The organism is Pseudoalteromonas luteoviolacea DSM 6061 (assembly GCF_001625655.1).
Lineage (GTDB): Bacteria > Pseudomonadota > Gammaproteobacteria > Enterobacterales > Alteromonadaceae > Pseudoalteromonas > Pseudoalteromonas luteoviolacea.
Genome location: NZ_AUYB01000121.1, coordinates 1 through 57671 on the forward strand (window position 1 = coordinate 1; position 57671 = coordinate 57671).

The window sequence follows — 57671 nt, forward strand, 5'->3', positions numbered from 1 at the left end:
TAAATTGGTAAGATGTTGTTGGTAAAGAAAATTAAAACGAAGTTGCTCGGACGAGTTCATGATAGTACTCCTAGAAAGGCCACCGACATAGGTGGCATCTAGTAAGTATTTAATATCAACACGTAGATGTGGTTTTAATCTGCCGCGCAGCGGCTTCGTTCAACAAACGCTTCAACCAAGGGGCGCAAAACAGCAGGCTTGTGCTCCTTCGTCGCTAATTTTAGCCTGCTATTTTGCGCCGGTTAAGCGAGGCGTTAGGCTTATGGTATGGTGCACTGTATGAATTTTCTCCTTCGTTTAGCTGTTTTGTTTGGGTGTTTATTTTTGGCTAGCTGTGATGGTGACCCTTATAGTGGTTTTGGCTGCATTGCTCCTGAGTCTCATCCTGCCGTAGCGCATGCTAGATCATTAACTACTAAGCAGCTAGAAACGATTTACAGTGAAACTCAAAAATTGAGCAATACATTAGTACCTGAGAGTTACAAAGCTCAGTTTATGAAGCCGGAAATTCCAGAAACCCTGAACTTCTTAAGTGCAGAATTAATCCGGGTGTATCGTTCGGAGGGGCCATATATTATTCTTGCAAACTGCTTCGATGAGAGAATTGAGCTTCGAGTTTCTGCATCAGGGGCTCCTGTAAAAAGGATTACTCTGTCTTGGGCAGAACCAACTAATGAGAATCCGTATGCAACTGGAAGTCAGGTACTCTGGGAAACAAATAATGATGCGTAGTCCACGCCTAACAAGCCAAGGCAAATTCGCCCTTCGGGCTGGACACGCTAACGCGCGCCTTTGCTTGGGGCATTATATTTTTAATCAACTTAAGAGTTAGAATCATGGATGAAAGAAGTAAATTATTTTTAGAACAATACCTTAGTTCCGTGCCCGATGATGTGGCATTAAAATATACCTCATTTAGCGCAGATTATTTCTGTGCAGATGAATACAACGCAAATCTTTGCGCAGACCTTGTTGTAAAAGGTGAAAAGACCGCAACTTGTAGCCTAGATATCTGGTATAGCGAGCAAGGTGAAACTATGCCCGAAGTAGGGCATTTGATGGTCGTAACAAATTGGAGCGGTGAGCCTGTTTGTATTGTTGAAACAACATCGGTTAGTAAGTGCAAATACAACGAGGTGACAGCAGAATTTGCTGCATCGGAGGGAGAGGGCGATAAGTCGTTAAGTTGGTGGCGAAAGGTTCATTGGGACTTTTTCTCAAAAGAATGTGAAGAGCTAAATATTAAGCCGTCAGAAGATATGCTATTGGTGTTGGAACGCTTCAAGTTGGTGAGCCCACAAAAGATATGACAAAGTATTTAAGAGTCATTCTCAACGCTTGGCATTTTTCATTCCATCGTTGAGTTCAGTGTTTACGGTGGTAAGGTTAGGTTTAGTGGTCGCGTTGTTCACACCTTAATGTAGCGTTATGTATCGGGAACTCTAATGAGCATAGATAGGTTAATTCAAACAACTAAAAACTTTTGGGTAAGTAAAGTGCCTTTAAATAGCTTATGACACCTTATTAGCACCGACTTATCGTTTATTCTGTTTACTTTCTCATCGTCTGCATACAACACAACGTGAAAATACTCCAGGCATCCTGCCTTTCGCCCTTCGGGCCTGCTATCGCAGTTGTAAAACGCTCCCGGCGTTTTGCTGATTGTTCATGACGGCATACGCATATACATCGATACAAAACACCTTTGCAAGTTCTAATAACTTATCTTCAATCCACTGTCTGCGATGCTCATAGTACTTACCTGTCGCTGAGTCTTCTTTGCATAAATAGGCGTGTCGCACGCATCGAGAAATACAATGACAAAATTTTTAGGGAAAAAATTTGAACAGCGAAGCTCGGTCGAAGGCTAAAACCCAAGGACGGGTTTTAGAAAATACTTGGTACCTGTGAAGCCAATGATTTTTTCGTGCTGTGGTCATGGAATGATCGCCTATCTTTTGAGATGATTTTTCAAAAGGTAGGCAAGGGATTGGAGTTGGTCATATTTGAGTGGGTGTTTGGGTTATTATTGACTGCTTGTCCCCGTTTAATCTTCTCTAATATTTGTATATGTCTTCATCGAGGGGGAAGTTTTCGATAGACCCCTTTAATTGCCAACGACGATTGACCAATTGCCCCTTTTGATAGTCGCTCGAGACCGTCTGGCCGTTTAAACCTGAACAGATAAAATTGTGGTTGCAGGCCTTAACGGTTTGATGGCTTTTGTGACTAAGCAAAGATTCGATTATTTTCCATTGTTGAGGATGCAAGTCTGCAAGATAACACTCCGTTACGCCGTACTTGCTGGTTCGCATTTGATGAACAGTGCCATTAAAGTTTGGCTGTTTTTCCTCCAGATAGGCGCTGATGGCTAGCCATTTGTCGCGCTCATCTGGTGGCGTCTGATCTCGTAACCACCAACCAGTGAAACTGTGACGATGAATATCCACCGCTGAACCCGGAGTCTTTTCCACCGTTCGACCACACACCTCAAGGCCCCAATGGGTCCAGTCAAGACTATCTTCACTTTCCCATTTCATACAGAGCTTATAATCGGTTGCTTGTGCCGACAAGGTCAGTCCGTTGCTCACTGCGGCTATTTCGACAAATCTTTGGCGAAATTCACCCAATTTTTCGTCAAAAGTCCCGTGGGTGATAGTGCTATCCCAAATATCGGTGAGCAATGGCTTGAGTGCATTATACAAAGGTGACATAGGATTGAGATTTTTGAGTTGAGCGTTGATGCGATCGTTCTTATTATGTTGTGTTGCCCCTTCAAACAGGCTGTTGATTCTGTTGATTAAATCATCTGCCGCGATGCCATTGGGGACATTGCCACCGCCTCTGAGTGCCCATTCCCAACATGCTTTGCCCAAGATTGGCTTGATTAACTGATGATCATCATCTCCCCAAATGCAATGGTTCAGGTCGCTTAGTTTTTGTTTGGTATTATTGTGGTTTGTTTCCATCGGTATTCCTCAAAAATTGATTAAGCTGTATGTCGTTGCACATTTTGCCCATTGGCGCCATTGGGTTGAAATATTCTGTTCGGCACCCAGTTGTTCTTATCCAGTACCACTTTGGCCATTAATTGCTCTACTACTTTGCTTTCGGTGTAAATCGACCATTCGCGCGGGTTTTGTGAGCCAGGTAAAATGGTATCAGTGACAAAGTCATGTAGTGGCGTGTTATTCACACTGACGTTCTTTTCGACATCGTATAAATCGCCGACGATAAAATCCCGGTTATAGTTAAGTCGTCTGGCTGCGGCACTGTTATCATGTTGAGGCTGTGCTTTGACTACAGACGCTCCGGTGCAAATCCGTATGCCACTTTGCGCGCGCTGACTGAGGTGATATGAGAAACTGGAGTCTTCATTTGATGTGACGAAATAAGGGCTGAAATTCAGGTGTAACTGATGCAATCTGGCAATATTCCATACTGAGCATTGCTGCACTAAACCGGTCGTTTGAAGGTCGTTGAGCGCAGCGACGCCGAGGTTTTGATTAACCAGAGTATTGATAAAGAAAACATCTGGCTCGTTGACCGTTGAGCCGCCAAAACCCATCGCTATGACATTGTCATCGAGCTGATCTTGGCAATTGTCAAATCCAGGAAATGCCCGAACATGGGCGACATTGTCATCTACCAACCAGCACTTTTGCCGTTCTGCCGCGATTGGAATTGCCGGTGCAGTGAAAAGGTTTTTAGCCAACTCAATCGCGGCAAAGCGAGAAACGCCAAAGCCCACCATAGTGTTGCCCCTTGGCACCTGACCATCGGGAGATGGATTGTTGTTGATGTCGAATGACCAACCGACCACAGTTATGCCGCTGCCGACCATTTTGGCGCGATATGTTTGATATTCCTTTTCGTGCACCAGCATGACCACTGTTCGATTGCCATCGTTGACCCTGTGGGGTTCAAACCAAGGCGTGGGACCCCAGGACAGAGCACGTAAATCGTTTGGATTGTCGAAATTGACTAAACCCAGTGCAGCCAATCGGTCTCTTGCAATGCCGCAGTGGTCTTGCAGCCACCTTGAACGATTGGAGGATATAACGATGATTGGCGGGGTTGCATTGGCGCCATTTACCGCGTTACTTAACGCATTCCAATCGGCACAGTAGAAATTCAAATTTGACGGTATCAAATTTCCTGCCTGTAATACATTGATTCGATTGTTAAACAGGTTGACATACAGTTGCTGATTGTCATCCTGTATCGGATTAGCGTTGACTGCAATAGGGGCGTACTTTTGATTGATCAGGTTGCCGCCATACTGGGCGTTGGCGTTCACGTTTATAGTCATTGAAGCCTCTCCATTCGTGATTAGTTATAAATTTAAAAGACACCCACTCAAACTTATAGGCATCTCCTCCAAATCCTCTTCCCCCTATAAAACCCGTGAAGGGCAAATTGGGTGTCTATGCTTTTTCCTAGCGCGCTGTTAAATTCGTGCGTGACCATTGCTCTAATGCTATGGTTACGCCGCTTTTTACCCACCTAAGCCACCGTGTTACATAACCCGCAATACACTCAGGAGAGGCACCTAGCTCGTAAAGCTGCTGGATTTTTGTAAGGTGATTAGCAATGGTTTTCCATGCTAGGTTTAATGTGTTTTTAAGCTGTTTAATTACAGCGTCACTGGCAATAAGTACCAACAGCTCGACACTAAACGGCGATGCTTGCCGAGTTGATTGCTGTGTATCACTGCCACATCTATGTGACCTTTTAAAAGGTAGGGTAATCCTACTTGCGTTGTTGCTTGGTCTATCTTAGTGATTAGTTGTATTAATCAATTGGGCTATTTGTTTACAAATCAGGGGGAAATTAGGTGGTTGCAATTTTTTTTGCACTTGCTGTTTTATAAGTCAAAGAAAATAGGGAGTAGTGACTTTGGGTGACTAAACGTTCAGTGGTCTAACAAAATTATGACGGGGCTTAGGTGAAAAAACAGCTAAGTAGAAATCAAGTTTTGCCATAATTGAGGTAATTTGTGTTTTTCTAAATTTGTTACTTATCTAATACGGAAATGTCCAGAATCTTCACAATGGGCACTTCGTAATTCGAAGTGCCCTAAAATGGGTTAATGTAAATACCCTAAAAGACTACTTTGAGCGAAAAGCGGACCTTCATCGCTTTTTGAGAGCGTTGCTTATTAGCTCCTTAACTAGCAACTTGTCCCTGTAGACATGGAAACGATCAAATGGGTCGCTTTTATATATTTGGTAAAACACCATAACCATAAAATTGTGATATATAGAAACATGTTATGATTTATGTTAAAACTAGCCCAATGAGATAGGCGATCCAACTAGTGGTATAAAAACGACCAAATGGGTCGATGTTAATTTGTTAGAAGGAATTTAAATGTCATTAGAACCTGACTACGCTAGTTATTCTTATGAGGATCTCTTGGATTTTTTTGAAAACATCGATCGAGAAAGTTTTCCAGAACGGTACAATAAAGTAGCAAGGTTGCTGGGGAAAGACATTAGAGCTGAGGTTTTAGCCGATGACACAATTGAAGTTGTAGAGGAGAAAACGGTAGTTCGCTCTGAATTAGCAAAAGCAGTTAAAGCAAAACGAATAAATGATTACTTCGATTCGTTGAGCGATTCAGGCTCAGAGCTTTATACTGGGGAATGTGATGCTGAGTCATATTCAGATGATGGCTCCGGTGACTAATTCTTTCTAACAAGGCGTTTTAACCAAAGGGCACAAAACAGTAGGCTTGTGCTCCTTCATCGTTTTTTGAGAATGCTGCTTTTATAGGTCCTTAACTAGCAACTTGCCCCATTAGGCATGGAAACGACCCACTGGGTTGATGTTAAACTGTTATGTTTTAAGGTAGAAATCGGATTTTGGAAAAAATAATTGCCATCGCTACATTCTTTTTTGGGATTCTATTTGTCGCTGCCGGCATCTTTTTGTTTGTGATGGGCGTTAAGGAACAAAAACTTGAGCCAAAGGTTTTTAGTTCATGGTGTAAAACTATTTTGGTTATTAGTATCTGCTTGTTTGCTGCCTACAACACATTAATAAGCGGTTACCTGAAAATGATAAATACGGGGTTATTAAATTGAGTATTTTTAAACATAACAAGCCAAGTCATCGGAAAACCACTCGCTGCTAGGGGCGTTATGTGCTCTTACAGGTCTGTGATGGATATACCAATTGAAGAAGAACTAAAATCTATTTGTATAGAGATAGTTGACCAAAATTACTCAACTCATCAATGGTCTGAAATAGAGTCAAGCGATATGTTTCAATCTCCATCGTTTGTTGGTGGCTTTGACGCTGATGAATTGGAGTTCTGCTTTAGTTATTTCGATGAGAATCGCATTGAATTTTGGTTTCAGTTTACTTTAGAGCAAGCAAAGTCTATTTCAAAAGGTGAAAGTATTAAGTTGTCAGGTATGAAACCTGAGCAAAAGCACATAACAAATACCTAAACCAAAGGACGCAAAACAGCAGGCTTACGCTCCTTCGTTGCTAATTTTATCCTGCTGTTTTATTGGCTCTATAAACTAGTTAGTTGCTCACAATTTTTGTTTGTCAGGTAGCCCGCGAGCAGTTTAGTTATCGATTGTTTTAACCAAGAAGGCCCCTTATCTGTCATATCATTGTGTTTTGCTTTGGGGATTTCAATCACACAGCCACCATAGTCAACTAGTTCTTGTTTTGAATAAAGTACTCCATGGTCTGCTGGGAAGTCACTTGCACGTATTGAGAGTGTGTTAATCTGTGGCTTGCGTGGCAGTGGCACGCGTCTATGATCAAGCGTAATCAAACCACTGATAAAGTCAGCTCCTTGATTACTCAGCAGTGAAGATATATCACCTCCATTTGAATGCCCCACGAGAAGTACGTGATTAAAATCATAATTCGGTAGTAAATTCATTAGAGACTTTTGAACGAACCTCAAGGTTTTTGCACCACGTTGCCAGTTTTCCTGTCGAGTTTGATATAAGTTACCTGATACTGACAGGGGCGGATCTGATTCAAGTTCATGTCTAATGGCGACCGATAAGTACCCTTGAGCGGCCAGCAGCTTGCTAATAAATTGGTATTCTTGATGTGATACGCCATACCCCGCGCTAATAAAAGCGACGTTACAGGGCTGGTGCTTAGTGCAGCGATTAGGCTGTTGCGGTGTTATAATCGCTATTGGGATCTTTCGTTGCCGGCCTTGGTCATAAAGCGAAGTCATGTCGGCTGGCGTTGCCAGCGTGTTTGTTGCTGCGCTGAGAAGTAAGGCAAGCAATACCGCTTTCATAAAAGTTCCATCTAGGTAGTTTTTGCGCAGTATACCTAAACAAAAAATTTAAGTAAATTTATGATAGTAAAGAGAATGCTCTAGCTGTAAATGGGGTTTACAGCTAGAGCATTGTTATTTTTCACCAGAGGCTAAATGTTGCCAAATTTACCAGCGTGATAGTCTTTAATAGCCTGATGCAGCTCTTCTTGCGTATTCATCACAAACGGTCCCATATGCGCAATCTTTTCATTGATGGGATGCCCGGCAAGAAGTAATAACCCCGACTCGCCGTTTCCTCCATGCAATTCAATTGGGTGTGCAGGGTCTAATGTAATCATATAACCAGATTTAAAGTATTCATCCCTGAGCGCTCCAGAATGGACATAGGCAACTACCTTTCCAAAATGTGATAAGTCTATTCGAATGGCGCTGTTGGCCGGCAGAGTGATATCACTTATCGCTCCATTACCAGCCAAATCATTTAGTGCAGAAGAAATATGTTGATCTTCTAAGTGCCATTCTCCGGCAAGTGCTGTCAACTTTGCTCCAGATTGGTTAGTAATGCTGGGCAGTACTCTATCACTTGAGTCTTGATACTTAGGTGGATTCATTTTGTCTCTGGCAGGCATATTCAACCAAATCTGAAATCCATGCATGCCATATTGGGCATCGGCTAGTGGCATTTCAGAGTGAATAACGCCTCGGCCGGTACTCATCCACTGCACTTGACCTGCGCGAATTGCTTTTTTGTTTCCCATTTGGTCTTGGTGCTCAAATCCCCCTTTTCTAATGTACGTAAAGGTTTCAATGCCTCTGTGAGGATGTGCAGGAAAACCACCTATAAAGTCTTGAGTGTTGTCTGATTTTAGTTCATCGATCATGAGAAATGGGTCGATACTGCGTCCATCGAATCCGGATATTCGACTAATTTTTACGCCCGCCCCATCTTGTGTCGGTTGTGCTTTAGTAACGTTTAAAATCTTCATTGTGATCTCAATGATTAATTATCAATGAAGCTACTTTAAATTTAATTTTTATAGAATAAAATTGCGAAAAAGCGATGCGTTTATTCTTTTTTAAAGAATGAAGGCTAGGTCAAGGGAAGTATTGGGTATTCTTTATTATTTGCTGTTCCGCTTGTGCTATTAGTTTTGCAAGCTCCCCCGGGTGTTTCATTTCAATAATCTTGTCATTTACCAGTGGCACGAGATGTTTTTTAGAGTGATGAATATAGTGAAATAGCTCGAGGACGGCCAAGTTCTTTTTGATTGGCACAACGTTCGTGATGCCCAGCTCATCCAGATGAACTAAGCCATCAATTCGATTGGTAAGTGCAACGTCTGCGAGCCCAGCTGAAACCAGCCTTAAAATCTGTTTCGTCGTATCCATATCTTCAACGTATTTCATCCCTTTGGTGATGTTATTGGTATGTTTGACACCCCTTACTTTGACGATATGGTAGTTTTTTAAATCCTCTGCTGAGTTAATTTTTACTCGACTGTCTTTGCGCACAAACGCCATAGTTTCAAGGTAATAGTAGGGCGTTGGCACACGAATGGTGCTAGGCGTTTCCTCGCCGTAGCTGAATATTCTCATGATTTCGCCATGCTTGAGCCCTGTTTTGGCTTCAAATTGTGCTCTTTTGCCAGGTAACGGTGTAATGGTGATGTCTATATCTAAACGTTTATAAATCTCAGGGAGTACAATGCGGCCAATTTCTTGTTCAATTAAGTAGTTTATTGAAACAAAATGATAAGGCTCTGCTAATAGAGGTTTGGTGAATACGAGCAATAGAACTGCAAACAAGTACTTCATTCGTTATTTTATTGGCTTTTGGTTGTTTAACAAGGTTAAGTATAGCGTACTGATTGCTTAAGAAAAGTAGCACCTTTATTTGTTCCAATAGAGGGGATTCGGGTGGCGAGTTTGGTATACTCACTTGGGCTTTTAGATGTGAATAAGCTCTTCTAGAGTATAGAAATGATCTATGGCACCGTCATTTAAGTACCTTTAACGAATACCCAATGATCTTTGCAGCGCACTTTGAGGAATATATGGCAGAAAAAAGTAAGAAAGTTCCCTCGTCACGAGTATCTAGATTGGCACACTTGGGGGGCTTAGCTGGTAAAGTCGCTTCTAATGTGATGATTAGTGGCGCGAAGCAAGTGTTGTCAGGGAAGCAAGTTTCTCGTAAAGACTTGCTGCTACAACCTAAGAACATTCATGCTGTGGCGGATAAATTAGCACATATGCGTGGAGCTGCAATGAAGCTGGGTCAGTTGCTGTCAATGGACGCAGGAGACTTATTGCCTAAGGAGCTTGCAACATTGCTAGAAAGGCTTCGTGCTGATGCTCAGCCAATGCCTCATAAACAATTAATTGCACTGTTAAAAAGCAATTGGGGTCCAAACTGGCTCGACAAGCTAAGTCACATAGAATTGAGAAGTTTTGCAAGAGCATCTATTGGTCAAGTTCACGAAGCAACAACAGAATCAGGCCAGAAAATCGCGCTAAAAATTCAGTATCCAGGGGTTGCAAATAGCATTGATAGCGATGTAGACAATGTAGCAATGCTGATAAAGCTGTCTGGATTGATGCCTAAGCAAGTAGCTTTAGAGCCGCTGATGATGGAAGCAAAAAAGCAACTACTGGTTGAAACAAACTACCAAGTTGAAGGGCAGCGGTTAGTGGAGTTTGAAGAAGGGCTTAAACCCTATTCACAGTTTAAGGTTCCGCAGTATTTACCTGAATACTCCACGGATAGCATTTTGGCGATGGAGTATGTAACAGGACAACCTTTGGATGACTTTAAAGATGCAAATGTTGAGCTTCGGGATAAGATTGCCAGTGATTTAATTCTGTTGTTTTTCATCGAAATGTTTGAGTTGCAAGCCATACAAAGCGATCCTAATTTGGCTAATTATTCATACAATGCCCAGCAGCAACAATTGGTATTATTGGATTTTGGAGCATCTCGGAGTATCAACAAGGCACTGGCTGAAGGTTATTGGATGCTATTAAAGGCGGGCTTAAACCATGACCGAGCGCTTATGACGAAAGCGGTACAGCAAATAGGGTACTTCGGTGATCAAATTGATGATGCATACAAAGAAATCGTACTAGAACTTTTCTTTATGGCTACAGAGCCCCTGAGAGCACAACAACCTTTTAATTTTGCCACAAGTGATATTGCTATGCGGATAAGAGACAAAGGGATGTCATTGAGCGCTCGTGAGGGGGAGTGGCACACACCGCCAGTGGATGCGCTCTTTATTCATCGTAAATTGGCGGGCATTTATTTAATTGCTGCGAGACTTGGTGCCAAAGTAAACGTCGCAGATCTGTTTAACCGTTTTGAAAAACCAACAGTTCTATAGCCTATTTCGGAGTGTGTTGGCGCTTTATTGCATACTCCTTCCTTGTCTTATTACTGTTCAAATCTCTTATGACGACTAAAGTGCCACAGAATTTAAAACAGGTATCTCTATAAATACGCTGTTAGCCTGACAAAAGTCATCTGATTTTGTGACAACTCTCACTCCATGATAAGCACGCCTTTATTCATACTCAATACATCAAGTGTAAAGTTCAAGCTGATTAGGACTAAGGGAAAGAGATGGATTGGGCAGTCAATTTAGAACAAGTGCGTTTTTCATACGCTAATAAAGCAGCCATTCGCGGCATAACCAGTCAGCTTAGGTCTGGCTGCATATATTCCATTATTGGAGAAAATGGCGCGGGGAAAACAACCCTGATAAAACTACTTTTAGGTCGATTGAGCCCTGCATCAGGTCAAATTTCCGTATTAGGTCATGAGCCTGGAGCCACGGAAGTAAAAAATGACGTGGGTGCCATGTTACAGGTGGGCGCGTTACCGAATAATGTTCGAGTGATTGAGTTTATTAAGCTTTTCCAGAGCTACTACAATGCCCCTATGAGTTGGCAAGGGGCTTTACAGTTAGCTGAACTAGAGCGTCAGAAGTTAACATTTTTTGGCGAGTTATCGGGTGGTGAAAAGCAGAGATTGTTGTTTTGCTTAGCGTTGATTGGCAACCCTAAGTTGGTTTTTTTAGACGAGCCGACATTGGGCATGGACGTACATATGCGTAGGCGGTTATGGGCACGTATAGTTCAACTTAAACAAAAAGGCACAACGGTTATTTTGACAACTCATAATTTACATGAGGTGGAGTCAGTTGCTGATGAGGTGTTGATATTAAGAGCTGGAGAAGTGGTTGCACAAGGTACTCCTAGCCAACTAAAAGAAAATCTTCAGCGCAGTGAGCTACGTTTCTTGAGTGATTATGAAGAAGAGAAAATTAGAGCTTTACTTCCAAGTTTTACGGTCCACAAGGAGGGAAATCAAGTTTACATTGCAACTGATGATGTTCCCCAAGTTATCAGCCTATTACACCAACACAATGTGGTAATGAAAGAGTTATCAGTCTCACCGTTATCGCTCACTCAAACATTTATGGATATCACACGAGGGGAGCTACCATGAAAAGCACTGTCTATACGTTATTTTTAGAAACTAAATTGGACTTATTGTCAGCGCTCAGAACTCCGAGTTTTGCTGTTCCTGCATTGGCATTTCCTGTCCTTCTCTACCTCTTCTTTGGCATCTTTATGGTCCAAGATAGGCCTCAAGACAGCGTAGAAATCAGTACTTATACGATGGTCAATTACATGGTTTTTGGGCTTATGGCGCCGTCATTGTTTAACTTTGGCGCACATATTGCTCAAGAAAGAGAAAGCGGATGGCTTGAACTTAAACTGATCTCACCTATGCCAGCCACATATTATTTATTTGCAAAATGCTTGAGTGCGGTGACATTTACTCTGAGTATTTCAATGTTGCTGTTTTTATTTGCGGGGTCACTTGGTAATGTAAAACTAGAGCTTTTTCAATGGGTGTTACTATTGCTATTAGCCGTTGTGGGCACAGTGCCATTTTGCCTACTTGGCCTTATTTTAGGTCTTAAATACAGTGCAAAAGCCGCTTCTGCCATTACCAACTTGGTATTTTTACCTATGGCAATGCTTTCTGGACTTTGGCTGCCGATATTTTTGATGCCAACATTTATGCAGCAATTTGCTTGGGTACTACCTAGTTATCACCTATCTCAACTAGGGTTGGCGAGTGTTGGATTGGGGCAGGGGTATAGTGCACTTTTCCATTTGTTTGCTTTGTTTCTTATGAGTACCATTTTTTTGTTCACGGCTGTGGCGCTGTATAAGAAGAGAGGAGTGTCATGAAGAAAAAGGCATCGTCCCTGAATAAGATATGCATATAGCATGTTTCCATCCCAAAGATGTCTATGTAACAGCTTAGGACATATCTTACGAAAGACTGTCAAAGATTGTACAGAACTGGTTAAAAAGTGTAAGCGAGCACTTGCTTATTGCAAGGGCTCTTTTTTATTAACCTACTACAAATAGAAAGTATCGTAGACATTGTTTTGTCTTGATACTGTCCATACTTCTTCCATAATTTATCTTCAGACTATTGCGTGTGAGTAATTTGAGAGTAGGTGTGGTGATGAAAATAATACTTGGCTTCGTGGCTTTGGTAAGTGTCTGTAGTGCAGAAGTTTCTGCGTCAGAATTTGTTGATGTAAAGTCAAAAGTGGCGAGTATTGAAACCGAAATCAGATACTATGGAGAAGATAATTTTGTAGGCCAACGTATCGATGGGTATTTAGCACCAAAATGCTTACTCAGCCCTGAGGCTGCGATAGGCGTGGCAAAGGCACAACAAGCGTTAGGTGAGTTTGGTCTTGGTTTGAAAGTGTTTGACTGTTATCGCCCTCAACCTGCTGTGGATCACTTTGTACGTTGGGCTAAAGTACTCCATGATACTAAAAATAAAGCTAAGTTTTATCCAGATGTACCCAAAAGTGAGCTTTTTGAGCGAGGCTATATTGCAGCGCGATCTGGTCATTCCCGCGGTAGTACCTTAGATGTGACCTTGATAGATCTTAAGACTAAACGAGAGTTAGATATGGGCTCTGGTTGGGATTACTTTTCACCAATATCATGGCCTAGCTACCAAGGCATTTCTGCAGCTCAGCGTGCTAATCGCATGCTGTTGGCGCAAGTTATGCGCGGTGCTGGTTTTATTGGACTTACCGAAGAATGGTGGCATTTCACGTTGTTGAATGAACCTCATAAAGAGCAATATTTCACTCATCCTGTACAGTAGTTTCTAGCTTAGGAACTTGTTTTGTAAACAAAAGTAAATTGTAAATATTGAACCAAGTTATTGAGTTGCGTAAGTCAAGCAGAACACTTCATCTCAATGTGAATATTTTGTGATTATAAAATGGCACTAATAACTTGAATAACTTTGGTTCACCATTTATTGTACCTAAATGATCTATAATTGTTAAAATAGTGATATGTATAAGGGATTAGCCAGCGCAGCGTTATTGCTAATAGGGTGCCTCTTTTGGGGAGTCTTTAGTGATGTATGTGCAAATGGATTGAAATACTACGCTATGACCTATGCTGGACAAGGAGCGTTGTCACCTAGCTCCAAGTTAGACGAGCTGCTAGACGAATCCCATGAGAACTACCTCGTTATCAATAAAGCGTCTACCGATGCGAGAAAGGCCCTGATAAAAAACCATCAATATATCAGTCAGGCATATATTGAGTTTGATATAAGGCGTATTAAAACATTAAAAAAACAAGATAGTATTGCCTTTTATGTGCCGCAGCTTCAACGTAGTTTTATTGTTTCAGTGAATGAGGTACGTAATGAAAAGTTGGGCAACTTGTTAGTCTTAGGGCATTTGCTTGATGATCATCAAAAGCGTACCGTACTTGAACTCAAACTGTCTGGGTTATCTGTCTCTGGACGTTTTAAAACACTCAGTGGGGAATACTTGTTTCGTTCACATGCACAATATGGCTGGATAGCTTCAGAGTATGAAGGCCATCGACGTTATCTTAAATATCCTGAGTCAGAGCAACCATTGGATACAATCGCTCGTAAATAATTGTATATCAATCTTTTTTCTCTACTTTGCCCCTTCTATTTGCACAGTGTTTTTGACGTTTATGCGGCGAACATTGAGTTTGCGCGTAAACAATTTTTCAAAAAATTTTCTTCAAAACTTTGTAAAAGATAAATATTTGTTAATAATTTTGTAATCTAGTGTATTTACTCTTTCTAAAATTTTTTTGTAAGGGGATAACAATGAAACTACTTGGTTACATGATGTTGGTCACTGGCTTTTCCAGCAATGTAAACGCTTTGCCTGCCTGTCCAGATTTAGCGTGGTTAGAAGCAAAAATGTCAGCAACAGCGATGCCTGATACGGGTTATAGAAATCGCTTTAATAAGCTGATCACTTGGTTGCCTGAGTTCCATATGGTACATGACCAAATTGTAGCTGAAGGCGCTTCATTTCAAGTAACGGCTAAATTTGATTATGGTGCGGTGGCACATAAAGATTTGGAGCATGAGACTGTCAGGTTCTATATTCGTGGCCAACAAGATGGTGATTGGCGGTTTTTAACCAACGCAGTGACCAATAGTGACGGTAAGGCAACACTGTCACTACCAGGCTTAAGCGCGGGACAGTATCGAATTTATGCAGGCGTTCCAGCTGATGGTACTGGTGCTGAAGGCTTTGTGACTGTGGTTCAACCAAACACACCTGCGGTACTTTTTGATATTGATGGTACGCTTACGGAGTCCGATGCTGAACAAATTGGCGATTATACTGGTATAGATCGGGCGGACCAAAAAGAAGGTGCTTACTCATTAGTGCGACGTTATTTAGACTTGGGCTATCAACCTGTTTATTTGACCGCTAGGGTCTACTGGTACGCTAAAGGTACACGAGACTGGCTAAATTGGATGGGGTTACCACAAGGTTTTTTACGCACATCTTTAAGTAATGAAACGAGCCTTTTTCGCACCGCAGAGTACAAAATAAGTGAAATCAATTATTTGAAGTCTCAAGGGTTAAACATTGTCAGAGCATATGGCAATGCAAAAACCGATGCAGAAGCGTTCATTCGAGCTGGACTTGGTGCGCAAAATAGCTTCACTATTGGTAGCGATGCAGGTCATTACGGCACGACTGCAATTGACAATAACCACTATTATCAGCATATCCAAACTCAGGTCGATACATTCCCTGCAGCAGCGTGTGAGTGATACTCCTGCTTGAGAGCTATTTTCCGCTAAGGTTTATTAAGTGGAACATAATGAACAATGGCTTATTCAGTTAAAATTGATTGGGTCATTGTTTGCTGTCGACACCTTCCTTTTAGTTAAAATAAACCGCAATATCGGTTACAGTGTCATTTCGTAACACTTTAGGATTTTTGCGTATGAGCAAGGAACATTATCAGATAAGAACAATGCACAGAGATGAAGTCGAACTCGCTGTGAGTTGGGCTGCCAAAGAGGGCTGGAATCCAGGTACTAATGATGCGCAAAGCTATTACCTTGCAGATCCCAAGGGATTTTTAGTTGGCTTGGTAAATGAAGAGCCTGTTGCAGTGATCTCGGCCATTAGGTATGACGCAGAGTTTGGTTTCATTGGGTTTTACATTGTAAAGCCAGAGTACCGTGGTAAAGGCTACGGTTATGCATTGTGGCAAGCCGCGATGGCCTACCTAGATGGATGTAATGTGGGTTTAGATGGGGTTGTTGATCAGCAGGATAACTATCGAAAATCTGGATTTGAACTGGCATATCGTAATATCCGCTATGAAGGCCTCTTCAAAGCATCTCAACAAGAAGATCTCGCTTCTCCATCCTCTCAAATTTTAACTGAGTTTGAAGCAGAGCACATTCAAACCTATGAAACTCCCTTTTTTCCAGCTAATAGAGGTGGGTTTAATTTACAATGGCGCACCCAGTCAAATGCCCATGCGCTGTCATTGAAGACGGCTGAAGGCATAAAGGGGTATGGCGTAATCAGAGCATGCGAGCATGGCTATAAAATTGGTCCCCTTTATGCTGATGATCTAGCAAGTGCAAAAGCACTTATACATGCTTTGGTGGCTCATATCGCAGATAACGATGTAGCACAGACTGTTTATTTAGATGTTCCTGAACGTAATCAAGATGCTGTATCTTTGGCAGAATCACTGGGGATGAACGTCGTATTTGAAACCGCAAGAATGTATACAAAAGCGCAGCCCAATCTACCGCTAGAGCGCACATTTGGTGTTGCGTCATTTGAAATCGGCTAAAACAAGCTAGGTCTGCAACTTTAACGCATGTAGCTGCTGGCCTTTGCTGAAAACCTTCTGTTCAACATCTCAACGTTATCAAGCACTTTAAGGAATATTTGAATGCACTCTAACGCTATATTCATACTATATCGCGAGCACGAAATAGATCTCAATCAGCCCTACTATCAATCTCCTTCATTGCTGAGCGATGGGTTTATCCACGCGTGCACCGCCAGCCAAGTGCATGCTGTGTTTGAACGCTTTTATGCGATGGAAAAGCGTGTATGCCTAGCTGTCATCGACACTCGGTTAGTCGAGGCTCAGATAAAATATGAGACACCGAGTGAGTCGATAACCACAGGAGATAGTCTGTTTCCACATATTTATGGACAACTAAATACCAACGCAATTGTTGATACTTTAGAATATCAGCACTTTTCTCATAAGGATTTGGCGGACCGATTGCTTGACGTTTTGGCGCACTATAGATTCGAAAGGCTTCCAGTTGAAGGTACTCTGTACAAAAGTACTTGGCGTTCAAACGCAGAATTAGCAAATGAAAAGCCTATCGGGACCGCAATGATAGGCATGTACTGCGACCAGCTTAAAAGTGTATCTTGTTTTCATCGTTTGAGTCATGATGAAATCTGGCATTTCTACTCTGGTGACCCCTTTCAACTATATCTACTGTATCCTGACGGAAAGACTGAAACGGTGGTAATGGGAACCGACTTTGCACAAGGGCAGAGGATACAGTGTCGTATCCCAGCAGGCGTGTGGCAAGCTGGTGAAGTATCAGCTGGCGGAGAGTATGCAATATTCGGATGTACAATGGCCCCGGGCTTTACTGGGGACTGCTTTGAAGCAGCAGACCATCATGCACTCAAAAATAGATACCCAAGTGTTTCTGATGTAATAGAGCGACTTGCAGTCAACGAGGGGGATACCGCTATGCCCGATGGGTTTGCTAATTAAACGCATATTGTTAATTCAAATACTTCAGGGGTAAAGTCATAAGAAATATCAGTGCCTATTTTGGCTATTTTTGTATTGCCCTCTATATTGAAATGATACTTGATTTATTGGGCAGTTGGCTTTGCACAAAATAGTCTTATTCGTGATTTTGGTGTTGTTCTCCTCTATGGCGCTTGCGTCAAAGTCCATTGAAGAGCAAATGGACTTGCTAAAAGAAGCACAGGATTATTTATCAGTAAAGCCTTCTCAAACTTTGCAGATACTTGAGTCTATGACAGCCAAAGAGTCGCTTCCGACAGCGTTGAAGATTCGTTGGCATATTATTCGAGTAAGAGCATCTGTCACAACCAATCAGTTAGATATAGTTGAGCAGTCCTTAGATCGACTGTTTACCTATGATAGTCACCCTTATTTTAATGAACGGCTAACGACGATTTTAAGTGCGTTGGGCATCTGGTTAAGACGCAAAGGGCATTTGCGAGAAGCTGACATTAGTCTGGTTTGTGCGCTTAAATATACCGATGATGAGCGAAAACGTATGTTGCTGATCAATAGCAGAGCGCTGGTGGCCAGACACATGGGCAAGCATACAAAAGCAAGGGAACTATACAAACAAGCTGAAACAATCGCTAAGGCCCTAAATGCGCGTTCAACCATGGCTACTATCAACAACAACCTAGGTGCAATAGCACTCGATCTAGGTGACTACACACTTGCAGAAGCACAGTTTAGGTTGGCACTTGCTGGCTATCAAGAAGTGGCAAAACGCTCTGGTCATATTACTGCGGGTTTGAATCTACTCTTGGTTTTCGTGATCAATGGAGAGGTAACCAATTATCAAAGGTTGTATGGTCCTGTTGCTGCGTTGACCGAGGCTTTTCCCAACCAGTCAAAAAAAGCGCTACTAGCTTGGACATTTGCGGCCTACGAAGCAAAGCAGGGTAAAGCTTTGTCCAGCAGTGATAAAGCGCAACTCAAATTAACCTATGAACAACTTGAAAGTGGCAAAGTGAAAAGCTTGGTAGACATTCATTTGGCTCCAATCGTGGGTATTGAGCCACCAAAATCTATCCAACAACAAACCACTGAGGTGTTTCAAAGAGCATGGTTTGGTAAAGTATCGCAATGTAATTGGCAATAATGACAACAGCCAACTCACATCATTAAAATTGCGTATCTAGTTATTGTAGGTAAAGATTTATGTCAGAAATAGTGATATGTGCGCATCAGTCAAGTTGGGCTAAAGAGTTTGAGCAGATACAAAAACAGCTGAAGTATGTGTTGGGTACACATGCATTACAGATTGACCACATTGGCTCAACTGCGGTTGCGGACCTAGCAGCCAAGGATATTATTGATATACAAGTGAGTGTAAAGGACCTTGACAATTTAGAGGTCATTGAACGCTTGGTTGACGCTGATTACATCTACAGAGACGATGTAAAGTGGGACAATCTAGTAGGGTATGAGGCTGAAGACGAGCATCTACGTAAACACTATTTTAGGGAGCCCACTGGCAGTCGCGTGACACATATTCATATTCGCGAGGTTGGCCGAGTGAATCAAATATACCCTTTGTTATTTAGAGATTTACTACGTGAAAACAAACATATAAGAATGGCGTATGGCAAGATAAAAACAGAATTAGCGCATCGTTTTAAAGATGATGTGGAAGCTTACTATGCAATAAAAGATCCCTATATGGATACGTTGTTTCATGCTGCAACTTTGCTACAAAAAGCGCAACGCTAGAAAAGACTCATATAAATACATTCATGCTTGACTAAGCTCGTCCGTTACGTCAAAAATAGAGAGAAGCGCTCAAAATTAGGAACAAAAATGGACATTGAAACTGATTGGCCGCAAATTAAACAGCTATTTAAACAAGCTTTTCGCTCTTCATTTCATTATTCAATTGCGAGTATTTCTGAACAGGGGGAGCCTCATTTAACTCCAATTGGCTCGGTAATATTGGGTAATGTAGGGCAAGGATACTATTTTGAAAAATTTACTCAACAGCTTCCGCGCAATCTAAAAGAACATGAGAGAATTTGTGTTCTAGCAGTCAATTCAAGTCCTTGGTATTGGATAAAATCGTTATGTCGAGGTGAGTTTGGTACTTATCCAGCCATTCGACTCTACGGCACTGCGGGAGTACTTAGAAAAGCCACTGAAACCGAAAAAGCACGTTGGCATAAAAGAGTCCGACGTCTGCGCTTCACTCGGGGTTACAAATTGTTGTGGCAAAATATGGAAATGATTCGAGAGTTGCATTTTGATAGGGTTGAACCCATTCGGGTTGGGCGTATGACTCAAACTCTTTCTCGTAGTTAGTACTGTTTACAAGTGGGCGAAAAGGCCCACTTAATTTAATTATTAAGCATTCCACAGTAATAGTGAAAGCCCAGCCAACCATAATAACTTAGCCCAATATGAGAGGCGTTGATATCGACCTACATGCTTTTGCAGCTTTACTGCTTGAGCCATTTTTACCAAGTAGTAGACAGCCACAATGACACTAACTAATGAAAAAGCTCGAAATGCGGCTGGTAATGAACTAAACGCGACTAAAATGGGTGCGATTAAAAGCGATAGCAGCATGATGAAACCGGCCCAAGAATGGATTTGGCAAGAGAGTGAAGGGGAGCGAGTGTAGGGGTCTTTATCCATTGGAAACATCCCTGCGACCCATGTTCCTATACCGTGAAGTATGACGAGCCACCCTGTTGTTGCCAGCAAGACGCTGCTATCTGAGTGCTGAAATATTGCCCAACCAAACAAGCAAAACAGGGCTCCTAGCGGATAGTTATTGATCATAGGGGAGAGTTTTTGCGTCGGGCTACCTACTGCACCGAGTTCACTACAAAACTGCTCATTATGATTGTAATTGGGGTAGAATTTTGCGGCTACAATTACCCCAACGGTGATCCAGATAAAGGCGATTAACCCACTTAAAATGCTAATACTTTCAAACAATTCCCTGCTCCTTTGACGACTTGGTGATGGTTTTACAACCATCCTAATCTTACCGTAAATCGCTGGAACTTTGAACTTGTCGGTTGTTGGTCGAAGCTATGAATTGTGTCTTCTCATGGCTAAAGAGTCAGCTTGCTAAGTGATTGATACATTTCTTCGAATGTTTCTTTTTGCTCTGGGAATTTTTCCATACCTTGTTTAAATGTCGCTAAAGCATTTTCTAGATCTTCTAAATTAATATAGCTCATTCCCTTGTAATACAGTGCGGTTGTGCCTTTTGGGTAAACTTCTAACGAACGATCGAAGTACTTTATGGCTTTTTCGAACTCTCCCATATCCATATATGCAAAGCCTATTTTATCGATGGCTTCATAATATAGCGGAAAGACGCTGATGGCTTGTTCATACGCGGCGATTGCCTGCTGATATTGAGCTGCCTGACTTAAAGCATACCCCTTTGTATAGAGGGTATTCGCTCTGAATATAAGATCATCAACTTTTTGATTGGTGACTTCAGCATATTTTTTAAAATCGTTGTTTTTGAGATATTTGATATATGATTTTAGCTCTGATTTTTGAGGTGTTGTATTGCCAATATAGAACCATTTAGAAGAGAACAAAGTCTGTGAAACGGGCGTATGGTAAGTTAAAATCGGCTGGGTACGCAGGGCATGTAGTGTCGGTTTAGACTCGCTCAGTTGATAAATTAAGACATGTACAGTGGTTTGAGTTTGTGCCTCAGTTTGAATATCGAGTATTTTTATCGTTTGCCAAGCCTCCCCATCCTGAAATGAAAAGATATCTCCAATATGAAGACGGTGTACTTGCGGGGAATATGCAGCACTGGCTTGCGTTTTAAATGTAGTGACAGTTAAAACAGAAAATAATAAGAAAAAGGTGATTAAGAGAAAACGCATCTTGTAAGAAGTTCTACTTTTGTATTACTTTGGTGTAAGTGAATACTGACTAATTTGTCATTTATAAAGGCTGCGGATTCTCTCAAATACACACCGGCTTGTCATTAAAATTATTTCATTTAGCGGAATAATTCGTGAGTAATGAGAATATTCATATTCGTACTCAAAAAATGTAATCAAATATAATTAAATAAGATGATTGAGCAAAGCTACTCTCTACAGATAGCAACCCATTTAAAGGTCAAAGCTTACTGGTTTGATTTAACTGGCTCTACAAGTTTGGAGGTGTCGATTTCAACCACAAAGAGCATTGAGACTAAAAATGCACAGGTAATTGAACGAAATGCGTACGCCAATATCTCATAGCTATCATATATCAATGTGAGCTTGGTTAGGGAACCAAAAAACTCTCCTTTAAAACCTAAATCAACAGCATTTCTGAGTACATTTTCTAAAAACATAAGTCCCATCAAAATACTTGATAAAAATAGAGATAAAGCAATCAGTCCCTCGGCATAGGTTGGAGCCACACCTCGGTATCGATGAAAAAGCAGCTTGAGCAAGCGTATTCGCATAAGGAGCAGTAAGCAGGTAATTGCAAATAAAATCAGCTGTACGCCGTAGACAATAGAGCCCAGCCAGATCATAGGTAACGTTTCTGATTCGAGAGGGATAAGATAGCTAAAAGCAAAAAACTCCACCAATGACATTGCCAAAACCAGCGCTGTTATTGATACGACATTGATATTATCTTTTTTGAAGAACAACACACAGCAACAAGAGGTGATAGTGGCAAATGACATAAACATCCAGTCATAGGTGTACATAAAAATTAGGGTGAGCACCAAACAAGTCGCGCAAGCAATACGTAGTATGCTCATAACAAATTAACTCTACTAACCCTTGGAGTCAGGGAGGGGAGGTTGACGAGGTTTAGACGTTGGTCGTTTAGTTTTGTAGCCTGCTGACACTTGCTGGCAGATGTTTTTTGACAGCACAGTCATCTTTAATGAGCGATCCATAAGTTACTCCTTGTACTTGCATTAGTTGTTGACTTCTTGGGTTTGAAATACCCAAAACTCTGTACACGTACTATTTTTGGTGCTTGAGTTTATTTACCTTGCGATATCGGTGTAGGTTATTTTCAATCACAATGGTGCGCAATGTTTGCAACTGCTCTTCTATTGCGCTGAGGTCAAAGCGACATGCTAGAGACCATTTTAAATAGTCTTTGTATTTAATATCACTGACGCCATTTTCATAATTGATTATTGTTGCCTCACTGGTACCCAGTACTTTTGCCATTTCCTTCTGAGTCTTGTTTGCAGCAAGTCGCATCACTTTCAAATCACTTAAGTTTTGCTCATCATGTTGCCTAACAATTTTATTCAATGTCTTTCCCTAAAAGTCAAAATGTTTACTAATCTAAAGATTTTTTGATGTTTAAGCATTTATTATAAAAATATTAACGCATGTAAATACTATATATGGAGGGAGATTAAATGACAAGGATTGAACATGATATAAAGCTGACAATTAAGTTTAAGCTAAACATCGAGCAGCGCTTGCAAAATCAAGTAGAATCACACTTTGTATCTATGCCAGCTTCTGTTGGCTACCCAGTCTTAAAGTATCAAACTCTTTATAATAAGCGCCCTCCGGTATGGGTTATTTATGCGCAAATTGGAGAGTATGAAATTCGCCGGATTAATGAGTTATCTCAGCAGGTACATCCCACACTTTGTGCTTGGGCGATGAATAAGATCCATGAGCACGGCGTTGTATTGGTATGCATTGCGCTTAAGGGAATAGGAAACAAATGTAATAGTGGTTTTTTGATGAGTTGGAATGAACTGCTTTATGGCATTGAGGTTAATGAAGCCCAAAGCCGTGTCCAGTCTGATTTTGGTGTTGCTGATCAATTGATAGATGCGCTTAATGGCGTTGACTCTTCGATTAAAGCTCTGGTTAAGTCTGCCGCCTTGGACCCGTTGTCTTAATTTGTTCAAAATTCGTCATCAATCTAGTACTTTCAATTGCACGTCCCATAAATCTCCATTACAATTGGATAAAACTTGGATATTTTTTGGAGATGGTATGGCGGATGCAAAGAAAACAGAGGTGAGATTTTCGGTTGATGCGGATTATTTAGCAGCACTACAAAGTCGTTTAGGGTTAAAAAAATCCAGTGACTTAACGAAAGTAGCCTTAACTTTGTTGGATTGGGCTTCGGATGAAGTAATACATGATAGAACAATTTTGTCTGCCAACAAGCAAGGCAAAGATATACACAGACTTGTCATGCCTGAGCTCAATAACATCTCCAAACCAAATATTTAAAAAATACCATTTCACAATAACAATAGGAAAAAGAGTAGAACACCATGTCGTTGCGTGCACAGGACAGCACACCTACAGAAGCAATGCAAAGCGCAGCCAGTGAGCCTTGGCAAGATATAGACTTGGCATCAGCACTTGATGCAACACCACAAGAAGCACCAGTTTCAGAGCCTTTAACAGGTAAGGAAAAAGCTGGCGTAAATCTGACTTGGGGCATTATTTGCATTTTAATCGGCTTTTTGTTGGTCATATTGGGAATTTTCATCTGGGGTGAATACCAATTCTTTATGTCGATGCAGGAAGTTAAATTGGCGAGTTTTGATGCAGACAAGACGGTCAACCTGTTTTCTGAGATTGCTCAGCAACGCAGTGAGTTTAGAGCATTTTGGTTTGATACCTTGCAGCTAATATTGCTCAATGTGCTGTTTCCAACTTTGACAGCTTTACTGGGGTACGTATTTGGTACCAGTAGAAATGTAAGTTAAAGCTAAGTTGATCTGGTCATATCTGACATTTAGCACTTAGTTCTTGTCAGTCATATAATGGGGAGGGTTACACATCTTCTCCATCAAAACGGTAATTTTTAATCCCATTCAAAAATTGTCACCAATATAAGCCATTATTCTGATTGTATAATTGCGTTTTTGTCAGCTTTTTAATTTATTCCACAATTAATCTTAATTTGACATAAATTCGTCTTGAAGCAGTTGAAATTATATGATGTTATAATGTATCAATTATATTGTATTAAATATAAAATCGATCAGTGTCTGACTCCAAAGTTGCAGTGTGATGAATAATATACACGTAAATATTTACCAATAAAGCACAGGAAGGGGTGTCATTCATATGGGTAATTATTGTACACTTTGTGTAAATGAAAATTATTATCATTGGCATGAGTGTTGTGATATAGTATCGCATGTAGTGGTTCTAGGTAATATAAATAATCTCGCGGGCCTTTTTTAAAGGTGAGGAGGTGTTAATTACAGAAATGTCAGGGTGATACGGCGAAGGATAGATAAGGTTTAAAAATGACTTTTTGCAGTGACATTGAAATAAACACAGCGGATAAACAGCAGCAAATCGACAGCTCGGTTGGGCATAACTTTGTACAGTTGATGCCAGGTCTTTCTGTTAGCTTATCTACAGCGCGAGAAATGGGTGCAGCCGATACCAAGCATGTATTTCCTGGTGATGATCAGTACATTCATTTAAACAGTGTCCTGTCAGGGAAATTTGAAGCCACAGTCGGTAATAAGCTTTTGCAATGTGGGTGCGGCGATTTCAATATTGGTTTTTCTGGTGGTGAGAATTTTTGCGCATATCACAGTAATGATTTTAGTAACTTAGAAATTATGATCAAACCAGAAGTACTAACTGAGCTTGCAGGTGAGGAACTAAGCGGCATTGACCTTGGCAAGAGCATGTCATTCTTTGTGAAGCAAAGCGGTCCTAGCCGCAAGGTTAGCGCATGCGCAAGCCGCATTTATAAATTAATTAAAGAGCAAGAAGCCAAACCACTTTTATTACACTCTGCGACTCTGGATTACTTATATTGGCATCTAACGGCCCTAAAATCAGTTGATTCCGGCAACCAAATTCCGCTGAGAGAAAAAAAGCAACTTATCGCAGCAAGAGATTTTTTGCTGTCTGATCTCAGCAACCCACCGACAATATCAGATGTAGCTAAAGCGGTGGGGTTAAATCAGTGTAAGCTGAAAAAAGGGTTCAAGGCGCTATTTAACAATACAGTTTATGGTTGTTTTCAAGAAGAACGAATGCACAAAGCAATGAATTTATTAAAAGACAATAATGTCACTGAAACAGCCATTTCTCTCGGTTATAGCAATGTGAGCCATTTTAGTGTGGCATTTAGAAAGCAGTTTGGTGTGTTGCCAAAAGAGGCTCGGTTAAATTTGGCGCCCACCATCGTTGGCAATTAAATTCATCCTCCTCACATCTAAGCCATGCCAGCGGGGTTGACCCGCAACGCATGACTCATTATTACGACTTTGTATTTAGCTGACAGCCTGAAGCTTGGGGGCTTTATTCAGAGTAATCTCTGCTGCGCCGTCATTCTTGATATTCCAAGTGATGTCCAAATTACTTTGACTGGCTAAAAAGGTTAGCGCCTCTTGTTCCATCTCTCTCACCATATTGACAAGTTCTGGACAATCAAGTTCTTTAAACATTGCCGCATAGGCACAATTAGAGATAGATATTAAAGTTGACTGTGGTCCATCTTGTGACTCTTTAAGCGTGAATAAACCAAGTTTGGCGTAGTTTCTTAACCAAGTTAGCCAATATTCTAAAATCGCATCTTCTTTTTGGTCGAACATATTAAAGGATTCCGGATTTGGCCATAACCAGCGCATTTCCATTTTTCCGGTTTCCAAAAACATCTCACGATATAACTGATAGGCTTTGTCCTTACCTAGCACTTTCCTCGCATTACCATAGCCAGAGGTAAACATACTCATGTCTTTAGTAATAGACTGCCAAATTTCGCTATTTTCGTCCTGATGTTTGTCCCGCCAGTGCTGTAAACGCTTGCCATCTTTGCTCCAGGCCAATAGTGTAGAAATGACAAATTTGGTGAAGCTGAAAGTGCTGGTAGCTTCTTTTAGTGCGCGCCAAATCTCTGACTTATAAAGATATTCCTGCTGTCTTTTAGCCATTTTGGGGTGTTGTTTGGTGACTGTATACCAGTTTAAGCCCAAATTTCTAAGACTATTGATGTCTGAAGAAACACTATCCACCCAACCAAACTCTTGATCTGCTTGGTGAATGCTTTGTGTGTTTGCAGGCTTTGCCGTCACACCATAGAGTGCGAGTGTCTGCAACAGTTGTTGACGGATTGCATAAGGCAGGTGTTCTACAGCTTTGACACCATAGTTGTCAGAAAAGCACTTGTTTAGCCAACACTCTACCGCAACACACGCCATTTTGGCTGTTAACTCGTAGGAAGAAATGACCCCATGCAATATCAACCCAGATTGTGGGTTATTATCTGGGTATACCCATAAACAGGTATCGGGATCAGAGTCTTTTTTGGTTTTGAGCTTTTGTCCATTGTTGAAGAACATATTGGAGAAAAATGCATTCTTGCGTTCACCCAGACGGTATTTACTCATAAACTTCGCAAATCCAAGCGTTAAGTGTTGAATATGATAGCGACTATCTAGATGCTTTATATCTATATCTTCAGCAACATATTCCTTGCCAAGCCCCGCGACTTCTGGTGTTGCGAATGGGATCAAATCGGCTGGCTTTTTCAGGGCAGGGAAAGCAAACTGGTGTTGCTCGTCTTGCCAAGGTGTATCAATCTGTTGCCGAGTGCCTTCTCGCCAGCACGATAATTGATTGGTAAAGCTAGCCAAAATTGCTTGCGGGCTGGTCTCACCGCCACCGTACGCCGCTCCCATATATAAACGGCACTGGTAATGGCCTATTGCAGAAGCCTTTTTATGAGCAAGCTCGGTGAGCAACAATGTTGAAATACCTGGGGAGAAACCCATGCCAGTCAACAACAAGCGTTGTTTTGACTGAGCCTCAGTATTAAGGTTAAGCACTTGATCTGCTGCATGTAGACTGTCATTGATGTCAATGGCATCAAGATCGGCATTCAAGCATAATTGATGTGCTTTCAAGGCAAATTTGTCCATAGGGCCTAAGGCAATCACGGCGAGATCAAATTGCTTAAGCGTTTCAATACTTTTGTCTTGGTCATTTATATCAAAAGGTACATAGTCAATGTGCTCAGGCAGCACTCCTGCTTTTGGTGCCCGCCGAGCTGCACAGCTTATTTTTAAATCACAGTGACGAGCACTGAGTAAACTGATAATGCGTCTACCAGACTCCCCGGTACCTCCTAAGACGATGATTTTTTTACTCATGCGGCCTCCTGCTCGGCAGTTTTTTCTGATTTAGAGAGAGAAAGACCAGCCACTACACCGGCCTGTTCAAGATCTTTAATAAAGCCACTGGCATCAACAGCTTCATGCAGCATCATTGGGCCTATTTTGGTAATTTGATTGTTTAAGAATTGCTTAGCGGCGATACCAATAATAAAACCTGTTGCCTGATAGGTGTCTTCTAAAATGATTTGACCACGTTGTATGCTGCCGTCTTCACATTCAATTTGAGCATCAACGCCATACACAGGATCGAGCTTGCGCATATCTTTAGCCGAGGCCTTACATAACCATCGCGCCGCACGAGCGATACTTTTATGGTTTTTATACATCTTGAAAATCTTTGCAACCATGCAGACAAACATAGCGCGTGGGCCTAAGTTGGCACCATAAACTTTTGCTGTTTTAATGCCATGTTCATTGGCTAGTTGGACAATTTCTTCGGCATAAATCAACATGGTTGATACCGTACCTATAGGGGCTGGGAAGTTTGCTTTGGTGCCAGCTTTAGAAAACTTTTCAGATACAATTTGTTGGTTTTTTAAGTAGCAAAAACCGCGTTCGTGGCCAAAGTCTCCCAATCCGTGAATGATGTCCCATGCTGAGTTATAACTCCAAGCATCTCGGCCAACATATTGTACCTCCAAAGACTTAACGGCTTTTCCATTACTACATTGCTGTATAAGGTGTGCTGGGAATACTCCAGATAAGCCCGGTAGTAATCCGACATTGATGATAAGAGGTACGTTGCTTTTGCGATGTTTTTCATGCTCATGGAGAGACGAATAAACGGGGTCGTAGCCACCTGCGTCAATAATTGGAACGTTTAACTCTTTACAGGCCAAAACTATCTGATCACCGATAATGCCAGAAGGACCAACACATGCGACCACTAGATCAACTCCTATGAGGCGGGCTTTTAGGTCATTGGTATCTTGGGCGTCCAATTGAATAGTGCTTATTCTGTCTTGGTATTGCAAAATTGTACTGGGCAATGAGGCTTTTCTGCGTGAGGCGAATATGAGCGCTGCTTCGGTATGCTGGAGCAAGTACTCTGCTGCTTTTAAGCCTACTTGACCTGTACCACCGAGCAATAACACGGATTGAGCTTGCATGGTAACTCCCTTATTAAGCGTATCAACGCATTGATATTGTTTATATAAAGTAAAAGTGGCGCTAGGTTTGTGTGCGCCACTTTTCACTCCTTACTGGTTTAGAAATTGGTGCCTACAGTGAGGCCAATGGTTCTTGGATTTCCAGCTTCTGCCGTTACACCAAATCCAAAGTTAAATTCAACTTTTGAATAATATTCATCGAGTGCGTTTTTCACCCATAGATGCGCATACCAATTTTCGGTTTCAAGGCCTACTTTGGCATTTAATAGGTGGAAAGCGGATTGTTTCATTTGGTTGCCTGCATCAAAGTAGTGCTCACCCATATAAATATTTTCGAGCTGTGTAAATAGGGTGTAGTCACTGTTGAGCTCTGTGCGATTGCTAACTGATAAGTTTGCGCTGAACTTTGGCGTGTTTGGCAGGCGATTGTCGGAGTAATCTTCTACTACACCAGTTGCGAAATTTAAGCTTTTATATTCGCTATAAGTGGCATCTACATAGCTACTCGAAAAACCAACTGTCCAATCTGGGTGTGGCTGATAGCGCGATTCAAATTCAACCCCGCGACTTGCACTTTTACCCGCATTGTCAGTAATGACTGTGGTATTTTCCAGCATTTGCTGTACTTGTTGATCGTCCAAAGATATATAGAAAGCCGTCACCGAGAAGCTCAGTTGGTTATCCAGCGCTAATGCCTTGTAGGCGATTTCGTAGTTGTTACTGTATTCAGGCTCAAAGCTTGGTTTACTTAGGTTTGGATACAGAGTGTCAAAGCCGCCAGCGCGATAGCCTTTACTCCACGACGCATAAATTAAGTCATCATTACCTGTTTGATATGACAGTGCCAGTTTCGGCAGTACCTCACTGAACTCTTTCTCACCATCATATTGCGCTGTTACGCCTGTGGACTGGGAGTTAATGGTGATATCAGCTTCCCGTTGCTCTTTGTGATAACGCAGTCCCGCAATCACTGTAATATCATCGGTGATTGCATAGTCGACCTGTCCAAAAGCCGCCCAAGCTTGGTCGTCTTTAATGGTGATTGAGCGGTCAACCATAGGGCCGCTCCCCGGGTACATCGCTGCAAAGTTTAAATCATTTCTGGTGGTATTATGAGTATTAGCTTGATAGGCATAGATACCAACTAGCCAATGATAGTCCTCGGTATTTTTAGAGCTCCAACGCATTTCATGGGAAAGTTGGTCAAACTTTTCAGTGGAGTTACTGTGGAATTGGTAACCTGCGTCATGGCCAGTGTCTTGGTCGGCGGTGTTAAAGTTATCCCAGTCACGCCAGCTTGTAATCGAAATAAAATCTACATTATCTCCAGCATAATCAAGCGTGATTGAGGCACCTAAAGCATCACGGTCATCGACTCCTTCAAAGTCATGTTCTACCTGATCTGGGTTTGCTTTGATTTTTTCGATTAAACCCATGGCGTATGAATCGCCACGGAAACGCTCATAGTCCACTACGAAATTGGCTTCAAGGGTGTCCGACGCGATCCACCTCAGCTTGGTTCTCGCACTGATATCATCCCGTGCACCAAAGTCTTTATTGAGATAAGTGTTTTCAATATGACCATCGGAGTTGTGAGCTGATAGTGACACGCCAAGAAATAAGTCGTCATCGTTAATTGGCGTATTAACTCCCAACCGAACTCTTTTTGAGCCGAGATTATCTGCTGAGAATGTCCCTTTAAACTCCTGAACTTCATCAGGCTGTTTGGTGATGATATTAATGACACCAGCAAGAGAGTTACCTCCATACAATGTACCTTGAGGACCTCGCAATACTTCAACTCGTTCGATATCCACAAGGTCTAAATCGAAAATACTGTTACTGCTATAATTGACGCCATCGACGTAAAAACCAATGGTTGGCTCGGTAAATAACCCGGGGCCGATACCACGAATGAACACGTTGCTATCTCTTCGACCACCCCAACTATAAACATGTAGACTCGGAATTTCGTGTCCCAATTCGGTGATGGAATATACCTCCGAATCTGCCAGTTCTTGTCCAAAAATAGCGGTTACGCTGGACGCCACTTCCATGATATTGGCTGTACGTTTTTCTGAGGTGACCTCAATACGCTCTAAATCAATTTGTTCAGTTTGCTCATCAGCATAAACTGAACAAGCCGTAGTGCTTAGACTAAGTGCCAATACTGCACGCGAAACGTGACTGCTGAGTTTTGAAAGGGTATGACCAGATTTGGCAGCAGGTGTCAGCTGGTAACGAGACATATTAAGTGAGCTCCTAATAACAACGAGTAGTAGAGTAGTTGGGCACTGATTTTTTGCTGTGTCAGAAACGTGTTATTGCACTTGTTTCTTTTGGCTTATAGCCATGTGGCGGGCCCTGTTTTTATTGCCCGTTATTGTGTGAGTAAGGGTCTTTCGTCACTACCCGAAAGCGGTCATTACCCCCTCTAAGCGGGTTTTTTTAGGAGGGTTTTTCCAAGCACAAAATGATTAGGACGCACACATAGCACGTCTTAATCATTTGTAATGGGGGTTTACAGTTGTCTTACATTGTCGCTGTATGCAATATCAACAAACGCGCCGTTCTCGTTAAGAAAGAGCTTGCTAGGAGGCTGAGGTAAGTACATTCTCAATTTCGCTTGGCCTTGATTGAAATAGACTTCTTGAGCATGGCTTTCAAAGTCTCCTGTTTGTTCAAAGTACATCGTTACCGAGGCAGCCCCAGTATAGGGCACTCTTAAAGCCTCGCCATGTTGTTGCTCAATGCTGACAGCCTTTAGATCTGCAACAAGACTGTAGTGATTATCATTGAGTTGCTCTATCTGTAGGTTATGGATTGTAAAGTCATGCAACACCACCTGTTGATAGAGCGCATACAGCTGTTTTTTATGCTTAGGGTGGCTCACAGCTTGTGATAGGTTGCGATACAAGTGCAGAGCTGAGACAAATTGCATTCCCTTTTGTGCATGATAACTAAGCACCACATCCTCAATTACTTGGTTAAACTTATCTTCACCAATCAGCTGCGATGCAGCATAAACAGCAAGTTGAGATTTGCTGTTGGCATAGGGTTGATGAGTTAGAGTGAGTGCACTTTTCTCTTCTGCAGACTCTTTAGTTCGCGCAAGCAAATAATCATCGGTTATGGTGGCAAGTAATTGCTGCCTTGCCTCGCCGCTGAGCCCTGATTTAGTTAGTGCAAACCAAGTAGGGATCCCTTGTGATAGCAAAGGGTATCCTGTGGTGTTGGCTATCGCGATGTTTTGCCACCAAACTTGTGCAACGGCGCGATGCACGGTGTACGCAAGCCAATCAATACTAGGCAACTGGCGATAGTTGTGTTGCCAAGCTGCCATTTCAGGGATAAGCACTAGATTTGCACTGACTGATTGCTCCCCCATGCCCTGTGGCAATGCGGCAATTTTTAGGCTGTTGTAAGGGTATGTCCCAAACACTGACTCGCCATGCTCAAGAGCGTGTTTTGCGCGCTTAAGCATCGTTTCTATGATGATTTCGTCTGCGTTAAAGTAAAACAGTTCGATGGGTATTTTTTGCCCTGTGTTAGGGCTTGTCCAAACGGATTGACGAGTTTGATAAGCAGCACTCACAATGGCAGGTTTCCAATGACTGGGTGTGGTTATCTCGTACTCATAAGTTTGACGCTTATCTAAGGATTGTTGACCAACTAGCTCCCCAGGAGCGACGACGACTTGATCGCTGGGCGCTTCGATTTTCAGTGTATAAGTTATTAAGTCAGCATCATTATGTTGATATACATCAGATGTATCAGATTGACTAAAAAAGTCTGGCGCTAACGGAGCGAGTTTAAATTTATCTCGCAGCGCGTTATCTTTGATAATCTTATCTTTTTCAAATCCTAATGTGGGCCAAAAATCGGCATCTATGTAGCTGGCGTGATTTGTTATTTTGCCAAGGTAGTTGGTTGCGCGATTGCTGTAGCCTTGATACCGAACTGAAGCTTCAATACTGAGCTGGCGACGGTGTCCAAAAGCGAGAGGAGAATTCAAATCCCACAACGAGACGTGATGTGTGTGGTCAGTCGTGACTGAAGAAAGGGTACTTCCAAAAGTACTAACTTGTTCAATCTCAGTAAAATCATTGGTATTGATGAACAGTTGTTCGATAGCTTGTTTATAGGGGTTAGTGAGTGTCAAATTAGCAATGTATTGTACAGCGCGCTTGTCTGGGTAAAGCGATATCGCAATCTCCGCATGGCTAATCTTAGGCTTTGGTTGGGTATTAAATTGACGGTATCGGCTTTCATAATCAACTTGCGCAATATAGCCGTCGGATTGAGTTTCAAATTGGCCATCGATAATCATATCTTGATGAACAGATTTTGCTTGAAAGATAAAGACAGTGCCTGCCAATAGCATTATGGCAAGTGAGCACGGCGCGACTTTTTGCGGAAGTGACATCAGTCTTTCTTTGAAAGGTGCAATCATACCCCGAGGCCAAAGCCAGCTGACCAATACCAACAGTACGCTGTAAAAGCTGAGCCAATAGAGCATCAGGTTGAGATCTCTGAGTATAAACTGCTCTGTAGATGCAAGTTCAGAGAGCTGCGCAATAGATGGCCATGCCCACAAATACATAAAGTTTTCTACTGCGTTGGTTTCATTGAATATGGCAGGGGAAATGCACAACATCACTGCGAGTACTTGGGCTGCAACTTTTGACTGCAATAGGCCATAACTGATGATAGCAATGAAGACATAAGCGAGCATTAATGGCAGTAATACAATAAAGCTCAGATGAAGCAAACTCTGCCAGTCAGGGTCGATATAGCCTTGTATTAATTGTGCCCCCACTAATCCCGATACTGGTACCAACATCAGGACAATCGCCACAATGACTGCGCTGATGATATGACTCAACGGGGCGTGCCAATCTGGTGCGGGACAAACAGCGACCAGTTGAGCTGTATTGAGCTGGTGGTCTTTGTGACATTGATCAACAACGAAAAAAGCAGCAGCCAGCATAGTAAAAATTAAACTCGGGTAAATTAATACTGGTAGAAGCGTATAGGTCTTTGGCAAGATGGCTGAGCTGCCCTCAATCCCAGGTAAGCGATAGCTCAAGCCAGCAATAATTAACATCAAAGTTAAGGTGAACATTGAAAAGAAAAATGCTTTGTTTGTAATGATTTGTCGAGCTTGCAAATATCCTGCGTGAGCGCTGAATTTGACCCAATAGGTGACTGCATTTTTGGTCATCAATGTAAGTGGCGATGTGTTAATTTGCCTTGATCTATGTGTTGGCTGTTGCGCTTTAGCTGCAGGTTTTGCCGAGGATGTTTGGCTGTTGCTAGTTCTGAATTTTGCCAGATCAAAGCGCCACCAAGCAATTGCAAGTAGTGTAAGTGCTAGCGCTAAATAAAGCAGACGGTTGTAAAGTAAAGCGCCGTCTAAACTCAAGAACTGAACCATTCTCTGCTCGGCTGTCCAGTAAAATATTTGTCCTTCTACCGTCACTTTACCAAGTGGGTCCATAATTTGCAGCCAGGGTGCTTGTGGTGCTCCATCACCAAATAAAGCAGTGATCATGACAAATGATCCGACTGCCATCATCATTGCTGCATAGGCTGGTGTAGCGCGGCCTGTTAGTGCCGTGAGTGCAAAAGGTATTGCGGTGTAAACGACACAAGCTGGCAGCACCCAAAGTAACATTGCGTGTAAAATATGCGGCCACGAGGTAGCAATAAAGTCGCTATTAGGGTAGAGCCCAAAGAGGTTGGATACCACCGGTAAAGTGACCATTGCGATTGCAACTGAGCTCATTACCAGCAGCACGATGACCAAGCATGCCAAGTACTTACCTAAAAAGTAATGCTTGCTGTTGATATCAAAGCTATATAAATAATCTGCGGTTTTAGAGTTTAGATCTCTCAAAAGCGTAGGGATCACGAGTGCGCTGCCCACGGTTGCAGCCCAAAACGTATAGTACATAAATAGGTAGTAGATAGCGTAAGGCGAATTGCGCGCAACTCTGCCACTTTGCATCAGTGCGTCCCACTCACCGCCTAGCATCTCTCTATAGCCCATAATAATCATGGCTATCAAGCAACCCCATGTGGCTAATGAGCGCAATCGATATTTAAGCTCAAATAAAAAACTAGTTACAAACATACGCGCTCCTTAAACTGCGAGCTCAGGGACATAGCTGAAGTAAAAGTCTTCAAGGTCCGCAGCGCTTTGAGTAAAGTTTGTAGCAGGGGCAGTGTCGCTTTGAATGGTGGCTTGAATTTCGCCTTTAACAATGCGTGTTGAAATCACTTTGTGAGCTAACCTAAGTTGCCTCAATTCATCACGAGATACTGATTTGTGCCAAATTTGTCGCTCAATAGAAGCGACCAGCTCATCAGGTTTGCCACGTGCAAGTATTGCTCCTCGGTTGAGGATCCCCATGTCGCCACACAAGTTAGTTACATCGCCGACAATATGTGTTGAGAGGATCACGATGGCGCTGTCAGTGAGTTGGTGCAAAATACTGTAGAAGCGATTACGTTCGGCTGGATCTAGCCCCGCGGTTGGCTCATCAACAATGATGACCTTAGGGTTGGTCAATAAAACTTGAGCAATGCCAAAGCGCTGACGCATTCCACCTGAATAGGTGTCCACTGCTTTATGACAGTGCTCTGTGAGGTTTACTAGATCTAATAACTCATCGATTCTATTTTTACGCTCTTTGGCATTTCGAATGCCTTTTAAGCGGGCAAAATAATCCAACATATCAGTAGCTGATGCATTGGCGTAAACGCCAAAATCTTGCGGCAAATAACCCAACTGACGTCGAAACTCCGTTGGGTTGGCAAAGATGTTTTGTCCGTCAAAGCGTATTTCGCCGCTGTCGGGCGTTTGCAATGTAGCAATGGTGCGCATAATACTGCTTTTGCCCGCTCCATTGGGACCGAGTAAACCAAACATACCCTTTCCTATCGTTAAATTAACCGCTTTAAGTGCCTGTACACCGTTTGCATATGTTTTTGATACATCGTGAATTTCTAATTCCATCTCACTAGCTTCTGTTGTTGATTTTAGATTGCCGCGCTGCGCAGTGGCAGCGCTGAGTTTGAGGTTAATTGGTTTTGAGTTTCAAGCGGCAAACACAATGGTTTAATGACCTTACCGTAGCGTTGTGGCACGACAGAAACATCTATATTGAACAGTTGTTTAATGATTTGCTCAGTGACGACTTGCTGTGGTGTGCCGTCTGCTACTATTGAGCCATTTTTAAGAGCGATGATACGGTCACTGAATTGGCTTGCTTGGTTAATATCATGCAGCACCATCACAATGGTTTTGTGCTCATGGACTTGCAACTGCTTAAGTAAATCTAAAAGTTGAAACTGATGACCTAAGTCGAGGTAAGTGGTTGGCTCATCCAAGAGGAGGATCTCCGACTGTTGTGCTAAAGCCATTGCCAACCAAGCCCTTTGTCGCTCTCCTCCTGATAAATGTTGCAGTGGTTTGTGTTGCAACTCTTCCAATTGTGTCTTTTTCAATGCCCATGCAATTGCATGTTGATCATGCTGCGATAAGGTATTGAACAGACCTAAGTAGGGAAATCGACCATGTCCAACTAGCTGCCTGACCAGCATGCCACCTGGGGCTTGCGGATTTTGTCCTAGTAATGCCAGCTTTTTTGCAAGTTCTTTGGGTCGCCATTTATGTAATGGCTTTCGAGCCAATGAAATAGTGCCCTCACTAGGCTGAATAAGCCCACCAAGCAGTTTGAGTAGGGTGGACTTGCCACTGCCATTTGGTCCGACAATCGCGGTGATCTGATGGCGTGCAATTGAAACCGATAGGTCTTGGAGCACGGGTTTGTGTTGATAATGTAAGGCGATTTGATCTGCGTTTAACATGACGAATCCTAACTTTGGCGGCGGATCAACAGGAGCAAAATGGGGATACCCATCAAGGTGGTTAGCGTGCCCGTTGGGATCTCCAGAGGAGAAATGAGAGTGCGGCTTGCAATGTCAGCCGCCAAAGTTAATGTGGCTCCTGCTAACATGCACACAACCATAAGATGAGGCAGACTAATTCCCAAACCGAGCCGATTTAGTAGTACTTTGGCAAAATGAGGCACGATTAAACCTACAAACCCCAGTGGGCCCGTGACAGCCGTTGCGCTTGCGGCTAACGCCACTGCGATAAACAAACTCGTTAAACGCCAGCGTTTTACATTCAGCCCCAAAGTGTGTGCAGCGTCGCTGTCCAATTGCAATATCGACAGGTGCTTTAATAGTAAGAAGCAGCCAAACACACCGATAAATGTCCATGGCAGGAGTAAAAGCAATTGGCTAAAATCTCTGCCATACAGGCTTCCGGCCAACCAAATCAAACTGGTTTCTGTGCGATTGCCTCCCCATGCCAAAATGGCCCACATCACTAGCGCATTCAATACGGCACCAATTGCTACCCCATTGAGCGCGAGTTGATTGGGTTGTAGTTGCTGTCGCCAACTCAGTTTCAAAACTAGCGCGGTGGCCAAAGTACCGCCAAGTAAAGCGATAGCTGGTAACCAAACAAAGTTAAAGCGCGAGTCGCTGAGGTTGAAGACTTGAAGTTGCACGTAATCAAATACCAACAAGCAAAGCACAATAGCCAAGCTTGCCCCTCCATTAACCCCTAAAATACTGGGATCTGCTAATGGATTGCGGATCACAGCCTGTAAAATTAAGCCGGCCAGAGCAAAGTGGACTCCGACCACGATTGCCAACAGAGAGCGAGGTAGCCGCAGTTGCCATAGAATATTTGACTCACTATTTTGAGGAGTTGATGAGAGCAGAGCCTGCCAAACTGCCTGTATCGATAATGGGACTGAGCCTAAGCAAAGAGCAGCGAAAAATAAACCGACTAATAATACAAACAATGAGATTAATAGACCGTAAAAAGGCCAAGCTTTTGCTGTTATATCTGAGCGAGTTGCAATCACTTGGTTCATAAGGCACCTTGCTTATACTGTTTTTGGATCAGCCACACTAAACTTGGCCCACCAAATAACACGCATAAGATCCCGACAGGGATCTCCTGATAATTTGCCAGTAAGTCAGAGATGCTGACGAGCAAGGCTCCGCACAGTGCGCTGCCACATAAGACAAAGCGGTATTCATAAGCCAAGTGCTTGGGCAACAGTGTGCGGCAGATATGGGGAGCAACCAGCCCGACAAATGCGATAGGGCCAGTTACAGATACCGTGGCAGATGTGAGTATGACAGTCAGCGCGAGCGCTTGAATACGCCAACGTTTTACCTGCCCTCCGATGCTTTTGATAACCTCTGTATCTAGCTGTAAGATAGTGAGCGGACGCGCTAAAAAGGCGCATAAAATAAGGCTAAGCAAAGCGATTGGGGCCAGTAGCGAAACATGCTGCCATGTGCGGTTTGCGACGCTGCCGAGTAACCAATAAAACAGGCCCCGTGTATCGGTGCTCACTGAGATGAGCAGCAAAGTTGTTGCTGCCGCGCAAAACAGAGAGATGCACAAACCAGACAGAATCAGGTTTACAGGGTCTAGCTTTTGTTTCCAAGATAACCATAGCGTGATTGACATCGCCACAGAACCTCCAACAATGCCCGCGACAAAATGATAGTGGCTGCTCAGATTGGTAAAGACGAGGACCAATACAATAGCCAATGCTGCTCCTGATGAGACACCAACCAAGCTGGGTGATGCCAGCTCATTTTGTGTCACCGCTTGTGTTATGGCACCCGCCACACCAAGTGCTGCTCCGGCAATCATGGCTAACAGCAGGCGGGGCATTCGTAGCTCCCAAATGACAAAGCTTGCCAGTGACTCTGACGGCGATATTAGTGCAGACCAAATTTCTAATAGCGAGAGTTGATAGTCACCTATAGATACAGATAGCAGTGCGCTAAGGACAAGAAAACATGTGCCAATTAGGGCCAAGCCAAAGGGCGATGCAGCTAAGCGAGGTATCATCGAACTTACCATAGCGTGACAGAATGACAGTTATAAATGACTAAATTGCATTTGGGTTGCTCGTGCCTCTTTAACTAAAGAATTGGGACGGGCAAATTTATCTGGATGAAATAGGTGTGCTAGCTCCTTTAATATTAGGTTTCTTGCTATTGGGCCATGTGGCATGACGTAATGGTCTGCGACGCGAAAGGCGCGACCATTTTTAACTGCTTTGAGCTGCTGCCATACTGGGTGAGACTTAAAAGGCCCAGGCTCGCCTTTGAAGGAAATGATCACATCAGGGTTGAGCTCCAATAATGACTCCATCGAAATCGGTGCCGAGTCAAACTTCTTTAAATTGGGCTGTGGAGAGGCGCCGACACTGTTTTTGGCGTTCAGAGCTGTCATCATTTCTACAGTAAAATGATGATCAAAAAATGCATAGGGTACATCTGACCAATGCCACAAAAATACCACTGACTGCGCTTTGAGCGGCTTTGACGCATAGTGCTTAAGTTGCGCGTTAAACGCATGGTTTAGCTCAGTGCCTTCTGTTGATTTACCCAAAGCTTTGGCTGTAGAGATTATTGCTCGATCCGAGTCGGATTTAGTGACTAAGTCAAAGGCTAAAAAGGGACCAATTTCCTCAAATTTGGTCTCAAATGGTTCGGTATAGGTGCGCAATCCTATGGTGAGGTCGGGTTTTAGTGCTGTTAGTACCTCTAAATTGGTTTCGTGAATCTCGCCAAGATCTACCATGTGTTTGGTTTGGTCGCCAAGGTACGGTGACAGTTGATGATTCAATGTTGAGATCCCCGCAGCTTGCATACCAAGCGCATTGAGCAAGTCTGCGCCAAATACCGAGACCGCTGCGACTTTATTGGGCGCTGAATTGATGGTGACCAACTTGTTACGGTCGTCTTTTACTGTAACGGGGAACTTGGCATTAGCGCTATGAGACAACAATGTGATTAAACATACACAAAACAGCGAGATAAAGCGGCGCATTAGCGTTTCCTTGCGAAATAATGAAGTAACTAAATTGACCCATTGTGCAGAGGTTAAAAGTTCAGCACTACCCATATCGGGTTTCTTATCCCCAAAAGAGATAATTTTTATTGGGGGGGGATGGAGAAAAGAGCTGCGACCGCAGCTCCAATTCTAAGCACATGTTAATCTGAGAGATTAGCTGGCTTTATAAAATTAAGGGGCGCACAACCAAGTTTTTTGTGGCGGGAACAGTGTACTTAAATGCACTAAAATGGCCTCAATATGATCGGCCAAATAAAAATGGCCGCCCTCATAGGTTTCAATATTGATGGATTGAGTACACACCTGTTGCCAAGCTTCGGCCTCTTCATAAGTGAGCTCAGTATCGGTTGAGCCAAGCATCACGGTAAGTGGGTGCTGCAATTTCGGCGCATCAAGGTTTGGCCGATAAGTTTCAATCAACTGATAGTCATTGCGCAGCAAGGGCAGCATCATGTCTAAAAGCTCTGGGTAAGCATTGAGATCAACCCCTGTACCATTGAGGCGTTTAAGCTCATTCAGCATCTCGTTATCACTGGCTTTGTGTATTTCGGTTGCGTGATGACAACTTGGCCCTTCAACGGCAGAGACCACCAGTTGAGTTGGCGCTGGATAGCGATAGGCTTGAATACGCATTGCAAGTTCGTAAGCAATACCGCCGCCCATGCTGTGACCAAACAAAATATAAGGTTTATTAAGTAAAGGCTTTAAGCCTGTAGCCAATGTACTAACCAGACGATTCATATCTGACACTAAAGGCTCTGCCATACGATTTTCGCGACCGGGGTATTGTACGACCACAATTTCTAAGTCTGGGTCAGCAACATTAGCCCAGTGGCGAAAGTAGCTCGCTGAGCCCCCTGCATGCGGTAATATAATCAAACGCTTAGAAGCATTTGGACGCGCTTTGAAAATACGGTAGCATGCGCCATTATTAGTGTGTGTGGCATTAAGCATTATTAAACTTCTCCGTAAGCGGCTTTAGGTAATCGCGATTGACTGCAAAGTTCGGCAAGTCGAACTGAGACAATATGGCTTTTAGGTTGTCTGTGGCGTATTGATGGTGTCCACCAGAGTCCATACCTTGCTTGAAATAGAGCTCAACAAAGCTGCGTACAAAGTTATCATTTAGCGTGTCTTTCCATGTCATAAAATCAAGCGGTTGAATGTCACAGCCAAGTTCGTTAAACCAATTATAAACTTGAGCCACCTCTGTACTTTGATCCGACACGAGGTGGAAGTTACTGTTTTGGCCTGTCGCACCTTTTAGGATGGCTGTAATACAGGTAGCCACATAGTCTACAGGCACGATGTTTACCGCCAATTCAGATGCCGGGTAGGCGTGAATATTTAAGCATGCTCGGTAAAACTTCAAGAACGCATCGTCATTAATAAAGGGGGCTTCTGTGGTCGCCCATGTAATGGTACCTGGGCGCAGAATATTTACCGGTATGCCGTGTCTTCTCGCTTCAGTGAACAAGGTTTCAGCCATAATTTTTGACTGTTCATAAGTTAAATCCACTTCACGCCATGGCACCACATGGGTTTGCTCTACCACTGGTTGAGGCACGTCAGCTGGCAGCGCATGATGTACTCCAATGGTAGAAATATAATGCACTGGTTTCACTTGATGCGAGCTTGCCAAGCGAATGATTTCCCGCGCACCTTCCACGTTTGTTGGGTAAAGTGCTGACAGTGGGTCCATTAAGTTGATAATTGACGCATTATGAATTATCACATCAACTTGCGCGCTTAGTGCTTGATAGTCAGAATCACATAACCCGAAATGAGTTTCAGACATAGTGCCGCTGATCACCTGAATACGTTCTTGTGGAATGTCGGTCGATAAGCCTTTTTCTGCTGAGGCCTGCGCCAAGCGTGAAAACCCATGCTGAATATCATCACAGCGCATCAAGCAAACGATGTGATAATCGCTTTTTTCCAAGATTTCGCGCAGAACATAGCTACCCAAATACCCGGTACTGCCAGTCAATAAAACGGTTTTTGGCTCCGAGTCTGAGTCGTATGGCAGAGCTTCAGCAAGACCACTGAGAGCTTGAGCTGCCATCTCGTTCAAATCAATGCTGTCCAACCAAGCTTGTTTCGCTTCGTTTGCCTTCGCCAGTGCCTGAGACATCTCACTGAACACGGCGTTATTAAAAATCAGGTCAATATCCGCATCAAAGCCCGCTGCTAAAAATGCACTGAGCAGGTTAATGGCATTTAAGCTAGTGCCGCCAAGTTGGAAAAAGTCATCATGACGAGATATGTCAGTCACTTCGAGTAAATCTCGCCAGATTTGGGCAACTGTTTGTTCAACATGATTGTCGAGTGGCGCTTCAAACTGGGTTGAAAGCTGTTGCTGTAATTGTGTCAATTGTGTTTTAAGATGCTTTCTATCGACCTTACTATTTTGGCTAAGAGGCAATGCATCTAAGCTAAAGTAATGAGCTGGTAGCATGTATTTAGGCAGTTTGTTATTGAGCAAGGAGCCTAATTCGCTAAACACCATTTCTTTATCGGCTACTTCTTCGAGAACCAACGCAGCTGCCAAGTTACCATCTGTGGATAGATTGACCACAGCGACACTTTTCACCGTGGGGTGTTGGGCGATGGTTGACTCTATTTCGCCAAGTTCTATGCGATGACCATTTATTTTTATCTGGCCATCTTCGCGCCCTTGAATAGCTATAATCCCGTCATCCATGATGCAGCCCAAGTCGCCTGAACGATAGAGCCTTTCACCCGTATGTGGGTGTTTTATGAACAGCTCCGCTGTTTTTTGCTCATCGTTTAAATAACCCAGTGCCAAGCCATCACCAGCAATATACATCTCGCCGGTTACCCATGTTGGGCAAGGCTCTAGTCGGTCATTTAAAATGTGGATTTGATGGTTTGCCAGTGGTATGCCGTATGGTACCGAGACAGCATCAGACGCAATTTCTGTCACAGTATGCCGTACACACCAAATCGCTGTTTCCGTGGGGCCGCCTTGGCTAATAAAACGGATGTGTGGCAGCTGTTGGGTGACTTGTTGTGCTAGTTGAACAGGGATCCAATCACCAGAGAGCATAGCTAACCTGAGCGAGCTTAAGTTTTGGTCTTTCGCCCATGGTAGGCTGGCCATCAGCATTTGCATTTGCGCCGGCACTGAGTTCCAAAGGCTGACTTGGTGCTTGGCAATTACTTGGTGCCAATGGTTTGGATCTCCTCGCAACGCCTGATCCGGCAAGATCAGTGTAGCGCCCGCAGCAAGCGTTCCAAAGATATCCCAAATTGACAGATCAAACCCGTAGCTTACGAGTCCTAAGGTTTTATCTTCAGGGGTGACATCATACAGTCGATTAATTTCTAGTACTGTGTTCAAGGCCGCGCCGTGAGACAACTGCACCCCTTTTGGCTGACCCGTTGTACCGGAGGTATAGATCACATACGCCGGAGCATCGACAAAAACTTGCTGGTGTCGACGTTGAGTAAATGCCTCTAATAGGTGCTGGCAGTCCTGCTTTGGAATGACAGGCAGTAATTGATCGATTGAAATAACTGAGACATCAAAACCAAAATCTTGCTTGGCGTACTGTGATTCAGTGAGTACGATTTTGGCACCTGAATTTACTATGATCGATTGCTGACGTGCAAGTGGGTGTTGCGCTTCAATAGGTACATACACACAATCAGCAAACAATACAGCAAGCACAGCAGCAATTTGCTGTGTACTTTTGTCAGAAACAATTGCTATGTGGTCGCCGGGATTGATTGAGTCTACAAAGGTGTTGCGGATCTGCAGTGCTAACTCTGCAAGTTGCTGATAACTTATTTCACCATTTTGATCCACAACCGCAACTTGGTCGGGGGTGTGTAGTGCATGGTTTGCAAAACCAGAGTGTAAATATCCTTTAGCGCGTTCTGTTTGAGTATTATTAAGCGCGGCAATATGCGCTTGTGTTTGTGCAGGTAAAGTCACTGGACTGGTAGACTGCCAGAGTGAGTCGTTGTCAGCCAATGCACGCAGTAGCTCACAAAATGCTTGATGTGCTTGCTCTATGACGCCTTCTTGGAAAATGCCTTGGCGGATGTCCCAATCTACAATCAGCTCACCGCCACGCTCCGTTGCTTGGCAATCTAACCAGACTTGTGGGGTCTGCGTAATGCCATAGCGCAGCTGTGCATCATGCATAAATTGGTTGTTGTCTAGTTCATCACCGGATAAACCAAGTGTGCTGGTATACACAATTGGCACTATGGTGTTGCTTTGCTGGTTTTGGTTCATTGCACGAAGCACTTCAACGCCTGTAAAGTCGCTGTGCTCTAAATCGCGCCAAAGCTGCTGTTGAAGCTGGCTTGCTCGTTGTGCGAAGCCAGCGTGAGGATCGGGTGATACGCCCAATACGTTCACAGCAATAAAGTCGCCTACCACACCACGTACGTCGGGGTGCACATTGGCTCGGTTAAGCATGGTGAGGTTCAAACAAAAATCAGGACGACGAGACCAGCGACCAATCACTTCTGTAAACGCGGCTAAAACTAGGCTAGAAGGTGTTAACTTGTGGTTTTTTGCGCGTTCACTAAGACGCTGCCAAAGGGCGGGCTCCAAATTAAAGTGCAAGCGAGAAAACTCTACATTAGCGTCATTACCTGTGTTTTTTGCGCGTGGTAACTCAGGTGGCGCTGGTAGTGTTTTAATACGTTCTAGCCAGTAAGCTTTATGTTGCTCATAACGCTGTGCTGTTTTTGGGTGCTCTAACAAGGCTTTGCGTGCAATCACAATATCGCGGTAAGACACCCCCAGAGGCGCAAGTGCGCGATCTGGGTGGTTGTATAATTCGCCGAGCTCAGCGAGCATAATCTGAATGCTGGCAAAGTCTGCGATTAGCAAATCGATAGAAAAATGTAGTATCGACCCTTCATCGGTTTGGCTTAGATGCAAGTCATATTGTGGCCATTTATCTGGTTGATAGTGACGGTGAGCTAACTGCTCACGTAGTTCTAACAGTTTATCTCTACACGTTTGTGTGTCTAACTCTGCAAACTCATGTACACGGATGGCTTTTGGCGTAACCTGTGCAACAATTTGTTGGGTGCCATCTAGGTTGATAATGGCACGTAACATATCATGGCGTTCAACCAATTTATGCCAGGCCGTTTGCAAGCGTTTAGCATCAATACTGGGTAGGTCCAATTCAATGTAACTGTGGCAACCTACGCCACCATACTCGACTGCGTTATTGCGACCCACCAAGTAAGCGATCTGTAAATCCGTCAATGGAAACGGCTGGTGGCGATCTGCATGGTTTGGCTCGATGGCGGCCATTACAGGGTTGCTTAGGTAGTCGATAAGCGCTGCCTTATTGTCTTTTAATTGTGTTTTTAGTGCTGATGTCATTACCCCAGCAGGAGCCTTAAATTTTAAGTTACCTTGATCGGCCCACAGGTAAACGCCGCGGCTTTCAAAATCAGCAATAATACTGGCGATGGTCATATCGTACCCTCTTCAAATAGTTCATCTGTGTCACAGGTCGAGCCGCCTAGGTCTCGCCAAGCTTGTGTTATGGCCGTGGCCAAGCTGGCAATGCTTGGAGCGCTAAATAGCGTTGTGAGTGACACCGATGTTGGAATAATGTGTTGTTGTTGTAGTGTTTGGATAAGCTGTGTTGCGCTTAAGCTGTCGCCACCTATGGCAAAAAAGTCATCGTGACGCGAAATTTGTGCGCGTTTGAGTAGTTTTTGCCAAATTTCAGCTAGTTGCTGCTCAAGCTCGCCTTCTGGCGCTTCAAACTCGAGTTGCTCTAAATCCAGAGCCATAAACTCATTGCTCAATTGTTTGCGGTCAATTTTGCCGTTGGCACTAAGTGGCAATGTTTCGAGTTCTAACAAATGGCTGGGTACCATGTACTCTGGCAATTGCTGCTCAAGTTGCGCGGTAATTGCTTGTGCATCCAGCTTGGCTAGAGGCTCTTTGACGAAGGCTGCCACGAGCTTTTTCGGCTCACCAACAGTGAGTGCCACACCGCGGCTTAGGCCTTCAACTTGTGCCAAGGCTGTGTCTATCTCACCTAGTTCAATACGATGTCCGCGAACTTTAACTTGGTGGTCAATACGACCCAAAAACTCCAAGTTGCCATCCGGCCAGTAGCGACCTCGGTCTCCAGTGCGATACCAACGCTTGCCATCAGCTATGACAAAGCGCTGTGCTGTGAGCTTTTCATCTCCTCGATAGGCCGTGGCTAGGCCCATTCCACCAATCCAAAGCTCACCTGCCACCCAGTCTGGACAGTCACGGCCAAATGAGTCTACTACCCGATATGTTTGATTAGGCAGAGGTTTACCATATGGAATGGATGCCCAATGTGATGGCAGTTCTCCCTTGATCTCACAGCTGTTCGACCAAATAGCTGCTTCGGTGGCTCCGCCCATTGCAATTAAAGGGAGCCTTGAGTGAGTTTTGGCTTGCAATCTTGGTGGTAAATCTAGGCCAATCCAGTCACCGGATAGCATCACTTGTGCAAATGGCAGTGAACGCGCATCGTTTTCGGCAACTACCAGCAACATGTCAAGCAATACCGGAACTGAGTTCCAGATTGTGATGTTATGTTGATGCACCAGCGTAAGCCAAGCTGCTGCATCTCTGCGGTTGTCCTCATTGAGTAATACAACACTACCGCCGACACTCAACAAGCCAAATAAATCGTATACCGAGAGGTCAAAATCCAGTGCTGAAACAGCCAGTACGCGGCTATTGCTATCGATAGCATAGTGCTGATTAAGCTGATCAATGGTGTTAGCCGTTGCCTGATGACACATTTCTACCCCTTTTGGCTCACCGGTGGAGCCAGAGGTAAAGATCACGTATGCAGGCGCATCAGTTGCTACTGTCAAGGGGGTTGCCAGTGGCGTAAAGTCGACTGCATCTGTCACATTGAGGCGAGTTACACCCGGCTCAACGTCTTGGTTGATGTGTGCTTCGTCAGTTAGTACCCAGCGAATCCCAGCAGTGCGATGAATTTTCGCTTGACGGCTGGTGGGTTGGTGAACACCAATTGGCACATAGCAGCCCCCGGCGGCCATAATGCCAAATACGGCAGCAACCTGTTCTATCCCTCTTGGCAAGCTCACAGCCACTGGTTCACCTGACGATAGCGATCTTTGAATAAGCAAGTGGGCGATACGCAGTGCTTTGTCTGCCAATTGGCCATAGGTCAGCGTTTGCTCATCAGCAATCAGTGCAACGGCATCGGGATACTGACGAGCATAATCAAACATCGCCTGATGTAAAGTACGAGGTGTTTGTTCGACACAGGTGTTGTTTACGCTTTTGCGCACCAATTGCTGAGCGTTTGGTAATGCATGGCTAAATGGCGTATCCGTTGATATGGATAATTCGTCCAGTAGTGTTAAAAAGCGGGCAAACATATTGTCTAGTAAGTCAGCTGGGAACAGTGCGTCTACCGCATCCCAAGACAGTATTAACTCACCTCTGAACTCATACATTTGATGATCTAGCCAAACCTGTGGCGTTGCAGATAATCCGCCGTCGGTAAATTGAGGGAGTTCCTCATTGAACGAGTCTGCAAGTAAGTCGTCAGCCATTCCTAAAGTACTGGTAAAGACAATGGGTAATGCAGCTGCGGTGCGTCCCATAGTCCGACTACGCTCTCTTTGTACCCACACAGATGAAACAGCTCGATGCTCAAGCACCTCTGCAAGTTGGCTTTGCAGATGCTGGGCATGATTGGCAATTGTAGTGTGTTCGTCAGGTTGATAAGCCAGCGGTGCAAGTGACGTAAAGTCGCCAACAATACTGCCCACTTCTGGGTGTACATTTTGACGGTCAAAGAGGGTCAAGTTTAAGGTATGTGCTTGGCCGCCACTGTACTGGCTGAGTACCTCTGCATAGGCACTCAGCACCAGAATACTCGGAGTCACGTTGTGCGAACGAGCTGCTTGCTTAATGGCTTGCCACTTGGTTTTTGGTAACCTTGCACTGCGACGAGAGAATTCACTATGTGCAATTTGCAATGGATCTTGTGCCAGTGGTAGTGCTGCTGCATCTGGCAGTGTCGCTAATCGTTTTTGCCAATATGCTTGCGCCTCATCGATTGCTTGCTGGCTGTCCTGAACTTGGGTGACGTAGTCTCTAAAGGTCAAGGAAAGAGGTGCTAGCTCCGTATTAGGCGCTTGGTATAAAGTTGCAAATTCGCGCAATAACAACATGATGCTATAGCCGTCTAAGGTCATGTAATTAAACATCAAAGCAAGACGCGTACGATTGGTTTCACCGGCTTGATATCGTGCAACTTTAATCATTATTGCATCATGTAAATGCTGACTGTTATGGGTTTGCCACCAAGTGTTAATTTGTGTTCGTGCTTGGTCTAAACTGGTGTAAGTGGATGGAGCGATATCCAATTTTGGCATGCTGCTTTGCTGCAAAACAACTTGTTGGTTATCGTCACTTACCTGAGCGCGCAGCATGTCATGACGTGCGTACAGCTTTTGCCATGCGAGCATCATTCGCTCGGTATCAAGCGTCAAGCTATCTAGTTCGAGCAAGTAGTGGGTGCCACAATTAAGTGGGAAGCCCGGCGTTTGGCCTAACCAATATGCACTTTGTACTTCGGTCAGTTTAAATGGTTCGAACTGCTGTTCGGGTCTGGCCACAATTTGCGGGCTTTGCGCGGCATGGTACTCCGCTAGTGTTGCTGCAAATGCGCCAAGTGTTGGGTTGGCAAACAAAGTCCGTAGAGGCTGCTTAGTCGACAATCCTTGTTGGGCGAGTTGCGTTAAGAATTGGGTTGCGAGCAGAGAGTCGCCACCTAGTGCAAAAAAGCTGCTCTCTAGGCCAACATCGGTCACTCCCAGTAAGTCGCTCCAAAGCTGTGCAACTTGAATTTCGTTGCCTGTTTGTGGTGGCGTCACCGCAATTTCTATGGCGCTAAGTTTACCGTCAAATTCGGTTGCTAGCTGTTTTCTATCTACCTTTCCATTAGCGCTTAATGGCAGAGCGTCTAAAGCCAATAAGTGGCTCGGTACCATATAATCTGGCAATGAAAGGGCTAGTTCCGTATTTACTGCATCGATATCAAGTACCGTGTTTTCATCCATTACCAGTGCAGCAACTAACATTTTAGGCTCGCCAACGGTTAATGCCACACCACGAGAAATGCCATCAATGCGGGCAAGGGCTGTATCAATTTCACCTAGTTCAATACGATGACCGCGTACTTTAACTTGGTGATCTATCCGTCCTAAGAACTCAAGGTTGCCATCTGGCCAGTAGCGACCCCTGTCGCCAGTACGATACCAACGAGCGCCTTCGTGGTTGACAAAGCGCTCAGCTGTGAGCTTTTTGTCACCGCGATAAGCAGTGGCAAGGCCTGCACCGCCTATCCATAACTCACCAGCAACCCAGTCAGGGCAGTCTCGCCCTTGAGCATCGGCCACTCGGTAAGTTTGGTTTGGCAGTGGTTTACCGTATGGAATGGAGTTCCAGTGAGCAGGGATGTCGCCTCTTACCTCACAGAAGTTTGACCAAATGGCTGCTTCCGTTGCGCCACCCATGGCAATAAGAGGAATATCGGCTTTGCTTTTGGCTTGTAAGCGCGGTGGAAGATCAAGGCCAATCCAATCACCCGACAACATTACTTGATTGAAAGGCAACTGCCTGTCATCTTGCTCTGCTACGACGAGCAACATATCCAGCAGGACGGGGACAGAGTTCCAGACGTTGACATTATGTTGGTGTACAAGCTGCAACCATTCGCTGGCATCGCGGCGGTTTTCATCACTCAGTAAAACAACTTGGCCACCCGCACTGAGTAAGCCAAAGATATCGTACACCGATAAGTCGAAATCCAGTGCAGAGACCGCTAATACGCAGCTATGTTGATCAATTTGATAGGTTTGATTGAGCTGATCTATGGTGTTTGCAGTTGCCTGATGGCACATTTCTACACCTTTTGGTTCACCCGTCGAGCCCGAGGTAAAAATAATATATGCAGGCTGCTCTGGTGACACGTCTACAGGCTTTGCAAGTGGTGTGCTTGCTGTAGCCACATCCAACCTTGTCACTGATTCGATGGATTCGACTTCTAAGTGATTACTGTCTGTAAGGACTAAGCTAATTCCCGCTGTACGGTGGATTTTTGCCTGACGACTCGCAGGCTGATGGATCCCGACTGGCACATAGCAGCCGCCCGCAGCCATGACGCCCAATATGGCAGCAATTTGATTTATGCCACGTGGCAAAGTAACTGCAACCGGTTCAGCCGGTTCGAGTTGGTGTTGCTGCAATAGAGCTGCAATACCAAGAGCTTGTTCACAAAGCTGTGCATAATTGACAACCGAGTTTTCAAATACCAGTGCTGTGTGGTTGGGGTTTTGCTGTGCGTGTGTAAAAATAGCATGGTGCAAAGTACGTGGTGCTTGTGGACGTTCGGTGTGATTTACCACCATACGTGTATGCGCTTGTGCGTCGGGCAATGGCAAGTGGATGGGTTGATCCCAGTTGCTATGACATAGCTCTTCAAGCGCAGCGATATAGCTGGTAAACATGTCGTCAATCATACCTGCTGGGAAAAGTGCATCCACCGCATCCCAAGATAAAATAAGCGAACCATCAAACTCGTACAATTGATGGTCGAGCCAAACTTGTGGTGTTTGTGATAAGCCACCTGGCACAATCTGCGGGAAATCACCATTGGAGTTTTCAAACAAACCGCCACCAAGGCCCAAGGTACTAGTAAACACCACAGGCAGCGCTGCTGATGTGAGTGTGCTATGACGTGCTTGCTCACGTTGAATCCAAATTGATGAAATCGCTTTGTGTTCAATTGCCTGCGCAATTTGAAGTTGTGCTTCTTGTGCTTGCAACAGTAATGAGTCACCAGCGTTTGCGCGAAACGCAATCGGTGCCAACGTGGTGAAGTCACCAAATACTTTATTAATATCCTGATGCACATCTTGACGATCAAACAGGGTAAGGTTGAGCGTATGATCGCCTTCGCTCCAGCGTCTCAATACATTGCTGTAGGCCGTCAATAGTAGCACTGAGGGCGTTATACCATAGGATCTCGCTGTATTCTTAAGTGCTTGCCAAGTACTTGCATCGAGCTGTGCTTCGCGGCGTACAAATTCTGGCTGAGTAATGCTCTGAGGATCTTGTGCCAATGGTAATTGTGGCGCAGGTGGTAAGGTATCAATCTGTTCACGCCAGTATGTTTGTGCAGCCGTGTGCTCTGCGTCATCGTGTTGCACTTGGATCACGTAGTCTCTAAACGAAACATCAACCTCAGGCAGGTTATAAGCGGGATCGTTATAAAGGCTTGCAAGCTGATCTAACAGCAATTTAATACTAAACCCATCGAGGGTTAAGTAGTCAAAAATGATCCCCAAACGGGTCTTATTGTCACCATAATTGACGGCGCAAATACGATGATTAGGTAACGTCGCCGACTCACTCTGATCGTGGTTTTGTTGCGCTTGCTGACAAATTTTACGCCAAAATTGATGGAGATGATCCCGAGCTGCATTGGCGTGATTATTTGTTTCGGATTTTAAACTCACTTGTGCAATAGACATTGCAGGTAAATGAGACAGTAGTTGTTGCTGACCATCTGGTGTAATCACTGCACGCAGCATTTCGTGGTGCTCAACCAGTTGATCCCAAGCCCTTGCCATACGCTGCAGATCTACATTCTCACCCTCTAACTCTAGTAAATACAAAGTGCTACAGTTAAGTGGTAATCCCGGTGTTTGGCCCATCCAATAGGCGCGTTGCACCTCGGTGAGTGGGAAAGGCGCAAAACGATTATCTAGATCCGGCACTATTTCAAGTTTAGTTACCGACTCGATGCTTTCTAAACGCGCTGCATAGGCACTTAATTGAGGAGACGAGAATAAGTCGCGTAGTGGTTTTGGAGATGCCAAACCTTGCTGTTTAAGTTTTGCAATAAGCTGGGTCGCAATTAAGCTGTCTCCACCTAATTCGAAGAAATGGCTTTGTTGACCGATTTGCTCAACCCCCAGCAAAGGTTGCCATATTTTAGCGAGGCGTTTTTCGTTGTCTGTTTGCGGGGCGGTTAAACTCACCGCTGACTGTTGTTGCGTGGCAGACAGTTGATTAATAAGCGCTTTTCTATCTATTTTTCCATTGGCACTGAGCGGGATCTGCTCTGAGAATTCGATGTGACTTGGCACCATATAATCTGGCAGTAGCTTGTGTAATTGGCGTTGTATGGTGATACTGTCTAACGTGTTTTGAGTCGCTAAGACGACAACACTCGCTAGGCTTTTAGGCTCGCCAATTGTCACGGTAACGGCGCGCTGAATACCATCAATATTGGTAAGGGCCGTGTCGATTTCACCCAATTCAATTCGATGTCCGCGTACCTTAACCTGATGATCGATGCGTCCTAAAAATTCAAGGTTGCCATCAGGCCAGTAACGGCCTTGGTCGCCGGTGCGATACCAACGCTCGCCATTTTGTTCAACAAAGCGCGCAGCAGTTTGTGTGCTATCCCCACGGTAACAGGTCGCCAAGCCGATACCGCCAATCCATAGTTCACCTGGTACCCAATCAGGGCAATCGTGGCCATGTTTATCAACAACTCGATACTTTTGATTTGGCAGCGGTTTACCGTATGGGATCGATTGCCAATGAAGTGGCAGTGGTGCGCGCACTTCACAACGGTTTGACCAAATAGCAGCTTCGGTTGCACCCCCCATGGCTATGATAGGAGGATTAGTTGCGCTTATATGCTGTAGCCGAGGGGGAAGGTCTAAGCCTATCCAATCACCCGATAACATTACCTGTTCAAAATTTAATAAACGGCTATCTTGCTCAGCTGCCGTCAAAAGCATGTCTAACAACACCGGAACGGTATTCCAAACAGTGACATTGTTTTGATGCACTAAATCAAGCCACGCTTGTGCATCACGGCGCTGTTGCTCATCTACAAGCACCAATTGCCCACCTGCGCTTAGCAGGCCAAAAATATCGTAGACAGACAGGTCAAAATCCAATGCTGACACTGCAAGCGCACAGCTACTTTGGCCTATTTGATAGTCTTTATTAAGCTGATAAATGGTGTTGGCGGTAGCCTGGTGGCTCATTTCAACCCCTTTGGGCTCTCCTGTAGAGCCTGAGGTAAAGATGATATAAGCCGGACTGGCTGGATAAGTGATGACTGCGGACTCTAGTGGTTTGGTTTGCAGTGCTTGTTGAATATCAATGCATTTTGTTGCTGGATCATGTTCAGGGTGGCCGCGCTCTGCAATAACGAGTTTGATATCGGCAGTGCGATGGATCTTTTCGCGACGAGTTCGGGGCTGGTGGGTACCGATTGGCACATAGCAGCCTCCGGCTGCGAGCACACCTAATACCGCTATGATCTGTTCAATGCCTCTGGGTAATGTCACGGCCACAGGTTCTGATTCAACCAGTCCCTGCAGCTGCAGGTGTGCTGCTATGCGCAGGGCTTTTTCGGCAACGGCGTGATAGCTCACTGTTTGATTGTTTAAAACCAAAGCCGTTTTATCTGGATGAATTTGAGCTCTCTTAAAAAACGCTTCGTGCAAAGTATGTGGTGTGTAAGGTGCAGTTGTGTTGTTCACAGCCGCTCTTTGAGTTTGCTGGCGTTCTGGTAGGTCAATTAGGGCCTGGGTTTGCCACGCGCTATTTTGGGCAGCCAGTTTTTCAAGCAAAGCAACATAGCTGGCGAACATGCTATCAATCAGAGACTCTGGGAAGATCTCATCTACTGCATCCCATGCCAACATTAAACCTTCATCGACTTCATATACCTGATGATCTAGCCAAACCTGTGGCGTTTGCGAAATCATGTAATTAAATTGACCCAATACAGTGTCTTGTTGTGACAGCAGCGGGGTGCCTAAGTTACAGGCAAATACAACAGGTGCGCTAACGCCCTGTGCGTAGCCGTGCTTGACAAGGTCACGCTGGATCTGGACGGCAGAATAATCACTGTGAGCAACATTTTGGTGGAATTGATTTTGTATCGCTTTTGCGTGGTCGATAAAGCTTCTTTCTGCACTAAAGTCACAATCTAACAGTAATAAATTGGTGAAGTCGGCGACGACGTTTTCGATACCAGGGTGATGAGTTTTGCGATCAAAAAGCGGCAAGTTCAGTGTAAACTTTTGCTCAGCGCTATATTTGGCAAGTACATACGCATAACTTGTGACGAGTAACATGGCAGGGGTTACTTGGTGCTGCTGCGCGGTATTTTTAAGTGTTTGCCACTGGTTTTGTGACAAAGTATGCAAGCGGCGAGAGAACTCAGGTCGAGTAACCGTTTGTGGGTCGCAACGCAGCGGTAACTGTGGGCCGGTGGGCAGCGTTGCTAAGCGCGTTTGCCAATAAGTCTTGTCAGCTTCGCGTTTGTCACGATTTTGTGCGCTTTCAAAGGCTAAGTATTTTGCAAAGCTCCAATTTGGATCGGTCTCTAATGTACCGCCGTGATACAGCACTGCTAAATCTTTTAGTAAGATGTTTAAGCTCTGTACGTCAGCAATCAGTAGGTCCACGTCAAAGTGAATTCGGCATTGTCCCTTGGGAAGCAAGCTCAGTTCTAGCCCCATCGTTTGTCCGTGTTCAATGCCAAGCTTTCGGTGTGACAAGCGGCTACGTACTTGTTCTACTGCCAGTGCTGCCTCATCAGGTGTCAGCGATCTAAAGTCATTGATTGCAAGTCCCGGTGTTGGTAACGGTGAATGTACTTGCTGGGTACCAGACTCAGTAAACTGCGCGCGCAACATCGGGTGAAATTGATACAGCGCATGCCAAGCTTGTTCTAATTTGATTGGATCGATATCTTGATTATCCACCTCAAGGTAGGCGTGACAGCCAACGCCGCCAAGCTCCTGCTCATCTTGACGACCAATCCAGTAGGCATACTGCACATCAGTGAGTTCAAACTCAGCATAAGGATCCAGATCAGGTAGTTTTGGAGTTTGCGAAATGTTGGCAACGATGTCTGTTTGTGCACATAAAAGTGCTATCCAGTGGCTGAGAACCGGTTGCTCAATCAGTTTCGAAAAGGTGACTTTTGCACCTTGTTTTCGCCACTGGTTTACTAAACGCATCATGTGCATTGAGTCTAAGCCAAGTTCAATTAGGTTGACATCTAACTTGTCTTCAAGCGGTGTTTGCACGAACGCTTGAACATGTTCTAACAGTTGTTTCTTGTTGAGCGGAGTGTTCTTTACTTGTGCCATGGGTTAGCTCTCCACCTCTTCTAGCGCTGTGTCATCAATGAGGTAGTTGGCGATACAACTGAGTTTTTCGATGGTTTCGGTTAACTCTCGCTCTGGCTTTGATTGGTCGATTACCCCAGCACCCGCTTGCAACCAAGTGCGGTTATTAGCGCGGTAAATTGAACGCAGTACCAAAGCTGAGTCCATAAACCCGTCACTATCAACAATCATCACACAACCGCTGTACCAATCTCTGCGATTCGGTTCAAGTCGCAATATAGCTTCAATAGCTTCACGCTTCGGGATCCCTGATGCCGTAACCGCTGGAAATAAGGCTTGAAACGCATGCCAAGGGTTTTTGTTTATACTAAGTTGACCACACACGCGCGAAGCTAGGTGTTGTACACTGCCGCGTCGGCGCACAGCCATAAACTCACTGACTGAAATTGAACTGGGTTCACAGATCTGCTCCAATTCTTCTTGGGCGAGTTTGACCGAGACCGCGTGCTCTGCGATTTCTTTGGTGTCGTTAAGAAGTTCTTCGCGCAATTGTTGCTCTTCTTGTGGCGAGTTGCCAAGCGCACGTGTACCAGCTAGAGGTTGTGTACTGATGTATCCAGTACTACTGGCTTCAAGTAGAGTCTCTGGGCTGAAACCTGCAACCGAAAAGTCATTTAATTGGTAGAGAAATGAACGGGCTGGAGAGTTGTTTAAACGGCCAAAACGGAAACTTTTGTTCAAGCAAATGCTGTCTGGTACGTGAATGCGGCGCGACAGAATCACCTTTTGATACTGCTTGTTGCAGATCTCTTCAATGGCTTTTGCTACCGATGTTTTGTACTCGTCTTTATATTGCGTGTTGATCTGAGGTGTTTGTAAAGGCTCAAGCGCAGCGATGCTGTCTGCTTGCACACAAGATGTGTCTGCTTTTACAACTAAGGCCTCAAGCGTTTTGAGATCGGATTCATTTAAAGCCCGTAATATGGCTTGATTTGATTCAAGTCGCACTTCTTGCTCAGGCACAAATAATTGTAGTGATTTGTCGTGTTCGGTGCGCGCTTGAATACCGTGAAACACACTGGCGAGTTCGAACTTGGCTACGCCGTATAATCGCCAATTGTCGAATTGAATGCTTTGCAGGGCTTGTGCCATCAAACAAGGGAATGACTCGCCACTAAATTGTGTTGTTTTTTCGTTTTGCTGCAAGGTAATTTCGCAGCCGTCGGAATACAGCTCGGCCACTTTGCCGATACCGACAGACCAAGCTGATTTACTTTCGTATACAGCTTTAAAGGGATTGTTACTGAGCTCAGAAATACTTGGCGCTAACTGGGCTGGGGCCGATTGAATTGAGATTGTTTTTTCAAAATAGGGTACTGTTTGAACGTTGTTCATGGTGGTCTCTACATATTCTTCCTCAGCACGTTTCGCCAGTGCTGTTTTATTGATTTTTCCTACTGCGGTGAGTGGCCAAAAGCTGAGGGAAATGATTTGATCAGGATACTTAAAGCGCGCAACTTGCTGTTCTTTTAAAAGTTGATGAACCTCTTTGAGAGAAACAGGCTGGCTAGAAATAATGCATGCACAGCTGCGCTCGCCTAAGTGCGCGTCTGGTACTGGTACTAGTATGGCTTCATTAATATTGGGGTGTGCAAGTAGGCGTTGTTCTATTTCTGCGACAGCGATTTTTTCACCTGCGCGGTTAATCTGTTCTTTTATCCGCCCTTCAACAATCAAGTTACCTGCTTGGTTCTTGCGCACTAAGTCACCGGTACGATAAAAGCCGTCTGTGGTAAAGGCTGTTTGGTTGTGCGCCTGCGCATTATAATACCCTGCGATGGTATACGGCCCTTTGGTTTGTAGTTCACCAATTTCGCCCTGTGCAACTGGGTTATCTTGCTCGTCAACAATGCGTATTTGGTCGAGGTCGCAAAGAGGACGTCCTTGGGTATGTGCGACTTCACTTTGTGGGTCATCTAGGCGGGTAAAACACAATAACCCTTCAGCCATACCAAATACTTGTTGCAGTTGACAGCCAAGTACGTCCGGTACTTGTTGCGCTTGTTCGGGGGAGAATTTGGCACCGCCGACTTGCAACAGTTGCAAGCTGCTAATGTCAGTGTCATCCCACTGTTTAGCCTCAAGCCACAGTTTTGTTAGCGCAGGTACCAATGCGGTATGGGTAACTTTGTGTTGTTCAATTAGTGGAAATGCTTCGTCGGGTCCTGGTGCTGGACAAAGTACGACCTTACCGCCCTGAGAAAGCGTACCTATGATACCTGGGCAAGCTAAAGGAAAATTATGTGCAATTGGTAAAACAGCCAAGTAAGTTGTTTTCTCACCTAGCTGACATAGCTCAGCGGAAGCTTTGGCATTGAAGTAGTAGTCATTGTGACTACGTGGAATGAGCTTAGGAGTACCTGTGGTACCGCCAGAAAGCAACATGAGTGCAGTGGATGACGGGTCAATACTAGGGGTTTGCAGAGGCGTTGAACTGTCTAATTGAGACAGCTCTGTAAACGAAGAACCTGTTGGCATATCGCCTGAAACCAAAACGTGCTCAATGCTCGCACTCGCTGATACGATTCGCTCAGCCATAGCGATATAGTCATGACCCAAATAGCTATTTGGCACAATATAGGCAACTGGGTTACTTAATTCACACAGTGCCGCGATATCAGATTCGCGCTGTGCAGGCATTGCCAAAATCGGGATCACCCCTAGCTGGAACATCGCGAAACAACTAATCACAAAGTCGAGGGAATTGGGCAGTTGCACCATGACGTGGTC

At 44.1% G+C, this 57671-nt stretch carries 40 protein-coding genes and 2 pseudogenes (1 of these 42 running past the window's edge); 19 read left to right on the forward strand and 23 right to left on the reverse strand.

The features are described from left to right. Positions 1 to 279 precede the first annotated feature (279 nt). Positions 280 to 732, forward strand: coding sequence for a hypothetical protein (locus N475_RS17200; protein WP_063365663.1), 453 nt, complete (start codon positions 280 to 282; stop codon positions 730 to 732). A gap of 104 nt (positions 733 to 836) precedes the next feature. After that, positions 837 to 1310, forward strand: a complete 474-nt coding sequence (locus tag N475_RS17205) for an ASCH domain-containing protein (protein WP_063357382.1) — start codon at positions 837 to 839, stop codon at positions 1308 to 1310. Positions 1311 to 1474: 164 nt separating this feature from the next. Here N475_RS17205 and N475_RS26090 read toward each other — a convergent pair. The 3 genes and pseudogenes from N475_RS26090 to N475_RS17215 form a co-directional block, all read right to left on the reverse strand. Further along, positions 1475 to 1814 (reverse strand): annotated as a pseudogene (locus tag N475_RS26090) (hypothetical protein); the annotation flags it as partial. Between the two features lie 243 nt (positions 1815 to 2057). After that, complete coding sequence (locus tag N475_RS17210) at positions 2058 to 2969, reverse strand: hypothetical protein (protein ID WP_063365664.1); 912 nt, start codon at positions 2967 to 2969, stop codon at positions 2058 to 2060. A gap of 20 nt (positions 2970 to 2989) precedes the next feature. Further along, a complete protein-coding gene (locus N475_RS17215; protein ID WP_155732596.1) occupies positions 2990 to 4153 on the reverse strand; it encodes a hypothetical protein in 1164 nt (387 codons plus the stop codon). A 1220-nt stretch (positions 4154 to 5373) separates the two neighbouring features. Here N475_RS17215 and N475_RS17225 point away from each other — a divergent pair. Together N475_RS17225 and N475_RS17235 are read left to right on the forward strand one after the other, a co-directional pair. After that, entirely contained in the window at positions 5374 to 5691 is a 318-nt protein-coding gene (locus tag N475_RS17225; RefSeq protein WP_063365666.1) for a hypothetical protein, read from the forward strand. A gap of 455 nt (positions 5692 to 6146) precedes the next feature. After that, entirely contained in the window at positions 6147 to 6458 is a 312-nt protein-coding gene (locus tag N475_RS17235; protein WP_155730903.1) for a hypothetical protein, read from the forward strand. Positions 6459 to 6526: 68 nt separating this feature from the next. Here the strand turns inward: N475_RS17235 and N475_RS17240 are convergent, their stop codons facing one another. From N475_RS17240 to N475_RS17250, 3 genes are all read right to left on the reverse strand, one after another. Further along, positions 6527 to 7282 (reverse strand): alpha/beta hydrolase, encoded by a 756-nt coding sequence (locus tag N475_RS17240; RefSeq protein WP_063365667.1) that lies wholly within the window; start codon positions 7280 to 7282, stop codon positions 6527 to 6529. 131 nt (positions 7283 to 7413) lie between these two features. After that, a complete protein-coding gene (locus N475_RS17245) occupies positions 7414 to 8250 on the reverse strand; it encodes a pirin family protein (RefSeq protein WP_063365668.1) in 837 nt (278 codons plus the stop codon). 109 nt (positions 8251 to 8359) lie between these two features. Further along, positions 8360 to 9079, reverse strand: coding sequence for a substrate-binding periplasmic protein (locus N475_RS17250; RefSeq protein ID WP_063365669.1), 720 nt, complete (start codon positions 9077 to 9079; stop codon positions 8360 to 8362). A 209-nt stretch (positions 9080 to 9288) separates the two neighbouring features. Here N475_RS17250 and N475_RS17255 point away from each other — a divergent pair, with 209 nt between their 5' ends. The 11 genes and pseudogenes from N475_RS17255 (at position 9289) to N475_RS17305 (ending at position 19774) form a co-directional block, all read left to right on the forward strand. Next, entirely contained in the window at positions 9289 to 10641 is a 1353-nt protein-coding gene (locus tag N475_RS17255) for an ABC1 kinase family protein (RefSeq protein ID WP_405127473.1), read from the forward strand. A 239-nt stretch (positions 10642 to 10880) separates the two neighbouring features. Next, positions 10881 to 11768, forward strand: coding sequence for an ABC transporter ATP-binding protein (locus N475_RS17260; protein ID WP_063357392.1), 888 nt, complete (start codon positions 10881 to 10883; stop codon positions 11766 to 11768). Between the two features lie 92 nt (positions 11769 to 11860). Next, positions 11861 to 12523, forward strand: a pseudogene (locus tag N475_RS17265) (ABC transporter permease); the annotation flags it as partial. A 283-nt stretch (positions 12524 to 12806) separates the two neighbouring features. Beyond that, positions 12807 to 13469, forward strand: a complete 663-nt coding sequence (locus N475_RS17270; protein ID WP_081215944.1) for a M15 family metallopeptidase — start codon at positions 12807 to 12809, stop codon at positions 13467 to 13469. A gap of 196 nt (positions 13470 to 13665) precedes the next feature. Next, entirely contained in the window at positions 13666 to 14268 is a 603-nt protein-coding gene (locus N475_RS17275; RefSeq protein ID WP_155730904.1) for a hypothetical protein, read from the forward strand. A gap of 200 nt (positions 14269 to 14468) precedes the next feature. Next, on the forward strand, positions 14469 to 15437 hold the full coding sequence (locus tag N475_RS17280) for an LNS2 domain-containing protein (RefSeq protein WP_227008512.1): 969 nt from the start codon (positions 14469 to 14471) through the stop codon (positions 15435 to 15437). 176 nt (positions 15438 to 15613) lie between these two features. Further along, a complete protein-coding gene (locus N475_RS17285) occupies positions 15614 to 16483 on the forward strand; it encodes a GNAT family N-acetyltransferase (protein WP_063357395.1) in 870 nt (289 codons plus the stop codon). 102 nt (positions 16484 to 16585) lie between these two features. After that, positions 16586 to 17440, forward strand: coding sequence for a cupin domain-containing protein (locus N475_RS25225; protein ID WP_081215945.1), 855 nt, complete (start codon positions 16586 to 16588; stop codon positions 17438 to 17440). 121 nt (positions 17441 to 17561) lie between these two features. Continuing rightward, positions 17562 to 18581 carry a tetratricopeptide repeat protein gene (locus N475_RS17295; RefSeq protein ID WP_155730905.1) on the forward strand — a complete coding sequence of 340 codons (1020 nt, stop codon included), beginning with the start codon at positions 17562 to 17564 and terminating at the stop codon, positions 18579 to 18581. Positions 18582 to 18640: 59 nt separating this feature from the next. Beyond that, positions 18641 to 19192, forward strand: a complete 552-nt coding sequence (locus N475_RS17300) for a GrpB family protein (RefSeq protein ID WP_063357397.1) — start codon at positions 18641 to 18643, stop codon at positions 19190 to 19192. An 87-nt stretch (positions 19193 to 19279) separates the two neighbouring features. Then, entirely contained in the window at positions 19280 to 19774 is a 495-nt protein-coding gene (locus N475_RS17305; RefSeq protein ID WP_063365670.1) for a pyridoxamine 5'-phosphate oxidase family protein, read from the forward strand. A gap of 42 nt (positions 19775 to 19816) precedes the next feature. Here N475_RS17305 and N475_RS17310 read toward each other — a convergent pair whose 3' ends face one another. From N475_RS17310 to N475_RS17325, 4 genes are all read right to left on the reverse strand, one after another. Beyond that, a complete protein-coding gene (locus tag N475_RS17310; RefSeq protein WP_063357399.1) occupies positions 19817 to 20416 on the reverse strand; it encodes a DUF998 domain-containing protein in 600 nt (199 codons plus the stop codon). 119 nt (positions 20417 to 20535) lie between these two features. Further along, positions 20536 to 21333, reverse strand: a complete 798-nt coding sequence (locus N475_RS17315) for a tetratricopeptide repeat protein (RefSeq protein WP_063365671.1) — start codon at positions 21331 to 21333, stop codon at positions 20536 to 20538. A gap of 248 nt (positions 21334 to 21581) precedes the next feature. Further along, complete coding sequence (locus N475_RS17320; protein ID WP_142046696.1) at positions 21582 to 22214, reverse strand: hypothetical protein; 633 nt, start codon at positions 22212 to 22214, stop codon at positions 21582 to 21584. A 211-nt stretch (positions 22215 to 22425) separates the two neighbouring features. After that, entirely contained in the window at positions 22426 to 22725 is a 300-nt protein-coding gene (locus tag N475_RS17325; protein WP_081215946.1) for a helix-turn-helix domain-containing protein, read from the reverse strand. A 110-nt stretch (positions 22726 to 22835) separates the two neighbouring features. Here N475_RS17325 and N475_RS17330 point away from each other — a divergent pair, with 110 nt between their 5' ends. The 4 genes from N475_RS17330 (at position 22836) to N475_RS17345 (ending at position 25619) form a co-directional block, all read left to right on the forward strand. Continuing rightward, positions 22836 to 23333, forward strand: a complete 498-nt coding sequence (locus tag N475_RS17330; protein ID WP_063365672.1) for a hypothetical protein — start codon at positions 22836 to 22838, stop codon at positions 23331 to 23333. Positions 23334 to 23430: 97 nt separating this feature from the next. Further along, a complete protein-coding gene (locus N475_RS17335) occupies positions 23431 to 23673 on the forward strand; it encodes a hypothetical protein (RefSeq protein ID WP_063357403.1) in 243 nt (80 codons plus the stop codon). A 44-nt stretch (positions 23674 to 23717) separates the two neighbouring features. Beyond that, complete coding sequence (locus tag N475_RS17340; protein WP_063357404.1) at positions 23718 to 24158, forward strand: hypothetical protein; 441 nt, start codon at positions 23718 to 23720, stop codon at positions 24156 to 24158. Positions 24159 to 24707: 549 nt separating this feature from the next. Next, the gene (locus N475_RS17345; protein WP_063365673.1) at positions 24708 to 25619 is read left to right on the forward strand and encodes a helix-turn-helix transcriptional regulator; all 912 of its coding nucleotides are present in this window, start codon (positions 24708 to 24710) and stop codon (positions 25617 to 25619) included. 75 nt (positions 25620 to 25694) lie between these two features. Here N475_RS17345 and N475_RS17350 read toward each other — a convergent pair whose 3' ends face one another. From N475_RS17350 to N475_RS17410, 13 genes are all read right to left on the reverse strand, one after another. Next, entirely contained in the window at positions 25695 to 27572 is a 1878-nt protein-coding gene (locus N475_RS17350) for a hypothetical protein (RefSeq protein ID WP_063365674.1), read from the reverse strand. Then, positions 27569 to 28705, reverse strand: a complete 1137-nt coding sequence (locus N475_RS17355; protein WP_063365675.1) for a saccharopine dehydrogenase NADP-binding domain-containing protein — start codon at positions 28703 to 28705, stop codon at positions 27569 to 27571. The genes N475_RS17350 and N475_RS17355 overlap by 4 nt, the downstream gene beginning before the upstream one ends. A 98-nt stretch (positions 28706 to 28803) precedes the next feature. Next, positions 28804 to 30954, reverse strand: coding sequence for a TonB-dependent receptor (locus N475_RS17360; protein ID WP_063357408.1), 2151 nt, complete (start codon positions 30952 to 30954; stop codon positions 28804 to 28806). A 272-nt stretch (positions 30955 to 31226) separates the two neighbouring features. Then, positions 31227 to 34841, reverse strand: a complete 3615-nt coding sequence (locus N475_RS17365; protein WP_063365676.1) for a gluzincin family metallopeptidase — start codon at positions 34839 to 34841, stop codon at positions 31227 to 31229. 9 nt (positions 34842 to 34850) lie between these two features. After that, positions 34851 to 35726: an ABC transporter ATP-binding protein gene (locus N475_RS17370; RefSeq protein ID WP_063365677.1), complete on the reverse strand. Its 876-nt coding sequence runs from the start codon at positions 35724 to 35726 to the stop codon at positions 34851 to 34853. Positions 35727 to 35749: 23 nt separating this feature from the next. Next, positions 35750 to 36580, reverse strand: coding sequence for an ABC transporter ATP-binding protein (locus N475_RS17375; RefSeq protein WP_063365678.1), 831 nt, complete (start codon positions 36578 to 36580; stop codon positions 35750 to 35752). 8 nt (positions 36581 to 36588) lie between these two features. After that, on the reverse strand, positions 36589 to 37662 hold the full coding sequence (locus N475_RS17380) for a FecCD family ABC transporter permease (protein ID WP_081232455.1): 1074 nt from the start codon (positions 37660 to 37662) through the stop codon (positions 36589 to 36591). Further along, the gene (locus N475_RS17385; protein WP_162269607.1) at positions 37659 to 38660 is read right to left on the reverse strand and encodes a FecCD family ABC transporter permease; all 1002 of its coding nucleotides are present in this window, start codon (positions 38658 to 38660) and stop codon (positions 37659 to 37661) included. Before N475_RS17385 ends, N475_RS17380 begins: the two co-directional genes overlap by 4 nt. Positions 38661 to 38690: 30 nt before the next feature. Continuing rightward, positions 38691 to 39647, reverse strand: coding sequence for an ABC transporter substrate-binding protein (locus N475_RS17390; RefSeq protein ID WP_063365690.1), 957 nt, complete (start codon positions 39645 to 39647; stop codon positions 38691 to 38693). Positions 39648 to 39842: 195 nt separating this feature from the next. Continuing rightward, a complete protein-coding gene (locus tag N475_RS17395; RefSeq protein ID WP_063365679.1) occupies positions 39843 to 40625 on the reverse strand; it encodes a thioesterase II family protein in 783 nt (260 codons plus the stop codon). After that, positions 40618 to 45147: a non-ribosomal peptide synthetase gene (locus N475_RS17400; protein ID WP_063365680.1), complete on the reverse strand. Its 4530-nt coding sequence runs from the start codon at positions 45145 to 45147 to the stop codon at positions 40618 to 40620. Before N475_RS17400 ends, N475_RS17395 begins: the two co-directional genes overlap by 8 nt. Next, positions 45144 to 54902, reverse strand: a complete 9759-nt coding sequence (locus N475_RS17405; RefSeq protein WP_063365681.1) for a non-ribosomal peptide synthetase — start codon at positions 54900 to 54902, stop codon at positions 45144 to 45146. The genes N475_RS17400 and N475_RS17405 overlap by 4 nt, the downstream gene beginning before the upstream one ends. Positions 54903 to 54905: 3 nt before the next feature. After that, a protein-coding gene (locus N475_RS17410) for a salicylate synthase (protein WP_063365682.1) crosses the window boundary here: on the reverse strand, positions 54906 to 57671 show its 3' portion. It continues 231 nt past the right edge of the window; the window shows 2766 of its 2997 coding nt (coding positions 232-2997); its start codon lies beyond the right edge, outside the window; the stop codon is at positions 54906 to 54908.

What these genes read in the sequence shown, in the direction of transcription:
- N475_RS17355 (WP_063365675.1), bottom strand. Translation starts at nt 28,705, where the DNA reads ATGCAAGCTCAATCCGTGTTATTGCTCGGTGGTACAGGTCAAGTAGGC.
- N475_RS17390 (WP_063365690.1), bottom strand. Translation starts at nt 39,647, where the DNA reads ATGCGCCGCTTTATCTCGCTGTTTTGTGTATGTTTAATCACATTGTTG.
- N475_RS17225 (WP_063365666.1), top strand. Translation starts at nt 5,374, where the DNA reads ATGTCATTAGAACCTGACTACGCTAGTTATTCTTATGAGGATCTCTTG.
- N475_RS17320 (WP_142046696.1), bottom strand. Translation starts at nt 22,214, where the DNA reads ATGAGCATACTACGTATTGCTTGCGCGACTTGTTTGGTGCTCACCCTA.
- N475_RS17315 (WP_063365671.1), bottom strand. Translation starts at nt 21,333, where the DNA reads ATGCGTTTTCTCTTAATCACCTTTTTCTTATTATTTTCTGTTTTAACT.
- N475_RS17280 (WP_227008512.1), top strand. Translation starts at nt 14,469, where the DNA reads ATGAAACTACTTGGTTACATGATGTTGGTCACTGGCTTTTCCAGCAAT.
- N475_RS17300 (WP_063357397.1), top strand. Translation starts at nt 18,641, where the DNA reads ATGTCAGAAATAGTGATATGTGCGCATCAGTCAAGTTGGGCTAAAGAG.
- N475_RS17235 (WP_155730903.1), top strand. Translation starts at nt 6,147, where the DNA reads ATGTGCTCTTACAGGTCTGTGATGGATATACCAATTGAAGAAGAACTA.
- N475_RS17370 (WP_063365677.1), bottom strand. Translation starts at nt 35,726, where the DNA reads ATGGAATTAGAAATTCACGATGTATCAAAAACATATGCAAACGGTGTA.
- N475_RS17380 (WP_081232455.1), bottom strand. Translation starts at nt 37,662, where the DNA reads ATGAACCAAGTGATTGCAACTCGCTCAGATATAACAGCAAAAGCTTGG.
- N475_RS25225 (WP_081215945.1), top strand. Translation starts at nt 16,586, where the DNA reads ATGCACTCTAACGCTATATTCATACTATATCGCGAGCACGAAATAGAT.
- N475_RS17305 (WP_063365670.1), top strand. Translation starts at nt 19,280, where the DNA reads ATGGACATTGAAACTGATTGGCCGCAAATTAAACAGCTATTTAAACAA.
- N475_RS17210 (WP_063365664.1), bottom strand. Translation starts at nt 2,969, where the DNA reads ATGGAAACAAACCACAATAATACCAAACAAAAACTAAGCGACCTGAAC.
- N475_RS17395 (WP_063365679.1), bottom strand. Translation starts at nt 40,625, where the DNA reads ATGCTTAATGCCACACACACTAATAATGGCGCATGCTACCGTATTTTC.
- N475_RS17405 (WP_063365681.1), bottom strand. Translation starts at nt 54,902, where the DNA reads ATGGCACAAGTAAAGAACACTCCGCTCAACAAGAAACAACTGTTAGAA.
- N475_RS17330 (WP_063365672.1), top strand. Translation starts at nt 22,836, where the DNA reads ATGACAAGGATTGAACATGATATAAAGCTGACAATTAAGTTTAAGCTA.
- N475_RS17340 (WP_063357404.1), top strand. Translation starts at nt 23,718, where the DNA reads ATGTCGTTGCGTGCACAGGACAGCACACCTACAGAAGCAATGCAAAGC.
- N475_RS17385 (WP_162269607.1), bottom strand. Translation starts at nt 38,660, where the DNA reads ATGATACCTCGCTTAGCTGCATCGCCCTTTGGCTTGGCCCTAATTGGC.
- N475_RS17275 (WP_155730904.1), top strand. Translation starts at nt 13,666, where the DNA reads ATGTATAAGGGATTAGCCAGCGCAGCGTTATTGCTAATAGGGTGCCTC.
- N475_RS17335 (WP_063357403.1), top strand. Translation starts at nt 23,431, where the DNA reads ATGGCGGATGCAAAGAAAACAGAGGTGAGATTTTCGGTTGATGCGGAT.
- N475_RS17260 (WP_063357392.1), top strand. Translation starts at nt 10,881, where the DNA reads ATGGATTGGGCAGTCAATTTAGAACAAGTGCGTTTTTCATACGCTAAT.
- N475_RS17255 (WP_405127473.1), top strand. Translation starts at nt 9,289, where the DNA reads ATGATCTTTGCAGCGCACTTTGAGGAATATATGGCAGAAAAAAGTAAG.
- N475_RS17270 (WP_081215944.1), top strand. Translation starts at nt 12,807, where the DNA reads ATGAAAATAATACTTGGCTTCGTGGCTTTGGTAAGTGTCTGTAGTGCA.
- N475_RS17245 (WP_063365668.1), bottom strand. Translation starts at nt 8,250, where the DNA reads ATGAAGATTTTAAACGTTACTAAAGCACAACCGACACAAGATGGGGCG.
- N475_RS17285 (WP_063357395.1), top strand. Translation starts at nt 15,614, where the DNA reads ATGAGCAAGGAACATTATCAGATAAGAACAATGCACAGAGATGAAGTC.
- N475_RS17360 (WP_063357408.1), bottom strand. Translation starts at nt 30,954, where the DNA reads ATGTCTCGTTACCAGCTGACACCTGCTGCCAAATCTGGTCATACCCTT.
- N475_RS17205 (WP_063357382.1), top strand. Translation starts at nt 837, where the DNA reads ATGGATGAAAGAAGTAAATTATTTTTAGAACAATACCTTAGTTCCGTG.
- N475_RS17345 (WP_063365673.1), top strand. Translation starts at nt 24,708, where the DNA reads ATGACTTTTTGCAGTGACATTGAAATAAACACAGCGGATAAACAGCAG.
- N475_RS17250 (WP_063365669.1), bottom strand. Translation starts at nt 9,079, where the DNA reads ATGAAGTACTTGTTTGCAGTTCTATTGCTCGTATTCACCAAACCTCTA.
- N475_RS17400 (WP_063365680.1), bottom strand. Translation starts at nt 45,147, where the DNA reads ATGACCATCGCCAGTATTATTGCTGATTTTGAAAGCCGCGGCGTTTAC.
- N475_RS17350 (WP_063365674.1), bottom strand. Translation starts at nt 27,572, where the DNA reads ATGAGTAAAAAAATCATCGTCTTAGGAGGTACCGGGGAGTCTGGTAGA.
- N475_RS17365 (WP_063365676.1), bottom strand. Translation starts at nt 34,841, where the DNA reads ATGTTTGTAACTAGTTTTTTATTTGAGCTTAAATATCGATTGCGCTCA.
- N475_RS17200 (WP_063365663.1), top strand. Translation starts at nt 280, where the DNA reads ATGAATTTTCTCCTTCGTTTAGCTGTTTTGTTTGGGTGTTTATTTTTG.
- N475_RS17240 (WP_063365667.1), bottom strand. Translation starts at nt 7,282, where the DNA reads ATGAAAGCGGTATTGCTTGCCTTACTTCTCAGCGCAGCAACAAACACG.
- N475_RS17375 (WP_063365678.1), bottom strand. Translation starts at nt 36,580, where the DNA reads ATGTTAAACGCAGATCAAATCGCCTTACATTATCAACACAAACCCGTG.